This window comes from Pseudomonas sp. S3E12 (genome assembly GCF_001702295.1).
In the GTDB taxonomy this organism is placed as follows: domain Bacteria; phylum Pseudomonadota; class Gammaproteobacteria; order Pseudomonadales; family Pseudomonadaceae; genus Aquipseudomonas; species Aquipseudomonas marginalis.
This window is the reverse complement of sequence record NZ_MBDT01000032.1, coordinates 460,424-518,094: the sequence shown is the minus strand read 5'-3', so window position 1 is coordinate 518,094 and position 57,671 is coordinate 460,424. Positions and strand designations below refer to the sequence as shown.

General features: G+C 61.5%; 48 protein-coding genes and 2 pseudogenes (2 of these 50 running past the window's edge). 17 read left to right on the top strand and 33 right to left on the bottom strand.

Going from position 1 to position 57,671, the window contains the following annotated elements; translation table 11 throughout:
* Positions 1-1,538, top strand: the 3' portion of a protein-coding gene (locus BB029_RS26590; protein ID WP_065941463.1) for an AAA family ATPase. Its footprint begins 319 nt before the window's first position; the window shows 1,538 of its 1,857 coding nt (coding positions 320-1,857); its start codon lies beyond the left edge, outside the window; the stop codon is at positions 1,536-1,538.
* Positions 1,531-2,655 (top strand): hypothetical protein, encoded by a 1,125-nt coding sequence (locus BB029_RS26585; protein ID WP_065941462.1) that lies wholly within the window; start codon positions 1,531-1,533, stop codon positions 2,653-2,655. The genes BB029_RS26590 and BB029_RS26585 overlap by 8 nt, the downstream gene beginning before the upstream one ends.
* Before the next feature lie 75 nt (positions 2,656-2,730).
* On the opposite strand, the pseudogene BB029_RS34355 reads toward BB029_RS26585, so the two are convergent.
* From BB029_RS34355 to BB029_RS26575, 3 genes and pseudogenes are all read right to left on the bottom strand, one after another.
* Positions 2,731-3,207, bottom strand: a pseudogene (locus tag BB029_RS34355) (methyl-accepting chemotaxis protein); the annotation flags it as partial.
* Positions 3,208-3,318: 111 nt separating this feature from the next.
* Positions 3,319-4,086 (bottom strand): annotated as a pseudogene (locus BB029_RS34350) (PAS domain-containing protein); the annotation flags it as partial.
* A gap of 124 nt (positions 4,087-4,210) precedes the next feature.
* The gene (locus BB029_RS26575) at positions 4,211-4,699 is read right to left on the bottom strand and encodes a helix-turn-helix domain-containing protein (protein WP_065941460.1); all 489 of its coding nucleotides are present in this window, start codon (positions 4,697-4,699) and stop codon (positions 4,211-4,213) included.
* 107 nt (positions 4,700-4,806) lie between these two features.
* On the opposite strand from BB029_RS26575, the gene fabF reads away from it, so the two are divergent.
* The 3 genes from fabF to BB029_RS26560 all read left to right on the top strand — a co-directional run bounded on the left by fabF (position 4,807) and on the right by BB029_RS26560 (position 8,578).
* Complete coding sequence (gene fabF, locus BB029_RS26570; RefSeq protein WP_065941459.1) at positions 4,807-6,075, top strand: beta-ketoacyl-ACP synthase II; 1,269 nt, start codon at positions 4,807-4,809, stop codon at positions 6,073-6,075.
* A gap of 72 nt (positions 6,076-6,147) precedes the next feature.
* The gene (locus BB029_RS26565) at positions 6,148-6,528 is read left to right on the top strand and encodes a RidA family protein (RefSeq protein WP_065941458.1); all 381 of its coding nucleotides are present in this window, start codon (positions 6,148-6,150) and stop codon (positions 6,526-6,528) included.
* 70 nt (positions 6,529-6,598) lie between these two features.
* The gene (locus tag BB029_RS26560) at positions 6,599-8,578 is read left to right on the top strand and encodes a U32 family peptidase (RefSeq protein ID WP_065941457.1); all 1,980 of its coding nucleotides are present in this window, start codon (positions 6,599-6,601) and stop codon (positions 8,576-8,578) included.
* Here BB029_RS26560 and BB029_RS26555 read toward each other — a convergent pair.
* Positions 8,556-9,458, bottom strand: coding sequence for a DMT family transporter (locus BB029_RS26555; RefSeq protein WP_065941456.1), 903 nt, complete (start codon positions 9,456-9,458; stop codon positions 8,556-8,558). The two genes, BB029_RS26560 and BB029_RS26555, sit on opposite strands and share 23 nt — an antisense overlap.
* A 109-nt stretch (positions 9,459-9,567) precedes the next feature.
* On the opposite strand from BB029_RS26555, the gene BB029_RS26550 reads away from it, so the two are divergent.
* On the top strand, positions 9,568-10,011 hold the full coding sequence (locus tag BB029_RS26550; protein WP_027605815.1) for an Lrp/AsnC family transcriptional regulator: 444 nt from the start codon (positions 9,568-9,570) through the stop codon (positions 10,009-10,011).
* Between the two features lie 284 nt (positions 10,012-10,295).
* Here BB029_RS26550 and xylB read toward each other — a convergent pair whose 3' ends face one another.
* From xylB to BB029_RS33420, 6 genes are all read right to left on the bottom strand, one after another.
* On the bottom strand, positions 10,296-11,756 hold the full coding sequence (xylB, locus tag BB029_RS26545; RefSeq protein ID WP_065941455.1) for a xylulokinase: 1,461 nt from the start codon (positions 11,754-11,756) through the stop codon (positions 10,296-10,298).
* 16 nt (positions 11,757-11,772) lie between these two features.
* Positions 11,773-12,765 (bottom strand): LacI family DNA-binding transcriptional regulator, encoded by a 993-nt coding sequence (locus BB029_RS26540; protein WP_065941454.1) that lies wholly within the window; start codon positions 12,763-12,765, stop codon positions 11,773-11,775.
* A 21-nt stretch (positions 12,766-12,786) separates the two neighbouring features.
* The gene (locus tag BB029_RS26535; RefSeq protein WP_065941453.1) at positions 12,787-13,719 is read right to left on the bottom strand and encodes an ABC transporter substrate-binding protein; all 933 of its coding nucleotides are present in this window, start codon (positions 13,717-13,719) and stop codon (positions 12,787-12,789) included.
* Positions 13,720-13,753: 34 nt separating this feature from the next.
* On the bottom strand, positions 13,754-14,731 hold the full coding sequence (locus BB029_RS26530; RefSeq protein ID WP_027605811.1) for a ribose ABC transporter permease: 978 nt from the start codon (positions 14,729-14,731) through the stop codon (positions 13,754-13,756).
* A complete protein-coding gene (locus BB029_RS26525) occupies positions 14,724-16,256 on the bottom strand; it encodes a sugar ABC transporter ATP-binding protein (protein WP_065941452.1) in 1,533 nt (510 codons plus the stop codon). Before BB029_RS26525 ends, BB029_RS26530 begins: the two co-directional genes overlap by 8 nt.
* Before the next feature lie 164 nt (positions 16,257-16,420).
* Positions 16,421-16,573 carry a hypothetical protein gene (locus BB029_RS33420; protein ID WP_168166843.1) on the bottom strand — a complete coding sequence of 51 codons (153 nt, stop codon included), beginning with the start codon at positions 16,571-16,573 and terminating at the stop codon, positions 16,421-16,423.
* A gap of 135 nt (positions 16,574-16,708) precedes the next feature.
* On the opposite strand from BB029_RS33420, the gene BB029_RS26520 reads away from it, so the two are divergent.
* From BB029_RS26520 to BB029_RS26505, 4 genes are all read left to right on the top strand, one after another.
* On the top strand, positions 16,709-18,058 hold the full coding sequence (locus BB029_RS26520; RefSeq protein ID WP_065941759.1) for a HAMP domain-containing sensor histidine kinase: 1,350 nt from the start codon (positions 16,709-16,711) through the stop codon (positions 18,056-18,058).
* The gene (locus BB029_RS26515; RefSeq protein WP_065941451.1) at positions 18,043-18,429 is read left to right on the top strand and encodes a response regulator; all 387 of its coding nucleotides are present in this window, start codon (positions 18,043-18,045) and stop codon (positions 18,427-18,429) included. The genes BB029_RS26520 and BB029_RS26515 overlap by 16 nt, the downstream gene beginning before the upstream one ends.
* Positions 18,430-18,438: 9 nt before the next feature.
* Positions 18,439-19,683, top strand: coding sequence for an EAL domain-containing response regulator (locus BB029_RS26510; RefSeq protein WP_065941450.1), 1,245 nt, complete (start codon positions 18,439-18,441; stop codon positions 19,681-19,683).
* Between the two features lie 84 nt (positions 19,684-19,767).
* On the top strand, positions 19,768-21,120 hold the full coding sequence (locus BB029_RS26505) for a sodium:proton antiporter (protein ID WP_065941449.1): 1,353 nt from the start codon (positions 19,768-19,770) through the stop codon (positions 21,118-21,120).
* Here the strand turns inward: BB029_RS26505 and BB029_RS33925 are convergent.
* From BB029_RS33925 to BB029_RS26495, 3 genes are all read right to left on the bottom strand, one after another.
* Positions 21,111-21,245 (bottom strand): hypothetical protein, encoded by a 135-nt coding sequence (locus BB029_RS33925; protein ID WP_256097785.1) that lies wholly within the window; start codon positions 21,243-21,245, stop codon positions 21,111-21,113. The genes BB029_RS26505 and BB029_RS33925 overlap by 10 nt on opposite strands.
* Positions 21,246-21,256: 11 nt before the next feature.
* Complete coding sequence (locus BB029_RS26500) at positions 21,257-21,469, bottom strand: hypothetical protein (protein ID WP_065927576.1); 213 nt, start codon at positions 21,467-21,469, stop codon at positions 21,257-21,259.
* Positions 21,470-21,541: 72 nt separating this feature from the next.
* On the bottom strand, positions 21,542-22,087 hold the full coding sequence (locus tag BB029_RS26495) for a hypothetical protein (RefSeq protein ID WP_027605795.1): 546 nt from the start codon (positions 22,085-22,087) through the stop codon (positions 21,542-21,544).
* 595 nt (positions 22,088-22,682) lie between these two features.
* On the opposite strand from BB029_RS26495, the gene BB029_RS26490 reads away from it, so the two are divergent.
* Positions 22,683-24,092 carry a circularly permuted type 2 ATP-grasp protein gene (locus BB029_RS26490; protein WP_065941448.1) on the top strand — a complete coding sequence of 470 codons (1,410 nt, stop codon included), beginning with the start codon at positions 22,683-22,685 and terminating at the stop codon, positions 24,090-24,092.
* A 2-nt stretch (positions 24,093-24,094) separates the two neighbouring features.
* Entirely contained in the window at positions 24,095-25,045 is a 951-nt protein-coding gene (locus BB029_RS26485; protein ID WP_065941447.1) for an alpha-E domain-containing protein, read from the top strand.
* A 4-nt stretch (positions 25,046-25,049) separates the two neighbouring features.
* Here the strand turns inward: BB029_RS26485 and BB029_RS26480 are convergent, their stop codons facing one another.
* The 3 genes from BB029_RS26480 to BB029_RS26470 form a co-directional block, all read right to left on the bottom strand.
* On the bottom strand, positions 25,050-25,991 hold the full coding sequence (locus tag BB029_RS26480; RefSeq protein WP_065941446.1) for an alpha/beta fold hydrolase: 942 nt from the start codon (positions 25,989-25,991) through the stop codon (positions 25,050-25,052).
* 81 nt (positions 25,992-26,072) lie between these two features.
* A complete protein-coding gene (locus BB029_RS26475; protein ID WP_065941445.1) occupies positions 26,073-28,325 on the bottom strand; it encodes an ATP-dependent DNA helicase in 2,253 nt (750 codons plus the stop codon).
* Positions 28,322-29,971 carry a VRR-NUC domain-containing protein gene (locus BB029_RS26470; protein ID WP_065941444.1) on the bottom strand — a complete coding sequence of 550 codons (1,650 nt, stop codon included), beginning with the start codon at positions 29,969-29,971 and terminating at the stop codon, positions 28,322-28,324. The genes BB029_RS26475 and BB029_RS26470 overlap by 4 nt, the downstream gene beginning before the upstream one ends.
* A gap of 186 nt (positions 29,972-30,157) precedes the next feature.
* On the opposite strand from BB029_RS26470, the gene BB029_RS26465 reads away from it, so the two are divergent.
* A complete protein-coding gene (locus BB029_RS26465; RefSeq protein WP_065941443.1) occupies positions 30,158-30,382 on the top strand; it encodes a YgdI/YgdR family lipoprotein in 225 nt (74 codons plus the stop codon).
* A 57-nt stretch (positions 30,383-30,439) separates the two neighbouring features.
* Here the strand turns inward: BB029_RS26465 and BB029_RS26460 are convergent, their stop codons facing one another.
* From BB029_RS26460 to BB029_RS26425, 8 genes are all read right to left on the bottom strand, one after another.
* Positions 30,440-31,864 carry a lipase gene (locus tag BB029_RS26460; protein WP_065941442.1) on the bottom strand — a complete coding sequence of 475 codons (1,425 nt, stop codon included), beginning with the start codon at positions 31,862-31,864 and terminating at the stop codon, positions 30,440-30,442.
* Positions 31,865-31,904: 40 nt separating this feature from the next.
* On the bottom strand, positions 31,905-33,242 hold the full coding sequence (locus BB029_RS26455; RefSeq protein WP_065941441.1) for a TolC family outer membrane protein: 1,338 nt from the start codon (positions 33,240-33,242) through the stop codon (positions 31,905-31,907).
* A 2-nt stretch (positions 33,243-33,244) separates the two neighbouring features.
* The gene (locus tag BB029_RS26450) at positions 33,245-34,558 is read right to left on the bottom strand and encodes an HlyD family type I secretion periplasmic adaptor subunit (protein ID WP_065941440.1); all 1,314 of its coding nucleotides are present in this window, start codon (positions 34,556-34,558) and stop codon (positions 33,245-33,247) included.
* Entirely contained in the window at positions 34,555-36,306 is a 1,752-nt protein-coding gene (locus BB029_RS26445) for a type I secretion system permease/ATPase (protein WP_065941439.1), read from the bottom strand. The genes BB029_RS26450 and BB029_RS26445 overlap by 4 nt, the downstream gene beginning before the upstream one ends.
* A 103-nt stretch (positions 36,307-36,409) precedes the next feature.
* Positions 36,410-36,778 (bottom strand): AprI/Inh family metalloprotease inhibitor, encoded by a 369-nt coding sequence (locus BB029_RS26440; protein ID WP_065941438.1) that lies wholly within the window; start codon positions 36,776-36,778, stop codon positions 36,410-36,412.
* Positions 36,779-36,827: 49 nt separating this feature from the next.
* Entirely contained in the window at positions 36,828-38,261 is a 1,434-nt protein-coding gene (locus BB029_RS26435) for a serralysin family metalloprotease (protein ID WP_065941437.1), read from the bottom strand.
* A gap of 366 nt (positions 38,262-38,627) precedes the next feature.
* Positions 38,628-39,731, bottom strand: a complete 1,104-nt coding sequence (locus BB029_RS26430; RefSeq protein ID WP_065941436.1) for a P1 family peptidase — start codon at positions 39,729-39,731, stop codon at positions 38,628-38,630.
* A 9-nt stretch (positions 39,732-39,740) separates the two neighbouring features.
* A complete protein-coding gene (locus BB029_RS26425) occupies positions 39,741-41,105 on the bottom strand; it encodes an APC family permease (protein ID WP_065941435.1) in 1,365 nt (454 codons plus the stop codon).
* Positions 41,106-41,305: 200 nt separating this feature from the next.
* On the opposite strand from BB029_RS26425, the gene BB029_RS26420 reads away from it, so the two are divergent.
* On the top strand, positions 41,306-42,091 hold the full coding sequence (locus BB029_RS26420) for a helix-turn-helix transcriptional regulator (RefSeq protein ID WP_065941434.1): 786 nt from the start codon (positions 41,306-41,308) through the stop codon (positions 42,089-42,091).
* A gap of 295 nt (positions 42,092-42,386) precedes the next feature.
* Here BB029_RS26420 and BB029_RS26415 read toward each other — a convergent pair whose 3' ends face one another.
* The 4 genes from BB029_RS26415 to BB029_RS26400 are packed head-to-tail and all read right to left on the bottom strand — an operon-like array spanning position 42,387 to position 46,159.
* Entirely contained in the window at positions 42,387-43,466 is a 1,080-nt protein-coding gene (locus BB029_RS26415) for a polyamine ABC transporter substrate-binding protein (protein WP_065941433.1), read from the bottom strand.
* 60 nt (positions 43,467-43,526) lie between these two features.
* On the bottom strand, positions 43,527-43,868 hold the full coding sequence (locus BB029_RS26410) for a cupin domain-containing protein (RefSeq protein WP_065941432.1): 342 nt from the start codon (positions 43,866-43,868) through the stop codon (positions 43,527-43,529).
* 27 nt (positions 43,869-43,895) lie between these two features.
* Positions 43,896-45,302, bottom strand: a complete 1,407-nt coding sequence (locus BB029_RS26405; protein ID WP_065941431.1) for an FAD-binding oxidoreductase — start codon at positions 45,300-45,302, stop codon at positions 43,896-43,898.
* Positions 45,303-45,349: 47 nt separating this feature from the next.
* Complete coding sequence (locus BB029_RS26400; RefSeq protein ID WP_065941430.1) at positions 45,350-46,159, bottom strand: AraC family transcriptional regulator; 810 nt, start codon at positions 46,157-46,159, stop codon at positions 45,350-45,352.
* Positions 46,160-46,416: 257 nt separating this feature from the next.
* On the opposite strand from BB029_RS26400, the gene BB029_RS26395 reads away from it, so the two are divergent.
* The gene (locus BB029_RS26395; RefSeq protein WP_027605770.1) at positions 46,417-46,689 is read left to right on the top strand and encodes a DUF1652 domain-containing protein; all 273 of its coding nucleotides are present in this window, start codon (positions 46,417-46,419) and stop codon (positions 46,687-46,689) included.
* Positions 46,690-46,826: 137 nt separating this feature from the next.
* On the opposite strand, the gene BB029_RS26390 is transcribed toward BB029_RS26395, so the two are convergent.
* On the bottom strand, positions 46,827-49,274 hold the full coding sequence (locus BB029_RS26390; protein ID WP_065941429.1) for a UvrD-helicase domain-containing protein: 2,448 nt from the start codon (positions 49,272-49,274) through the stop codon (positions 46,827-46,829).
* Between the two features lie 218 nt (positions 49,275-49,492).
* On the opposite strand from BB029_RS26390, the gene BB029_RS26385 reads away from it, so the two are divergent.
* A complete protein-coding gene (locus tag BB029_RS26385) occupies positions 49,493-50,188 on the top strand; it encodes a pirin family protein (protein WP_065941428.1) in 696 nt (231 codons plus the stop codon).
* 50 nt (positions 50,189-50,238) lie between these two features.
* Here BB029_RS26385 and pgm read toward each other — a convergent pair whose 3' ends face one another.
* From pgm to BB029_RS26365, 4 genes are all read right to left on the bottom strand, one after another.
* The gene (gene pgm / locus BB029_RS26380; RefSeq protein ID WP_065941427.1) at positions 50,239-51,882 is read right to left on the bottom strand and encodes a phosphoglucomutase (alpha-D-glucose-1,6-bisphosphate-dependent); all 1,644 of its coding nucleotides are present in this window, start codon (positions 51,880-51,882) and stop codon (positions 50,239-50,241) included.
* Positions 51,883-51,979: 97 nt separating this feature from the next.
* Complete coding sequence (locus BB029_RS26375; RefSeq protein ID WP_065941426.1) at positions 51,980-53,386, bottom strand: PLP-dependent aminotransferase family protein; 1,407 nt, start codon at positions 53,384-53,386, stop codon at positions 51,980-51,982.
* Entirely contained in the window at positions 53,383-54,801 is a 1,419-nt protein-coding gene (locus BB029_RS26370) for a hypothetical protein (RefSeq protein ID WP_065941425.1), read from the bottom strand. Before BB029_RS26370 ends, BB029_RS26375 begins: the two co-directional genes overlap by 4 nt.
* 706 nt (positions 54,802-55,507) lie before the next feature.
* Positions 55,508-56,530, bottom strand: coding sequence for a zinc-dependent alcohol dehydrogenase family protein (locus BB029_RS26365; protein WP_065941424.1), 1,023 nt, complete (start codon positions 56,528-56,530; stop codon positions 55,508-55,510).
* Between the two features lie 268 nt (positions 56,531-56,798).
* Here BB029_RS26365 and BB029_RS26360 point away from each other — a divergent pair, with 268 nt between their 5' ends.
* A protein-coding gene (locus tag BB029_RS26360; protein ID WP_065905096.1) for a LysR substrate-binding domain-containing protein crosses the window boundary here: on the top strand, positions 56,799-57,671 show its 5' portion. Its footprint extends 42 nt past the window's final position; the window shows 873 of its 915 coding nt (coding positions 1-873); its start codon is at positions 56,799-56,801; the stop codon falls past the right edge of the window.

Here is a 57,671-nt window from a genome sequence, read left to right as displayed (position 1 = left end):
AGAATCCTTTTCCCAAGCATTGCGCCGAAGCCACGTTCACCCAGTGCCTTGCCGCGTTGCGCAAGGGTGAGCATGAGTCACTTGGATTCGTCACGCGGGTACCCAGGGGCAGCTTCCCCCAAGGCGTGAAAGATCTGCTGCCCAAAGTCCTGGCCTACACATCCGGGTCATGGAGGCCCTGGCAAGCCATCTGGCAGCCACCGCTCAGCGCCGATGCGCTCCCCGATATCAACGATCAGGAGCTCTACGGCCAGGGCATGGAGCGCCCGGCCGGCTGGACTCATTACGACGAGAGCAGCGTACGGCTCGCAGAGTTGCCGAGCCGGCAAAGCAGCCCCTTGGCGTATATCAACCGTGATGCAAGTGACCTGCTCAGTCGGCCTTTCCTGCTCAGCGATAATCGACCTGACGCCGCGCTGCTGGCGGTGGTGCTGCACGATAACCTGGTCGCCCGTAGCGGCCTGGGAGAGCACCGGTTGGCCGCACTGCTGCAAAAAACCGGCTGGCATCAATTGGTCAGTGTGAGCCTGCAGATTGACCTGGATAAAGTGAAAGCCGCGCAGCCGGCGTTCCAGAAAAAAATTCATGACCTGCTGCTGATGGCCGGTGATGTGATTGCCATCCCACATCCAACTCGCTCATTGCGCAGGGTTTATTTCGATATCGACGGCCTTGTGCCTCACACGCGCCAGTCCTGCTTCGACCGGCGCTTTCACCACCAGGGCGTTCAGTATCAAGGGGATGCGCTGGCACTGATGCTGGGGGAAGCCAGCCAAAGCCCGTTCAGTCGCTTCCATGAGTTGATTCGCTGGATGGCCCTTGGCCTGGTTGACGATTTTGAGATGTGCATTCGTCGCGATGTAAAAAACCGTCGCGAGGATGCCCTTCAGGACAAAGGCGTCATGGCCTACAGTGAAATGTCGGACGGCGAACAGATGGTCCTGCGTCGCTGGGCCTTGTTTTATCTACTGGCGGGTGAGCCGGACGCGCTGTTGCTCCTGGATGAGCCCGAGACCCATTTCAATGACAGCTGGAAGCGCGAAATTGTCGGCATCATCGAACACGCCATGGGCAGGGACAACAGCGCTGTCCTGGTGGCCAGCCACTCGTCGATTGTGCTGTCCGACGTGTTTGACGAGGAAGTCATTCTGATCACCAAAGACAGCGCCGGCCACTCCAGCGCCGGCACCTTGAACACGCGTACATTCGGTACCGAGCCCGGCGCGTTGTTGATGAAGGTGTTCAAGGCCAAGGACAGCATCGGTTCGCGGGCCAAGGCTCGCATCGAAGCGTTCCTGGAAGAGGTGAAGAATATCGAAGTCCCTCAGCCAGGGGACGTTGCCCGAGTCGAAACCTTGATTGCGCACCTGGGTACGGGTTTCCACCGATCGGAACTGCGGGTGCTGTTGAACCGCTGGAAGGAAAACGACGAAGTCAGGGCGCTCAAGCAACTGCTGCCAACCCTGAAGGAGGGGGCGATGCGCGAAGGCGTTCTCGAGTTGCTCAAGCAACATTACGAGGGCAACCCGAATGTTTAAGACGATTCAATACAGCAAGTGGGCCCCGGCGTTGGCCGCCTGCCAAAAAATGATGCACACCTTTGCCTTATGGCTGTGTGAGCCCACCGTCAATAGCAGCCGACTCACTGAAGCAGAACTCATCAAGGCACTGGGCACGCGGATCGAGGGCGAATGGCTCTGGCACTTCCTGGGGCGAAAGGTGAGCGCAACAACACTGTTGACGCACGCGATTCGATTGGCCGATCTCAGCGTCAGCGACAAAAACCACTTGAAACAGTGGGTGATGAAAACCAGCGATGTGTCGGACTATTTTTCATTGGCGCCCAACACCCTCGTGCTTCCCATCACAAGCCCATTGCAGACCGAGGACGACTGGAAGGCCCTGCAAAAACTGATGGAAGCGTTCTACTCGCCGGGGTTGCGTGAGGGCCTGCCTTATGGTGTGACGGGCAATGTCACTGACGACAAGCCCAGCCAGGTTACCTACGAGTCCTTCAAGCAGGACTTTCTAGAGAGGCACAAAGTCGACCCCGACCCCGATGCTCGTGAGGCCTGTGTGGTGTGCGGGGCTGAGTTGGGCAAGGCACATGTGGATCACTGGGTAGCAAAAGCGCAATTCCCGCTGTTGTCAGTATGTGCACACAACCTCATCCCGATGTGCGACGACTGCAACGAAGCGCCCAATAAAGGACAGGAAAAGGTCCACACCCAGGGCTCGTTCCAGGAGTGGTTCCATCCCTACAAACGGCAACCGGCGGGGAAATTTGCGCTGAAGCTGCTCCCGGTCAGCCTTAAGGTTCAACTGGAAAGTATCGATCCGATTGATGCGCCCCGGGTTGTCAACCTGAACAGCGTGTTCAACCTGAGCGACCGCTGGGGCAAAGAAGTGCGCGCCGAATACCGTAAGGTCCAACGCTTGCTGGAGCGCTGGCAGGTCGATAGAAAGGCGGCCCTGACGTGTCAGGAACTCGACAGGATGGTGCATGACATGGCTAAAGGCCTCAGCGAGGCAGAACCCAATCACGCCGTGCATCAAGCACTGTTTCAAGTGATCTGCGATCCGGCTCGATTTCTGGGGTGGCAAGCCGAACTGGAGGCAGACTTCAATGAAAAAGTCGCACTGGGCCTGGTATGACCCTCGTCCACACGGGAACACCTTGAACGTGGGGCTTCGCGCCAGCCAGGGCCATGACTGACCGGCGCGCCCGGCTTAGCCTACCCAGCCGACAGCCGTCTTGGGAATAACCTCCGACTCATCCAGTTTCGACGCAAACATACTCACGGCCTGCACCGCATCACTGGTGCTGGTGCGGATCTGCAAAATCACCGAACCCGCCTGGTCCGCCAGGTTCACGCCACGTTGTGCGCCTTCCTGGGTGGCGCTCATGCTGGCCACCGCGTCGCGGGTTTCCGAAAGGATCATGCCGATCATTTCGGCGATTTCCGCAGTCGAGCGGCTGGTACGCCCCGCCAATTGCCTGACCTCATCGGCCACCACGGCAAAACCACGTCCTTGGTCGCCCGCACGGGCAGCCTCGATGGCCGCGTTGAGCGCCAACAGGTTGGTCTGGTCGGCGATGCCTCGAATGGTATTGACGATGGCGGTAATTTGCTCGGAGCGGTCGCCCAGCTGCCCGACCAGGCGCGCCGATGCGCCGATATTCTCGGCGATCCGGCGCATCTCTGTCGCCGTATCCTGGATCACTTGGGTACCGTGCTCGGCAAACCGCTCGGTCTCGGAGGAAATATGGTAGGCCCGGGAGGCGCCGCGTGAGTCTTCCTCGAACTTTTCCACGCGTTCAGTGATGTCACTGGCAAACTTGACGATCTTGATCAGCGTGCCGTCGCCGTCGTAGACCGGGTTGTAACTGGCCTCCAGCCACGCGACACGGCCATGCTTGCCGAGACGTTTGAACTGCCCGGTGAAAAATTCACCGTTGTTCAAGCGTCGCCAGAAGTCGGTGTACTCGCTGCTGTTGATCAGGCTGGGTTCGCAAAACAAGCGGTGGTGCTTGCCTTTGATTTCGGCCAGCGTATAGCCCATGACGTGCAGAAAGTTCTCGTTGGCGTCCAGCACCTGACCGTTCAAGTCGAACTCGATCACTGCCATTGCCCGATCCACTGCGGCCAGTTTGCTGCGGGTCGCCGCCTCCTGTTCGACTTTGGCGGTGACATCCAGGGCGTACTTGACCACTTTCAGCACTTGGCCACGCTCATCCAGTACCGGGTTGTAGCTGGCTTCCAGCCAGACCGTCTTGCCGTGGGCATCCACGCGCTTGAAGGTGCCCGATACGAACTTACCGGCCTTGAGCTCACCCCAGAACTGACCGTAGGCCGGGCTGTTGGTCAGCGCCGGCAAGCAAAAGTCCCGGTGGGATTTGCTCGCCAATTGGTCGCGACTGTAGCCCAGGGTTTTCAGGAAGTTATCGTTGGCACGCAGGACCTTGCCGTTGAGGTCGAATTCGACGACCGCCATGGAGCGTTCCAGGGCGCTGATCAGTCCTTTGTACTCGGTGACTTCGGCCGTCCTGGCCGCCAGTTCGGTTTTGAGTGTTGTATTGAACATGACGAGCCCTCAGCCGTGCGGAAAAACCTGTGTCTTGACTCGCTATCGGCTGGGAAATACGCGACTTTAAGCGGTGCAGCAGGATTATTTTCTGACGTCAAATTATTGCTTGAGCCCGCAGGATTCAAGGCTTTGCGGCAAGCGAAGCCAAGCGCTCCCGCATACCGGTACTGGCCGCCGGGCCAGCCTGCAACACACAGCGATCCAAGGGCACGATGTGTCCCTCAGCACTCGCCAACATCGGCTGCACCGGCCGCCCCGTGTCCCGCTCGACCAACTCGACACTGGTGCCCTCTTCGGCGTAATGCCGGTTACCCCACGCCACCAGCGACATCAGCACCATGCGGAAATCCTCGCCCTTGGCGGTCGGCACATATTCATAACGCGGCGGCCGCTCACTGTAGGCCCTGCGCTCCAGCATCCCCGCCTCCACCAACGCTGTCAGGCGACGCGTGAGCATGTTCGGCGCGATGCCCAGGCTGCGCGAGAACTCATCGAAGCGGCGCAGCCCCTGCAACGCGTCGCGCATGATCAGGATGCTCCACCACTCCCCTACCCGGTCGAGGCTGCGGGCGATGGGGCATTCGTCGCGGGTCAGGGACTTGCGTTGCATAAGGATTCCTTGGGGACGGTGCACAGTTATGTGACGCCATGTTACTTTCATCATGATAGTGACGTCCATAAGGTCTGGACCCTCAACGCAACCGGAGTCGATTGATCATGAGTAAACGTATCGTTGTGACAGGCATGGGTGCGCTGACACCGTTGGGCGCCGATGTGGAGTCAACCTGGAAACGCCTGTTGAACGGGCATTCGGGCATTCGTCGCCTGCCTGAAGAACTGATCGGCGACCTGGCCATCAGCATCGGCGGCCAAGTGCAGAGCGTGCTGCAGGACCCTGAAGCCGGGTTCGATCCTGATCGCCTGCTGGCCGCAAAAGAGCAGCGCAAGATGGATCGTTTCATCCTGTTCGCCCTGGCGGCGGCCGACGAAGCCCTGAAGCAGGCCGGCTGGGCCCCGGACACCGTGGAGCAGCAGGAACGCACCGCCACCATCATCGCCTCGGGCGTCGGCGGTTTTCCGGCCATCGCCGAGGCGGTACGTACCACCGACAGCAAGGGGCCGCGACGCTTGTCGCCGTTCACCATTCCATCGTTCCTGAGCAACATGGCCGCCGGGCATGTGTCGATCAACTATGGCTTGAAAGGCCCGTTGGGAGCGCCGGTCACGGCCTGTGCGGCGGGTGTGCAGGCGATTGGCGACGCTGCGCGGATGATCCGTGCCGGTGAAGTGGACGTGGCGGTGTGCGGTGGCGCCGAAGCGGCGATCCACCGCGTCAGCCTGGGTGGCTTTGCGGCGGCGCGGGCCTTGTCCAGCGACTTCAACGACGCCCCCGAGCGCGCCTCGCGCCCGTTCGATCAAGCGCGGGACGGCTTTGTCATGGGCGAAGGTGCCGGCATCCTGGTGATCGAAGAACTGGAGCACGCCCTGGCACGCGGTGCCCGGCCTATTGCCGAATTGGTGGGCTATGGCACCAGTGCCGATGCGTACCACATGACCTCCGGCCCGGAAGACGGTGATGGCGCGCGCCGAGCGATGACGCAGGCGTTGCGTCAGGCGGGGATCGAGGCGTCCGCGGTGCAGTACCTGAATGCCCACGCCACCTCGACGCCGGTGGGCGACAAGGGCGAATTGGCAGCCATCAGGACCGTGTTCGGTGCCGGTGGCCAGTTGGCGATCAGCTCGACCAAGTCCGCCACCGGCCATTTGCTGGGCGCCGCGGGCGGCATCGAGGCGATCTTCACCGTACTTGCCCTGCGCGATCAGGTCGCGCCGGTGACCCTCAACCTGGAACACCCGGATGACCTGGCCGAGGGGCTGGACATGGTGCGCGGTGATGCGCGGCCGATGGCGATTGAATACGCGCTGTCCAACGGCTTCGGGTTTGGTGGCGTGAATGCCAGCGTGTTGTTCCGCCGCTGGGTATAAGCCAGCGGTTTGCCCCTGGGATTGTTTTCGGGGACCATGGCGCCTTTCCGTTATTGCCAACAAGAGGCGCCCATGGCCAACCACGACCTGTCCTACACCCCCGATCCGGATGCCGACTCGATTTCCTCCGACGTTATCGGTTTCAACGGCATCCTGGTCTCCACCCAGATCCCGACCCGCGCCGACGGCAGCCTGGAACTGGGTGACATCACCCTGCAAAGCGAATGCACCCTGCAAGCACTGAAAGTCGCGCTGGAAAAGGCCGGCAGCTCCATGGACCGGGTCATGCACCTGACCATTTATCTGACCGATATGGCCGACCGCGCCGCGTTCAATGAGGTCTACAAACGCTTTTTTGCCAAGCCCTGGCCCGTGCGCGCGGCGGTTGGCGTGGCTGCGCTGGCGGTAGACGGCATGCGTGTGGAAGTCACCGCGATGGCCGCTCAAGCCTGAAGTAATGCCGGTCAGGCATTTCACAGCTACAATGCGCGCCTCAACCGTGACAAGCCTGACTAAAAAAACTATGTCCTTGCCCAAGCATCACCTGGAATTGCTCAGCCCTGCCCGCGATGTCGCCATCGCGCGCGAGGCCATCCTGCATGGCGCCGACGCCATCTACATTGGCGGCCCGAGCTTCGGCGCGCGCCATAACGCGTGCAACGAAGTGAGCGATATCGCTCAACTGGTGGAATTCGCCCGTCGTTACCACGCCCGCGTCTTCACGACTATCAACACCATCTTGCATGACAACGAACTCGAAGCCGCGCGCAAGCTGATCCATCAGCTCTACGACGCCGGTGTCGACGCGCTGATCGTGCAGGACCTTGGGGTGATGGAGCTGGATATCCCGCCCATCGAGCTGCACGCCAGCACCCAGACCGACATCCGCACCCTGGGCCGCGCCAAGTTCCTCGACCAGGCCGGGTTCTCGCAGTTGGTGTTGGCCCGCGAGCTGAACCTGCAGGAAATCCGCGCCATCGCCGACGAGACCGATGCCGCCATCGAGTTCTTTATCCACGGTGCCCTGTGCGTGGCGTTCTCCGGGCAGTGCAATATCTCCCACGCGCAAAATGGCCGCAGCGCCAACCGTGGGGACTGCTCCCAGGCGTGCCGCCTGCCGTACACCTTGAAAGACGACCAGGGCCGCGTCGTGGCCTTTGAAAAGCACCTGCTGTCGATGAAAGACAACAACCAGAGCGCCAACCTGCGTGCGCTGGTGGAAGCCGGCGTGCGCTCCTTCAAGATCGAAGGCCGCTACAAGGACATGGGTTATGTGAAGAACATCACCGCCTATTACCGCCAGCGCCTCGACGAAATCCTCGAAGACCGTCCGGACCTGGCGCGCGCGTCCAGCGGCCGTACCGCGCACTTCTTCCTGCCCGACCCGGAAAAAACCTTCCACCGTGGCAGCACCGACTACTTTGTCAGCGACCGCAAGATCGACATCGGCGCCTTCGACACCCCGACTTTCACCGGTTTGCCGGTGGGCGTGGTGGAAAAAGCCGGCAAGCGTGACCTGCAAGTGATCACCCATGAGCCGCTGTCCAACGGCGACGGCCTCAATGTGCTGGTCAAGCGTGAAGTGGTGGGTTTTCGCGCCAACATCGCCGAGCCCAAGGGCGAGTTCGAGGAAGACGGCGAGAAGCGCTACCGCTACCGCGTCGAGCCGAATGAAATGCCGGCCGGCCTGCATCAGTTGCGCCCGAACCACCCGCTGAACCGCAACCTCGACCACAACTGGCAACAGGCGTTGCTCAAGACCTCGGCCGAACGCCGTATCGGCCTGTCATGGGTCGCGCGTTTGCGTGAAGAGCAGTTGGACGTCACCGCCACCAGCGAAGAAGGCATCCACGCCAGCGTCACCCTGCCCGGCCCGTTTGGCGCGGCCAACAAGCCGGAACAGGCGCTGGACACCCTGCGCGACCTGCTTGGCCAACTCGGTACCACCGAGTATCACGCCACCCGCATCGAACTGGATGCCCCCCAGGCGTTCTTCATTCCCAACTCGCAGCTCAAGGCATTGCGCCGCGAAGTGATCGAAGCCCTGACCGCAGCCCGTGTTGCCGCCCACCCCCGTGGCGGGCGCAAGGCCGAGACCACGCCGCCGCCGGTGTACCCGGAAGCGCACCTGTCGTTCCTGGCCAACGTCTACAACCAGAAAGCCCGCGACTTCTACCACCGTCACGGGGTGAAGCTGATCGACGCAGCCTTTGAAGCCCATGAAGAGAAAGGCGAAGTGCCGGTGATGATCACCAAGCACTGCCTGCGTTTCTCCTTCAACCTGTGCCCTAAACAGGCCAAGGGTGTGACAGGGGTGAAGACCAAGGTCGCGCCGATGCAGTTGATTCACGGCGATGAAGTGTTGACGTTGAAGTTCGACTGCAAACCCTGCGAAATGCACGTGGTGGGCAAGATCAAGGGGCATATCCTTGGGTTGCCACAACCGGGCAGTGTGGTGGAGCATTTCAACCCGGAAAATATCATCTTTCAGGGCACGCACTGACCCTATGGGAGCGGGGCCACCACCAGCCCCGCTGCAACCCCGCCGCCGCCAGCAGAATCGCCGCCCCCCCCAGCCATTGCAGCCAGCCCAGGCGATGCCCGAAGGCAATCCAATCGACGAAGATCGCCGCAATCGGGTAGATAAACGACAGAGCGCCAGTGATGGCGGTGGGCAGTTTCTGGATCGCGCCATAGAGCAACACATACATCAAACCGGTGTGCACCACGCCGAGCGTGACCAATGCAGCCCAGGCGTTGGTGGTGGCAGGCAAGCTGTTCCAAGGCACCAAGGGCGCCAGTAACACAGCGCCGGTGGTCACCTGGATCAACGCCATCAAATGCGGTGGTACGTCCTTCAAACGCTTGATGATCAGTGCGGCAATCGCGTACAGCAATGCCGCGCCCAGCGCCAGGGCAATGCCTGCAAGGTAATCGTCGCCGGTTGGCTGATTACCATGGGCGGTGACGATCGCCAGCATTCCCAGGAACGCCAGGCTCAGCCACGCCAGTTTCTGCACGGTTATCTTTTCTCCCAGGAACAGCGCCGCCAGCATCACCAACATGAACGGCTGCACGTTGTACACCGCCGTGCTGATGGCGATCGAGGCGCGGGAATAGGATTCGAACAGCAGCAACCAGTTGCCGACAATCGCCACGCCACTGAGCATCGCCAGGCCGAACGTGGCCCAACTGAGCAGGTCCAGGCGCAGGTAGCCGAGCAGCGCGCACACCAGCAACAGGGTCAGGCCGCCGATCACGCAGCGCCAGAACACCACTTCGATCACCGACACGCCGGACACCAGCACAAACCAGCCGATGGTGCCCGAGATCAGCATGGCGGCGATCATTTCCCACGAACCGCGACGGATGGATGAATCCATGATTGATGCTCCTCAAGTGAGGCTCAATTATGGCAATCTGCTTGTGCGCGGCTCCAGTGACTAAAAAAGGCAAAATCCCGCAATCACCTTTTCTTATTAGGCGAACACCATGATCGACACCATCGACCAGCAACTGATCGCCGCCTTGATGGATGACTCGCGGCTATCCCTCAAGGCCCTGGCGGGCATCACCGGGCTGTCCTCGCCCAGTGTGGGCGAACGCCTGCGCCGCCTGGAAGAACGCGGCGTGCTGACTCACTACACCGTCGACATCGACCCCAGGCACTTCGGTTACCTGCTGCAAGCCATCGTGCGCATCCGCCCCCTGCCCGGCAAATTGCAGGAGGTGGAGCGCCAGATCCAGGCGATCCCCGAATTCACCGAATGCGACAAGGTCACCGGCGAAGACTGCTTCATCGCGCGCCTGCATGTGCGCACCATGGACCATCTCGACAGCCTGCTGGATCGGATCAATGCCTACGCCGAAACCAACACCGCCATCGTCAAGAAAACCCCGGTAAAGCGACGTTTGCCGCCGCTGACCAACGACTGAACCGCAACACACCGATTCTTGTGGAGAGTGGGCCGGGTGTGGTGAGCAGGCTTCCTGTGGCAGGCGGGCTTGTTGTGGCAAGCAGGCCTGTTGTAGTGAGCAGGCTTGCTGTGGTGAGCGGGCTTGCTGTGGTGAGCGGGCTTGCCCCGCGCTGGGGCGCGAAGCGGCCCCTAAACCTGACTACTCACTATGCCTGGATAAACGCGGTGCCTTTATTGGGGCTGCTTCGCAGCCCAGCGCGGGGCAAGCCCGCTCACCACAACAGCCCCGCTCGCCAAAGGAGCCTAGTCGTGAAGGGCCTTTGCAGCGGGCAGCAAACTTTGAAACTTGCGATAACGCGCCTCCAACACCGGCTGCTGCGTCAGGTCAGGTGTGTACCGGGCTTTGACCGGCATCCCCGCCGCGAGCAGATCCGCCCCCTGCCCCATCGCCACAAACCCGAGCTTCGCCGCGCCAATACACGCGCTCAATTCACTGCCCTGCAACGTGAAGATCTCCCGCTGCAGGATATTCGCCAGCAGCTGCGCCCAGTACTCACTGCGCGCACCGCCGCCCACCAGGGCAAAGGCTCCCACGTCGGCGCCGGTCGATTGCACCGCGCGCAACGCATCAAGCAAACCGAAACCCACCCCTTCCATCACCGCATAACCGAGCATCGCCGGCGTGCAGTCGTGGCCCAGGTTCATGAAACCGCCGCGCAGCAAAGGATCGTTGTGGGGTGTGCGTTCGCCGGCCAGGTACGGCAGGAACAACGGCGTCCCCAAAGGCACGTGCTGTTCAATCGGCAACTGCGCCTGTACCTGCTCCAGCAACGTCTGTTCATCGGCCATGCCCGTCAGCCGTGTGACCCAGCGCAGGCAACTGGCGCCGGCGAGCATGGCACCCATGGTGTACCAGCGGTTGGGCAGCGCGTGGCAGAAGCTGTGCACTGCACTGGCCGGGTTGCCTGCAGCGTGATCGGTGATCGCAACAATGGCGGCGCTGGTGCCAAGGGTAATAAAGCCATCACCGGCGTTGACCGCGCCGATGCCGACCGCCGCCACAGGGTTGTCACCGCCACCGCCGGCAATCACCACCTCAGCTGACAGGCCCAGTCCCGTGGCCGTCAACAGCGCGCTCGCCGCACCACCCTCCACCAGCCTGGGCAATTGCCCGGGCGTAAGGCCTGTAGCGCGAACCATAGGGGTAAACCATGCCCGCCGCGCCACATCCAGCCACAACGTACCCGCCGCGTCGGACATCTCGCTGATGCGCTCGCCACTCAAGCGCAAGCGCAGGTAATCCTTGGGCGACAGCACGCAATCAATCGCCTGGAACACCTCGGGCTCATGCCGTTGCAGCCACAGCAGTTTCGGCGCGGTCAGCCCGGCCATGGGCAGGCTGCCGGTGACGTCGGCGAAGCCGGGACCCAGTTGTTCGGCCTCGGCCACGGCACGGGAGTCGTCCCACAGGATCGCCGGGTACAACACGCGGTTGTCCGCCCCCAGCAACACCGCGCCGTGCATCTGCCCCGACAGGCCGATACAGGCCACGCGGGTAAACGCCTGGTGCTGGCGCAGTTGCTGCAACGCCTGCAAGCAGGCTTGCCACCAGTCTTCCGGTGCCTGTTCAGACCAGCCGCTGTGCCGGCGCGACACGCTCAAGCGCACGCCGGCATGGGCCAGCACCGCGCCCGTGGCGTCCATGAGGATGGCTTTGAGTTCCGACGTGCCCAGGTCAATGCCCAGGGAAACAGGACTGTTCATGCGTGTGTTATTCCCATCAATGACAGCCACAGGAGTTACGTAACTGCAGGGTCGGCGCCAGGCGCACGCTCTGGGGCGCTGCGTCAGGCGACGCCATGCGTTGCAGCAACAGGTCGACCGCGCGGGCGCCAAGGGCCTTGACCGGCTGTGCGATCAGGCTCAGGCGCGGCACGAAAAAATCCGCCCAGTCAAAATCATCAAAGCCCACCAGGGCCATTTGTCTCGGCACGTCGAGCTGCGCGTCACGCAGGGCGTGCATCGCGCCGAGGGTCATCAGGTTATTGCCGGCCATGATCGCCGTGGGTGGCGAAGCCAGGCCCAGCAACTGCACCGTGGCCTGGCGCGCCGGCTCGGTGTTGGAGCCGCCGTTGACCAGCAGCTGCGGATCGAAGGCCAGCCCCGCCGCGTGCAACGCCGCGCGGTAACCCGCTACCCGCTCATCCGTGGTGCTGAACCCCGTGCGCCCGGCGATAAAGCCGATGCGGCGGTGCCCGTGCCCGATCAGGTGTTCAATCAGGGCCTGGGTGGCCTGGGTATTCTCCACCCCGACCTGGTCAAACTGCTCGCTCATCATGCGGTCCACCAACACCGCCGGAATCTCGTTGGCGCGCATGTACTCCAGGGCCATCGAACCGTTCGACGGCGCCAGCACAATACCGTCGACCCGCCGATGATGCAGCGCCGTGACCACCCGCAGCTCCTGCTCCGGGTCGTCGTGGGTGTCGACAAACAGCATCATGTAGCCGTGTTTGGCGCACTCGGTTTCAATCGCGTGCACCGTCTCGCTGAAGTAATGGTTGGACAGCGCCGAAATCGCTACGCCAATCGTGTTGGTACTGGACCGCGCCAGCGAGCGCGCCAGGGTGTTGGGGATATACCCCAGTTCCTGGATCGCCCGCCGCACCGCCAGCACCGTGGCCGGGCTGACCTTGCGGGTGCCGTTCAACACGTGTGACACGGTCGACGTCGACACCCCCGCCCTGCTTGCCACGTCATCCATGGTCACCACGACGCTGTTCCTCTCACGCTATCAATGTTTACTCGACCAGCCGCTGTACGTACCGACGTTGTCGCGGGTGATCAGTTTTGGCGTGAGCAGGGTCACCGCTTCGGCCGGGGCCTTGTCGTTGAGCAGGTCATTGCCGACACTCACCGCCGTCTGCGCCATGGCCCACGGGTCCTGGCTGGCTGACGCCTGGATCTGGGTGTCGGTCTTCAACGCGTTCTCGATATCCGGCGCGCCGTCCACCGACGTGATGATAATGCCGCTGCGCTTGAGCTGCTTGGCCGCCAGGTCGCTGCCGATGGCTTGGGGGTCGTTGATCGCAAACAGGCCGTCGATTTTCGGGAAGCGCGTGAGGTAGCCCTGCATCACGTTCAGGCCGCCTTCGCGGGAGCCTTTGCCGTCCTGGTCGTCGGACAGCACCTTGATCTCCGGCGCGCCGGCCAATGCGGCTTTACAGCCTTTGACGCGGTCGGTCACGGCGGTGACTTGCGGACCGTTCTGGATAATCACGTTGCCCTTGCCGGCAAGCTTGTCCACCAGGTATTGGCAGGCCAGCTTGCCGGCTTCGACGTTGTCGGTCTGCACGGTGGCATTCACGCCCTTGGCGTCCACATCCACCGCCACCACCACGATGCCGGCATCGCGGGCTTTCTTGATCGCCGAGGCCATGGCCGACGGGTCGACGGCGTTGATCAGGATCAGGTCGACCTTGGACGAGATAAAGTTGTCGATCTGCGAAAATTGCTTGCTCAGGTCGTAGTCGGCGGACACCGAGGTGACCTTGACGTTGGGGTTCAGCTCCTTGGCCCGGGCCGTGGCGCCATCGGCCAGGGTTACGAAATACGGGTTGCCGAGCGAGCCCATGCTGATGCCCAGGGCCTTGAGTTCGCGGGCCTCTGCGGCTTGGGACATCAGGGCAGCCAAGGCAATGACGGGAAACATGCGTTTAAGGTTCATGCGGGTCTCTCTTGTGATTGTTGTATGAGTGAAATCAGGTCCGTGCACCGGACTGGCGATAGCGATCCAGCGCGACCGCGCCGATGATCACGATGCCCTTGATGATGTACTGCCAGATGTCCGACACCCCCAGCAGCACCAGGCCATTGGTGAGTACCGCGATAATCAGCGCGCCGATCAGCGTGCCGCCGATGGTGCCGACACCGCCGGTAAAACTGGTGCCGCCGAGGATCACCGCGGCAATCGCATCCAGCTCGTAGGATTGCCCCAGTTGCAGGCCATTGGCGGCGAACAGGCGCGAGGCGCTCATCACCGCACCCAGCCCGGCCAAGGCGCCGGACATGGCGTAGACGAACAGCAGCACCTTCCAAACCTTGATCCCGGAGAGTCGCGCCGCTTCGGGGTTGCCGCCCACCGAATAGATCTGCACGCCCATCACCGTGCGGCGCAGGATGAACCACGACAGCGCCACCACTGCCACGGCGATCACCACCAGCCAGGGCACGCCGAGGATCGAGTCGTTGCCGATAAAGGCAAACGGCAGGTCGGGGTTGAACACGGTCTTGTCATCCGCCAGCAGACGCGCCAGTCCGCGCATGGCGGTGAGTGCGCCAAGGGTGACGATAAACGGCGGCAGGCGCATGAAGGCAATCAGCCCACCGTTGACCAGGCCCAGCAGCAGGCCGAAGCCGATACCGGCCGCAATCCCGAACATGCCGAACTGCGGCGACATCGACGCCTGCAGCGCCACCACGGCCGACGCCGCCAGGATCGCCCCCACCGACAGGTCGATCCCCGCGGTGAGGATCACAAAGGTCATGCCCGCCGCCAGCACCACGTTGACCGAGGCCTGCTGGGTGATGATCGACAGGTTCTGCATGGTCAGGAAGTTCTCGCTGGCCAGGGCGAAGCCCACCAGCAGCAAAATCAGCACCGGCAACATGCCGACCGTGCGCATCAGTTCGCGGGCACGTTCGGCCTTGCCTGTTGTAGCAATCATTGAATCAGCCATGGGCAACCACCTGATCGCCACCGGTGGCGAGGTCAATAATACGTTCCTGGGAGATGACGTGACCGGAGGCCCCGCCGACTTCGGCCACCAACTGGCCTTCGCGCATGATCAGCACCCGGTCGCAGGTGCCGATGATTTCCGGCAGCTCGCTGGAGATCACCACGATGCCCACGCCGGCCTGCGCCAGTTGATTGATGATGCGGTAGATCTCGGATTTGGAGCCGATGTCCACGCCGCGTGTGGGTTCGTCGAGGATCAGCACGTGGGGCTTGACCTCCAGCAGCCGCGCCAGCAGGACCTTCTGCTGGTTGCCGCCGGACAGCGTGCCGACATTGACCTTGCCCGACGCCACGCGAATCGACAGTGACTTGATTGCATCATTGGCACGTTTCAAGCCATGGCCACAGTCGAGCACACCACCGGCACGGGCATCCGGCACACAGGCGCAGACGTTGATGTTGTCGGCCACGCTCATGTCCAGGAACAGGCCCTGGGCCTTGCGGTCTTCGGTGAGGTACACCACGCCGGCACGAATCGCATCCGCCGGGTTGCGCAGTTGGGTCACGGTCTTGCCCACCACTTCCAGGGTGCCGCTGGTGCGCGGATCGGCGGCGAAGATCAGCCGCGCCAGCTCGGTGCGCCCTGCCCCGACCAGCCCGGCGATACCCAGCACTTCACCGGCATGCAGGTCGAAGCTGCAGTTACGCACGCGCTTGCCATCGGCCATGTCACGCACGCGCATCACCACCGCACCGGGGTCGTAGGCGGCATGTTCCTTCTTGTAGAAACCGGACAGATCGCGGCCCACCATCATCTTCACGAGGACTTCGGCCGACAGTGCGTCGCGGCTCAGTTCGCCGATGTATTGGCCGTCGCGCAGCACCGAGACACGGTCCGACAGTTCATAGATCTCGGCCATGCGATGACTGATGTAGATGATCGCCAGGCCCTGGCTGCGCAGTTGCTTGATCAGCGCAAACAGACGGTCGGTCTCGCGGGACGATAACGGCGTGGTCGGTTCGTCCATCACCAGGATCCTGGCGTGGGCGTGCAAGGCCCGGGCAATTTCCACCAGCTGACGCTCGGCAATCGACAGGCTGCTGACCTTAGTGGCCGGGGTGAATTCGGCGCCCAGGCGTTGCAGCACTTCGACGCAACCGGCTTGCATGCCCTTGCGGTCGATGGTCCAGCCACGGCGCAGTTCGCGGCCCAGGTAGATGTTCTCGGCCACGCTCAGGTTCGGGCACAGGCTCAATTCCTGGTAGATCACGGCGATGCCGAGGGCTTTGGCGGTGGCGGGGGTAAAGGTGGCGACGGGCTGGCCGGCCATGCGGATTTCACCGCCGGGATCGGCCTGGTAAGCGCCGGAGAGGATTTTCATCAGGGTCGATTTGCCGGCGCCGTTCTCCCCCATCAAGGCGTGGATTTCGCCGGGGTAGACCTTCAGGCCGACATTCTTGAGCACGCGCAAACCGTTGAAGGTTTTGCTGATGCCCTGCATCTCAAGCAAGGGTTCAAGGCTCATCAATGAGCTCCTGGTTTTATTATTTTTGTCGTTCAGCCCCCTTTGATCAGAGCCGATTGCCACCGACTCTAATCAGATACATTTACTTACGCAAGCGCTTGCGCAGTCCGTTTGTCGCTAGAAGAAACGTTTCATCAAGCGCATAAAGTGTCATTTTGGCATTTTTAACGTTTTGGCAGCAGGTGCACCAGGGTGTTATCCGCGCGGGCTTTCAAGGCCATGGTCAACCCTTTGCCGCTGCACATGACCGAACGTCGCCTGCCCTGCCTGGCGGCCCGCCGCCCTTTGCCGGCGTACACTCGTTTGAGTGTATCCATACCGAAGTGCGGGCAGTATCTGCTATTGTCCGGGGACCTCATCTCCTCCTCATCGCGTCCACGCGATTTTCTGTGAGCATGCTCTGCGGCCCTGTCATCGACATGGCCGGGCCGATCTGCCTGGAAAACACCGCCATGGACAAACCCGTCACTGGACCACCGCTTGAAGCCCAATCACGGGCTGAAAAAATCGTCGAATTCAAACGCCAGAAGACCCTGCTGAAAACCGGTGCCCTGCAAGACGCAATCTTCAACAGCGCCTACTTCTCTAGCATCGCCACCGATGAAAAGGGCGTGATCCAGATTTTCAATGTCGGCGCCGAACGCATGCTCGGCTATGCCGCCGAGGATGTCCTCAACCGCATTACCCCCGCCGATATCTCCGACCCCGACGAACTGATCACCCGCGCCGCCGCCCTCAGCCTGGAGCTGGACACGCCGATCACGCCGGGCTTCGAAGCGTTGGTGTTCAAGGCGTCCCGCGGCATCGAGGATATTTACGAGCTGACCTATATCCGCAAGGACGGCAGCCGGCTGTCGGCCATGGTCTCGGTGACGGCGCTGCGCAACCGGCATGACACCATCATCGGTTACCTGCTGATCGGCACCGACAACACCGCACGCAAACACGAAGAAGCCGAACGCAAGGGCTTTGAGCGCGCGCTGGAGGAAAAGAACCTGGAGCTGGAACATGCCAGCCATATGAAGTCCGAGTTCCTCGCCACCATGTCCCACGAATTGCGCACACCGCTGAATGCGGTGATCGGTTTTTCCGAGGCGTTGAAGGACGGGCTGGTGGGCGACATGAGTGAGACCCAGCGCGAATACATCGGCGACATCTTTACCAGCGGCCAGCACCTGTTGTCGCTGATCAACGACATTCTCGACCTGTCCAAGGTCGAAGCCGGGATGATGGACCTGGAGTTGGAAGCCGTCGAGTTGGCGGGCCTGTTGTCCAACAGCCTGTTGATCGTGCGCGAAAAAGCCGCCCTGCAACGCATCCAGTTGAAGCTCGAAAGCCAGGGCGACTTCGGCACACTGGCGCTGGACCTGCGCAAGACCAAGCAAATCATCTACAACCTGCTGGCCAATGCGGTGAAGTTCAGCGCCCACGGCAGTTCCGTGACCCTGGCGGTGCGCCAGGTGGCCCGCGCACAGGTCGGGCGAGTGCCCGGCGATTGGCCGATGCACGGGTTTGCCCTGCAACCCAGCGCCCACCAGCAGTTCCTCGAATTGAGCATCAGCGACACCGGTATCGGTATCGCCGAGGAGGACATGGGCAAGCTGTTCAAGGCCTTCAGCCAGATCGACAGCAGCCTGGCGCGCAAATTCGAAGGCACTGGCCTGGGGCTGGCGATGGTCAAGCAACTGGTCGACCTGCACGGTGGCAGCGTTGCGGTGGCCAGCCGTGAAGGCCAGGGCGCCCGGTTTGTGGTGTGGCTGCCACTCCACCGCGGCACGGAGGCTGGATGGCCCATATCCTGATCGTCGAAGACAACGAGGCCAATATGCGCCTGGCCCGACTGCTGCTGGTCAACGTCGGGCACACGGTGGTGTGGGCCGCCGACGCCGAGAGCGGGCTGACCCTGGCCCGTGAAGCCCAACCGGCGCTGATCCTGATGGACATCCAGCTGCCGGGCATGGACGGCCTGGCCGCTACCGCGCTGCTCAAACAGGATCCGCACACCGCCCATATCCCGGTGATTGCCCTCACCGCCATGGCCATGAAGGAAGACCGTGAAAAGACCCGGTTGGCCGGTTGCGATGCCTACATCAGCAAGCCGCTGCGCTACAAAGAGCTGTACCAGGTGATCGACACGCTGTTGCAACACACCACCCTCTCCCCCCTCAGATGAGTCCTCTCCATGGCCAGCCAACCCGCAACGCTGTTGATCGTTGATGACGAACCCCAGGTTCGCAAGCTGCTGGAAACCCTGTTGCAACACGAGGGCTACCAGACCCTCACGGCGGCCAGCGGCGAGGAAGCCTTGCAACTGGTGGCCAAACAGCCACCTGACCTGATCCTGCTGGACATCATGATGCCGGGCATGGACGGCTACGAAGTGGCCAGCCAGCTCAAGGGCGATGCGGCCACGGCGAGCATTCCGATCATCATGCTGTCGGCTCTCAGCGAGTCGAGTGCACGGGTCAGTGGCCTGGAAACCGGTGCCGAGGAGTTCATCAGCAAGCCGGTGGAGCGGGTCGAACTGTGGCTGCGGGTGCGCAACCTGCTGCGGCTCAAAAGCCACGGCGATCAACTTAAGCGCCATAGCCAGTTGCTTGAGCAGCAACTGCAACACCATGCCGTTGACAGCGCACGGATGAACGTGCACGACCTGGCCCGCCAGGACCTGGAAAACGCCCTGCGCCTGGCCGTGGAGCGCGAGGAATTCACCCTGCACTACCAGCCAAAAGTCGCGTTGGCCGATGGGCAGATCTGCGCCCTGGAGGCACTGCTGCGTTGGGAGCGCCCGGGTTACGGCGCGGTATCGCCAGCGATATTCGTGCCTATCCTTGAAAGCCTGGGCTTGATCGTGGAGGTGGGCCGCTGGGTGATCCGCAGCGTGTGCCAGCAGATTGCGACGTGGCGGCGCAGCGCGATTGGCGCCGTCGAGGTGTCGGTGAACGTCTCCGGCCACCAGTTGATCGAGGGCGACCTGATTGCCGATATCGCGCGTATTCTCAATGAGACCGGCGTCGAACCCCATTGGCTGGAAGTGGAACTGACCGAAGGCTCGCTGATGGAGAATACCCAGCACACCATCGACAGCCTGCAACGCCTGCACGCCATGGGGGTGAAGATCTCCATCGACGACTTCGGTACCGGCTATTCGAGCCTGGCCTACCTGCGACGCTTCCCCATCGACACGCTGAAGATCGACATTGCGTTTATTCGCGAGGTCACCAGCAACCCCCAGGATGCCGCGATCACCCGCACCATTATCGAGTTGGCCCATAGCCTGAACCTGCGGGTGGTGGCCGAAGGTGTGGAAACCCAGGCGCAATTGGCGTTCCTCAAGGAGGCCGGCTGCGATCAGATCCAGGGCTACCTGTTCAGCAGGCCGCTGCCCACTGAAGACCTGGAGCGCCTGCTGATCCATCGCCAATGAATTCAAAGCGACGCAATCACATTGAACCTGCAGTCGGCGATACGCCTCGAACGTGAATAGACCACGGCCCTGGATACCCTCCCGATGACTTTTATTCTATGGATGGCCGTCCTCGGTGCCGTGCTGCTGACCCTTGCCCTCACCTCTTCTTACCTGCGCTGGATGCCGGTGACCACCTCGGCGGTGTGCCTGTTGCTGGGCGTGGGCATCGGCCCCCTCGGCGTGGACCTGCTGCACCTGGACATCAAGCAGTCTGCGCGCTGGATGGAGCACCTCACCGAAGTCGCGGTGCTGTTTTCACTGTTCGTCAGCGGGCTCAAACTGCGCCTACCCCTGGGCCATCGCACCTGGCGCATCGCGTTCGGCATGGCCGGGCCAGTCATGCTGTTGACCATCCTCGGCAGCTGCCTGGCGCTGCATTACGTGTTTGAACTGTCATGGGGGGTGTCGCTGCTGGTGGGTGCCATTCTCGCGCCGACCGATCCGGTGCTGGCGGGCCTGGTACAGGTCAATAATGCACAGGATTACGATGCGCTGCGCTTCGGTTTGTCCGGAGAAGCCGGGTTAAACGATGGCACGGCCTTTCCCTTTGTGATTTTTGCCTTGGTCTTCATGCAGCACGGCGGCTTTGACGGTGACTGGCTAGGCGGTTGGGCGTTGAAGAACCTGCTGTGGGCGGTGCCGGCAGGGCTGTTGATCGGTTACTGGATGGGCCGGGGCATTGGCCGCACGACCCTGTGGCTACGCGTCAACAACAGTGATAGTACGCTCTCTCCGAATGACTACCTGACCCTCGCCCTGATCGCCCTGGCCTACGTGGTAGCCGAAGCGGTGGGGGGTTACGGCTTTCTGTCAGTGTTCGCCGCCGGGCTCGGGCTGCGTCAGGCAGAGTTCAGGTCAACCGGCCACTCCCACACGCCATCGGAGCATTTGGCGCTGCCGGTGGTGGGTCATCTTGAAGTGGAACCGGAGCACGCCCTGCAAGGGGATGTGAGTGAGCTGGCCGAGACCCAGATCGCCGCCGGCGTAATGATGGGCGACATGCTCTCGTTCGGCAGCCTGGTGGAGCGCTCGATGGAAGTGTTCCTGGTCACGGTGCTCGGCATCGTGCTGGCCAGTCATTGGGATTGGCGGGCATTGCCGTTGGCGGCGTTGCTGTTCTGCGTGATTCGACCGGTCAGTGTGTTTGCGATGCCCTGGGGTCGCCTGGTCGATCGCCAGCAGCGCGGACTGATGGGCTGGTTCGGGATTCGCGGAATCGGCAGCATCTACTACCTGTTCTACGCGCTCAACCATGGCCTTGTCGGCACCAGCAGCGCGGTGGCGGTGAACCTGACGTTGTCAGTGATCGCCTTGAGCATCGTCGTTCATGGCTTGAGTACCCAGCCGATGCTCGCGTGGTATGAACGACGTGCCCAGGCGAAAGCTCAGTCCTGACGCTCGGTATTGCCCACATCCGCCGCGTCATCCAGATCATTGAGCGGTACTTCTGCATCATCCATCAGGGAACCCGGGTCTTCATTGCCCGGATCGTTGAGTTCTTCTTCCAGTTCTTTGGACATGACCGTCTCCTCTAACCGCCTTGGGTGTCGATATCGGCATCGGTTTCAGGCTTGGGCTCGCGCTCAGGCTTGAAGTCTGGACTGTAGTCGTTTTCCCTGGCTTTGGGGTCGGCGGCGGGTTTCGGGTCTTTCGGTGCATCGGCCGCCGTGCCTGGGGCCGGTTCGCCGCCGTCGATTGCCGGGTCGTTACGGTTGCTGGTCTGGGGGTCTTTGTCTGTGCTCATGGCTCACCTCGTTTGAAAAACGCAGACTGCGTAAAGGTAAGGTCCCGTGCCGGCCACTGAAGTTCCAATTGCTTAAGAGCCCGGGTTATCCACCTGGATATAAAACGCGTACGCCCCCAGCAACACCCAGAACACCATGAACAGCCACGGCGCACGCATGGAGAACAGCAGCGACTTGCGGTAGCCCTTATGGGACGACTCCATTTCGGAAAACAGCGGCGACTCATCGTAGGCCATGCCCATCACCGGCTCGCTGCGCAGCAGTTCGCTCTGCTTGTAGTGCCAGTGGTCAATGATTTCGTACGCGGCGCGGATCCCCGGCCAGGCATTCAGGGAACTGAGTATGCCGAGCAGCGTCAGGAACACCGGCACCACCAGGGTGAACAACTTGCCCCACTCCGGGTTGAGGTTGCCCATGCCGGAGACAAAGGCAATCACCAGGAACGACTGCGCGGTCAGGTAGGCATCGGTACGGTTGGCGAGGATGGTGGTTTCGTATTGGATTTCGCGACGGTAGAAGTCCAGGCGGTCCTTGGGCGAGCCGAAGATCTTGGCGTTGTGCTCGCTGTGGTCGGCCAGGTTCGCTTCCGGGGTGTCGGGTGAAATGATTCTGGGCACATCCGTGCTCCCTGCTGGGCTTAAACCCCTTAGAAGAATCGGGCCGTGGCGAAGTTCAAGTTTGTTGTTGCACCATCGCGGTGCGCAAACCGCTCCCTTATGGTGAGCAGCCTTGTCGTTGCCTGCCTTTTTTGTGTGATAAGCGGGCTTAATATGGTGATCGGGCTTGTTGTGGTGAGCGGGCTTGCCCCGCGTTGGGCTGCGCAGCGGCCCCAAAAAAACTTGGGAGCGCTTCGCACTCCAACGCGGGGCAAGCCCGCTCACCACAGCAAGCCCGCTCACCACAGCAGTCCGGCTCCCCCAGCAGTCCAGCTCACCACAACAGTCCAGCTCACCCCAGAAGCCTGGTAACCCCAGAAGGCCCGCTCACCACAATGGGAAATCAGCGCGGGATGCCCATTCCGGCACACGCATTGCTTTATCCATTCATCTGCCCGAATACAGGAACATTCGTTACCCCCCGACCCAGAGCCGACCCCATAAGAAAGTAAGGACCAGGCCCGGTGGCACCATCAGCCACGGGCTCATAAAAAAATGCGTTTTTTAAAGCGGCAGTGCCACCCAAGGCAACCCTCGGCACTGACAAGGTACTGGAATGGCTCGATCTTTCTTCGATGAAATGAATGACGCAAACGGCGTGTGCCGTGCGCACTATCAGGACTTCTCCCGCTGGCTGGCCAACACGCCGCCGGAATTGCTGGCCCAGCGCCGTCGCGAAGCCGATCTGCTCTTCCATCGCGCGGGAATCACCTTCACCCTTTATGGCGACGAGCAGGACACCGAGCGCCTGATCCCCTTCGACATCATCCCCCGCAGCATCCCCGCCAGTGAATGGAGCGTGATCGAACGCGGTTGTATCCAGCGCGTCAATGCACTGAACATGTTCCTCGCCGACATCTACCACGACCAGCGCATCATAAAGGCCGGGATCATTCCGGCCGACCAGGTGCTGGGCAACGAGGGTTACCAGAAGGCCATGGTCGGCCTGGACCTGCACCGCGATATTTATTCCCACATCTCGGGGGTGGACTTGGTACGCGATGGCGACGGCACCTACTACGTGCTCGAAGACAACCTGCGCACCCCCAGCGGCGTGAGCTACATGCTCGAAGACCGCAAGATGATGATGCGCCTGTTCCCCGAAGTGTTCGCCAAGCAGCGTATCGCGCCGGTGGACCACTACCCCAACCTGCTGCTCAAGACCCTGAAAAGCGCCAGTCGCCTGGACAACCCCAACGTGGTGGTGCTGACACCCGGGCGCTTCAACAGCGCGTTCTTCGAACATGCGTTCCTGGCGCGGGAAATGGGCGTGGAGCTGGTGGAAGGCGCCGACCTGTTCGTGCACGACCTCAAGGTGTTCATGCGCACCACCGACGGGCCCAAGGCGGTGGACGTGATCTACCGGCGTATCGACGACGCCTTCCTCGACCCGCAGGCGTTCAACCCTGAATCCATGCTCGGCGTGCCAGGGCTGGTCGCGGCCTATTGCGCCGGCAATGTGGTGCTGGCCAATGCCATCGGCACCGGCGTGGCGGACGACAAATCGATCTATCCCTATGTGCCGGCGATGATCAAGTTTTACCTGGATGAAGAGCCGATCCTGCAAAACGTGCCGACCTTCCAGTGCCGCAAGCCGGATGAACTGTCCCACGTACTGGCCAACCTCGCCGACCTGGTGGTCAAGGAAACCCAGGGCTCCGGCGGCTACGGCATGCTGGTAGGCCCCGCTTCCAGCGCCGCCGAGATCGAAGACTTCCGCCAACGCATCAAGGCCCGCCCCCATGCGTATATCGCCCAACCGACCCTGAGCCTGTCCACCTGCCCGACCTTTGTCGAAAACGGCATCGCGCCCCGGCATATCGACCTGCGGCCCTTTGTGCTCTCGGGCAAGGAAACCCGCCTGGTGCCGGGAGGCCTCACCCGTGTGGCGCTGAAGGAAGGCTCGTTGATCGTCAACTCGTCGCAAGGCGGCGGAACCAAGGACACCTGGGTGGTGGAGGGCTGAGTATGTTGAGTAGAACCGCCGCAGATCTGTATTGGATGTCCCGCTACCTGGAGCGCGCCGAGAACCTGGCGCGCATGCTCGAAGTCAGTTACTCGCTGTCGCTGATGCCCCAGGCCGGGCGTAGCGATGGCCTGGACGAACTGGCGATGTCGTTGCTCAGCAGCGGCACCCTGGACAGTTACCTGGAGCGCCACCAAACCCTGGATGCCGAGCGCATGCTGCACTTCTTCGCCCTCGACGAAGAAAACCCGGCCAGCATCTACAACTGCCTGCGCGCCGCGCGGGGCAATGCCCATGCGGTGCGCGGGCGCATCACCGCCGATATGTGGGAAAACCTCAACGCCACCTGGCTGGAAATGCGCAGCATCGCCGCCGGCGGCTTGGCACGCCATGGCATCAGCCACTTCTGTGACTGGGTCAAGCAGCGTTCGCACCTGTTCCGCGGCGCGACCTCGGGGACCATCATGCGCAACGACGCCTATCGCTTCATTCGCCTGGGCACCTTTGTCGAACGCGCGGACAACACCCTGCGCCTGCTGGACGCGCGCTACGAGATGTTCGGCGAAGAGTCGGAAGAAGTCAGCGACCTGTCGGCACGCGGGTATTACCAGTGGAGCGCCCTGCTCCGCGCGTTGTCGTCGTTCGAGGCGTATACGGAGCTGTATCCGAATGCGCTGAATGCGCGGTCGGTGTCGGAGTTGCTGTTATTACGCAGTGACGTGCCGCGTTCGTTGCATGCCTGTATCGAAGAGTTGAGTCATATCCTCGCGGACCTGCCCGGCAGTTACGGGCGCACCGCACAGCGCCTGGCGGCGGAGTTCGAGGCGCGGCTGAGGTATACCGGGATTGATGAGATTCTCGAAGACGGCCTGCATAGCCGTCTCACGGAGTTCATCGACACCGTGCGCGAGTTGGCGCGTGCGATCCACAGTTCCTACCTGGAAGTGGTCTGACGGTTCAGTGCCGGCCCAGGAAATCGAGCAGCAACGTGTTAACCCGCGCGCCCTGCTCGTTCTGGATCCAGTGCCCGCAGTTGGCCAACACGTGCAGCTCCAACTGCGGCACGCATTCGGGCATGCGTTTGAGCGTATGGGCCTCGAATACGCCCACCGGGTCGCGGTCGCCAATCAGGAACAAGGTCGGCTGCAACACCTGGCGGCCGGCGAGGAACTCGGTGCGCTGCCAGTTGCGTTCGAAATTACGGTACCAGTTCAACGGGCCGCGAAAGCCCTGTCCGGCGAAGGTTTGTACGTACACGTCGAGGTCTGCCTGTGAACACCAACGCGGCAATGCACCGGGCGTTGAAGTGCCCTCAAGCAACGTGGCGGTGGCCGGTTTCTGCTGTAGAAACACATCCTGGTCTTGCATGAACAGGCGCAAGGTGCGTTCGATATCGGCATCCAGTTCCTGCTCAGCTACACCCGGTTCCTGGAAATACAGGATGTAATTGAAGCGGTCGGCATACAGCTCGCGCATGATGTCGATCACCGGCCGACGAGCACGCCCGGCAAAAGGCACAGACATCGTGATCAACCGAGTGACGCGCTCCGGCTCGAGCAACGCCAGGTGCCAGGCCACCACGGCGCCCCAGTCATGGCCGACCATGGTGACCTGATCATGACCGAAGTGATCCATGGCCTGCTGAATATCGCCACACAGGGTCAACAGGTCATAGTCGGCGATCTCGGCGGGCGAACTCGATGGCCCGTAACCGCGCATTTGTGGGACAAACACCCGATAACCTGCCGCTGCCAACGCCGGAATCTGTTCACGCCAGGAGTGCCAGCACTCGGGAAACCCATGGAGCAGCCAGATGGGGCGACCCTGTTCCGGCCCCGAGACATGCACCCATAGCTCAATACCGTTTACAGGGATCTTTTGCGGGGGCAGTTGGCTCATGGGCGGGGCCTTTCCTGGAGGTTTTGCCTAGCCTGGGGGATCCGTTGTGCAAGAACCAGCATTATTGATGGCAGGAATAGCTCAATAAACCGTCCACCATTCCGGCAACAACTGGCGGACCCGCGCCTCCCCGAACCGATCATCCATCAACATCACCACGCCCCGGTCGTGCTGGCTGCGGATCACCCTCCCCGCCGCCTGCACGACCTTTTGGATGCCGGGGTACAGGTAGGTGTAGTCGTACCCTGCGCCAAAAATCGCCGCCATGCGCAGTTTTATCTGCTCGTTGACCGGGTTGAGTTGCGGCAATCCCAGGGTGGCGATAAATGCGCCGATCAGGCGTGTGCCCGGCAAGTCGATGCCTTCACCGAACGCGCCGCCCAGCACGGCAAAGCCGACGCCTTGGCTGTGTTCGGTGAATTGATCGAGAAAGCCTTGGCGTTCGGCCTCGGCCATGCCCCGCGACTGTTGCCACAGCGGGATCTGCGGGTGAGTTTCGGCGAGCAGTTGTGCCACCTGTTGCAGGTAATCAAAGCTTGAGAAAAACGCCAGGTAGTTGCCCGGTTGCCGGGCGAACTGACGGGCGATCAGCTCGACAATCGGCGCCAGCGAGGCTTGGCGATGCACGAAGCGGGTGGAGATGTCGCCGACGATGCGCACGTGCAGTTGTTCGGCCTTGAACGGCGATTCCACGTCGACCCAGGCCGTGTCCGCTGGCAACCCCAGCAGGTCGGCGTAATAGTGGCGAGGGCTCAAGGTGGCGGAAAACAACACGCTGCTGCGGGCCGCCGTCAAGCGCGGCCGGATGAATTCGGCGGGTACCACGTTGCGCAGGAACAAGGTCGAGCTGCTGCGTTTGCCGCCGAGCTGGCGCTTGCTGATGTCGAAGATAAAGTGCTCGTTGAACAGCTCGGCGACCTTGGTAAATTGCAGGGCTTCGAAGTAGAAGGCTTGCAGGTCACCACTGAGGGCTTCGGGGTGGTCGTTGAAGTAATCGCCCAGGGCGCTGGTGCACAGGTTCAGGGCCTGGAGCAGTTTGTCCGGGCGCAAGCTGTAGGCCTGGTACGGCGCGAGCTGGTCCTTGTGCAGGGCGTTCCATTCGCGGTTGAGGCGCTGCAGGGGTTTCTTCAGCGGCTCGGGCGCGGTGTCGCGCAGGATCTTCAGGCTGTACTGGTCGAGGCTCGCGCTGTACATCGAACGGGCGCGCTCGACCAGGTTGTGGGCTTCGTCCACCAGCACGGCAGCGCGCCATTGGCTGAGTTGGGCCAGGCCGAAGAGCATGGCACCGAAGTCGAAATAGTAGTTGTAGTCGGCAACCACCAGGTCGGCCCAGCGTGCCATTTCCTGGCTCAGATAATAGGGGCACACCCCGTGAGCGAGGGCGACATCGCGAAGGTTGTGTTGGTCGAGCAGGCGGACCCTGGACGCGGCAAGGCGCGCGGCGGGCAAACGGTCGTAGAAGCCCTTGGCCAAGGGGCAGGCGTCGCCGTGACAGGCCTTGTCCAGGTGCTCGCAGGCCTTGTCCCGCGCCACCAGTTCGAGAACGCGCAGGGGCAGGTCGCTGCTGGCCTGCAGCACCTTGGCTGCATCGAGGGCGAGTTTGCGACCGGGGGTCTTGGCGGTGAGGAAAAACACCTTGTCCAGTTGCTGGGGCGCCAGGGCCTTGAGCAGCGGGAAGATCGTGCCGATGGTCTTGCCGATGCCCGTGGGGGCCTGGGCCATCAGGCAACGGCCGGTGCTGACAGCCTTGTACACCGACTCGGCCAGCGTCCGTTGGCCGGGGCGAAAATCGGCATGGGGGAAACCCAAGGTCTGCGCCGCAGCGTCGCGCGCCTCGCGGTGCTGCATTTCCTGGCGGGCCCAGCCGAGAAACAGTGCACATTGCTGGTTGAAGAACGCTTGCAGCTCGTCCGCCTGGAAACGTTGATTGAGCAGGGTTTCGCCTTCGCCGACGATATCGAAATACACCAGCGCCACGTCGATATCCGTGAGGCCAAGCTTCTGGCACATCAACCAGCCGTACACCTTGGCCTGGGCCCAATGCAGTTGCCGGTGGTTGGCGGGCTGGGCAGCCAGGTCGCCGCGATAGGTCTTCACTTCTTCCAGGCGGTTGGCGTCCGGGTCATAGCCGTCTGCCCTGCCCCGCACCTTCAGTTGCTGGTAGTCGCCTTCGAGGGCCACTTCGTTCTGGTAGTGCGCGCTGCGTCGCGAAGCAACGGTGCGATGGCCCGCTATACCTTCCTGGGCGCTGGGCGACGGGGTAAAGCGCAGGTCCAGATCGCCCACCTTGGCGGTGAACTCACACAGCGCCCGCACGGCTACGCTGTAGCTCAAGCGGGGTGCTCCGCCCAGCGTACGTAGCAGACGGTGACGGGCATCTGGTATTCGCCGCAGAACTCCAGCCAACGCAGCTGGTTGTCTTGCAGGCGATCGCCAGGGCCCTTGACCTCGATCATGCGGTAGGTCTTTTGCGCCGGCCAGAACTGGATCAGGTCCGGCATGCCGGCGCGGTTGGCGCGGATGTCCAGCAGCAGCCGTTCGAACCAGTAGCGCAGGTGTTCAGCCGGCAGGCAGGCCAAGGCTTGTTCCAGCAGGTCTTCACTGAGCAGGTTCCAGAACACAAAGGGCGACTGGATCCCCCACTTATCGAGGTAGCGTTGGCGGATGGTGGTCATGTAGCGCCCGTCCTGCAGTTGCGCAAAACACGCGTCAAACAGGGGGGCGCGGCGCGCGTGGAAGTCTTCGCTGTGCAGGTCCGCCGGCCCGCGCTGGAACGGGTGGAAAAACGCCCCCGGCAACGGCGCGAAGATCGCATCCCAGCACAGCAAGCCGAACAGCGAATTGATCAGGCCGTTCTCGACATAGTGCACCGGTGCATCAGGTGCGCTCAGGTGGGCCTGGACACAGGACTCCACCGACATCAACGGCTCCGGCAGCGCAAGTTCCAGGTCCAGGCGCGTGACTTCACGGGATTTGAGCGTCGGCAGCCGGGGTTCGCCCAGCTTGCGGCGCAGGCGGGGCATGACGCGCAACAGGTGCTGCTGTTCGGCGGCACTTTCCGGTGCTTGTTGCGCGACGCTTGCCAGGGCCATGGCCTGGGCGTAATCCTCCTGGCGCTCCAGCACGCGAATCAGCCGCGCGCGGGCGCCGGGATAAGCGCAGGTGCGGTAGACCTGCTGCGCCAGGTCCAACTCGGCACTGCGCTCGCAATACTGGCCGAGCTGGAACAACAGCTTGGCCCGGCGCTTTTCCAGCCAGGGGTTGTCGGTGTTCAGCGTGGCCACTTCAGCCAGCACCTGCGCCAGCGCCTCACCGCGTTCAAACGCCTGCTGGCATTGGTGCAGGAACAGAAAACCGTGCACGTCGGCGCGGCTGCGCAACCCCCGCGATTCGGCGCAGAACTCGACTTTTTCATAGGTGTAGATGCCCAGGTCGGCGAGGACAAACTCGGACCAGTCCTGATGCAGGTTGCCGAAGAACATCAGCCGCAGGCGGTCGCATAACTCCATCACGGTGAGGCTGTACAGCGTGTCGGCGAGGTCCGGGCACCAGTCGGCGAAACGGCGCGTGTCGGTGAACTGCGCCGCCAACCCGTCCAGCCAATCGGCCTTCTTGCCCTTGGGCTGGTCGATCCAGGGGGCGAAGGTGCTGAGGATCTCGCCTTTTTGCAGCAAGGCGAATAATGCTTCAAATGCCAGAAGATGGTTGTCGTCCACCCATCCCAATTCCCGCAAAGGCGCGGCAGCGGCATGGGGGCAACCGATCTCCACGTAGTGCAGCTTGCCCGCGCGAAAATGCACGCCCTTGCGCATCACCATGCGCACCAACAGCGCCTGGGACGCTTGCGGCAACCTGTCGAATTGCTGAATGAAATGCTGTTCGTCAGGGTCGAGCAGATCGGCATAGCGTTGCCCCAGCCAATGCAGGACCTGGCGGAAGTTATGCAGGTAATAGAGCGGATCGTCGAGGGGATTGGGCATGGCGGGCGCAGGTCAAATACTGGTTATGCATACAGAGTGCCGTTCCCCATACTGTGTTGCAATCGGTAATAGATAAATGGCGCACGCAACTTTTTGTATAAAAGTGATCAGATGGGGGAGTCGATGGCGTAAAATTTATGGCCCGCAGCCTTGGCGCGGGACTTTTCAGGGTTAACGGTAAGGGTTATGAACATGAAGAATTTGGGGCTGCCACTGGTTGCACTCACTTTTCTGGTATTGGCCGGTTGCGCGACGCAAACCGTAGTGACGCTGCAAAATGGCACGCAGTATTTGACCAAAGACTCTCCAAAAACCAAGACCGCCGATGGTTTCTACGAGTTCACCGACATTGCCGGCAAACACATCCGTGTCAAAGCCGACGATGTGGCGACGGTGCGCAAGGAGGACTGATTTCCAGCGGCCCGCACTGATCAAATGTGGGAGAGGGCTTGGCCCCCTCCCACCGTTTTAACCGATCACAATCCCCTCCCCCGACAAGCCAACCACCCCCACCAACGTCACCGAGTCCGCGCCAAAACTGATCACCGTATCCCCGCCCACGACCTTGGCGTGATCACGGTAATCCGCACTCCCCTCAACGTCCCTGAACACCAGCTTGTCCGTTGCTTGATAGCCGATAATCCGGTCCTGGCCAAACGGCCCGCTGAACAAAAAGGTGTTATGCCCGCTGCTGTCGCGGATCGTGTCATTGCCCTTGCCGCCCTCGATGAAGTCCGCGCCCTTGCCGCCCTGGATCAGGTCATTGCCGTCGCTGCCAATGATGTAGGTATCGCCCTTGTGCGGTTCGGCATTGCGGTTGAGGTCCTGCACCCAGGTGGTGGCGCGTGCCGGGTCGGACAGGTTGGCGACGATAATCGTCGAGTCGCGGCTCATCTGCCCATAGAACCCGGACTCGAGGATGCGCGTCATCCCATCGCCATACCCCGTAGGCAAATGGGAGATCCAGGTCGGCAGGTTGGTGATGGAAAACGGCAGCACATTCCACAGCGTCGAAGCGTAGTGGTCGTTGAAGCTGACGATATTGTCGGTGGTCGATTCATGGGGTTTGTCATGCACGCCCAACGACGACCAATTGAAAGTCGAGCCGTCCAGCGCCCGGAACACCGGGTCGTTTTCGTAGCCGATGTTAAGCACCTTGTCGCCGGCGCTCTGGGTCGGCGAGGCGTAGGCCAGGTAGTTGGCGTCCTGGTAGAAACCTGCCCATTTGCTGCTGCTCAAGTCGGCCATGCTGTTGACCGCCAGGCCGCCCAGGCTGTGGCCGCTGACCACCACGTCGTGGCCGCTGAGGCCGTGGGCACTGGCGTAGTCGGCGACGTTCTTGAGCAGGCCGCCAAAGGCTTCGCCGGCGTAGTTCTTGGCGTAATCCTTGGGCCCCAAGGCCGCGAGCAGATCGCTGACCAGATCGCCAATGGAGTCGCTGACCAGCGTTTCCCGAGGGCCCGACGTACCGCGAAAACCGATACCGATTTCCAGCAACTTGCCGGCGTCATCGTACTTGCCCAGCACCTCGACCTGGGCCGTGGTGTAGCCGGCCTTTTCGCCGAAGAACGTGCCGCGGGCGTCGACCTTGCCGGTATAGCCCAGGGTGCTGGCGCTGATGGGCGTCCAGCCTGCAGCCTGTACGGCGTCCAGGGCGGCTTTTTCCGAATCCGGGTTCCAGGGAATGCCGGGAATCACGCCCTGGGAATCTGTGCTGCCCAGCAGTGCGCCCACCAGCGTGGCGGGCAAACCGAGCCCCAGGCCGTTGTGCTGGTAGCCCACGGCAAAGCCGTTATCCAGGTTGTGGTAGGTATACAGCGTGATCGCCATGGCATCGGCGAACAGCGCTTTGGAGCCTTCGGCCCCGAGGTTTTTATAGTCGAACACACCCATGGTCTTGCCTCTCTGTTGTTGGAATTGTCGAGAAAGTCAATTAATGCGGTGCCGGCCCGAACGCCTCATCCACCTTGGCCAAGTCGGTGTCGCGCAGGTTGCCGGCGTAGTAGTGCAATTTGGTCCAGGCCATCAGGTAGTCGTAACGCGCCTGGGCCAGGTCGCGCCGCGTGCTGTAGAGCTGTTGCTCGGCGTTCAACGCATCGAGGTTGACCCGCTCGCCACCGAGGATGCTCTGTTTGGTCGACACCACCAGCGCTTGCGCCGAGGCCAGGGCCTTTTGATAGGCGCGCAGTTTGCTCACGCCGGACAGGCACGCGCTGAACTGCCGACGCAGTTCGATCAGGGTCTCGCGGGTTTTGCCTTCCAGCTCATACTCGGCCTGTTCCATGGCGCGGCTGGCCTGGCGAGTGGACGCGGAGATGCCGCCACCGGCATACAACGGCAGGCTCACTTCGACGCCGATGGTGTTGGTGTCGTAGCGCTGGTTGTAGGTGTTGCCGCTGTCGGACTCCTGCTGGCGCGAACTGGCATACGCAGTGACCTTGGGCAGGTGCCCGGCGCGGTTGCGCTCCACTTCATAACGTGCGACTTCCAGGGCCTGGCGCTGGGACGCCAGCGTGGGGTTGTTGCTGATCGCCAGTTCATGCCAGGTGTCGTAGTTCGCCGGGGTCAAGGTGAACGCGGCAAAGCCTTCGTTCAACGGGGCGAGGTCGTGGATATTGACGCTTTGCACACCGATCAGCGCGCCCAGTTCTCTAAGCGAGGCATCCTGCTCATCCAGCGCCTGGATCTCTTCGGCGGTGGCCAGCTCATAGCGCGACTCGGCTTCGAGGATATCGGTGCGGGTGCCCTCGCCCTGCTGGAACAGGTGCCGGTTCTGCTGGAACTGCTGCTCGAAGGCCTTCTTCTTGGCCCGTGCGATGTCGATCTGGTCCTGGGCAAACAGCGCCTGGGTGTAATAGCTCAGCACCCGCACCAGCAGCGCCTGGCTCTTGTCGCGAAAGCTTTCATCGGCGAACAGCGCCTGGGCCACGCCCTTGCGGTAGTTGGCGTAGGCCTCATAGTCGAACAGCGGCTGTTGCAGGCTGAAGGTCGAGCCGTAGCTGTTGTAGTTGCGGTCGTCGTGGTAATTGCCGCCGCGGCCGTCGGGCAAGGTGGCCTGGGAGTTGTTGCGGCCCTTGTTGTAGTTGTACGACAGCTTGGGCAGCAATCCGGCGCGGCCGATGGTGCGGTTTTCCAGGCCGGCGTCGCGCTCCTTGATCGCACCGAGAAACACCGGATCGTTACGCAAGGCCTGCTCGTACACATCGAACGGGCCCATGGCGGCCTGGGCATGGACGCAGGTGAACAGCAAGGCGATGAACACAGCTTTCATGCTCATTCCTCGGTCAACGCGGAGCCGGCGCGGTCGAGCAGCGGCTTGAACAGGTAATTGAGTAACGAGCGCTCGCCGGTGCGCACGAACATCTCGGCGGGCATGCCCGGCTTGATCACCAGGCCGTGGAGGGTCTCCAGCGCCGCCTCGCTGACGGTGGTGCGCAGCACGTAATACGGCGCGCCGGTTTTTTCGTCGAGCATCTGGTCGGCGGAAATCAGGCTGACCTCCCCCGGCACACGCGGGGTGCGGCTCTGGTTGAAGGCGGTGAACAGGATATCCACCGGCAGGTGCGTGCCGACCTTGTCCACCAGGTGCACCGGCAAATGCCCTTCCACTTCCAGGCGCGTGCCCTGGGGCACGATTTCCAACAGGGTTTCACCGGCACGCACCACGGCGCCTTCGGTGTGCACGCTGAGGTTGACCGCAATGCCGTCGGCCGGTGCGTTGATCTCGCTGTGTTGCAGATCGAAGCCGGCCGAGGTGAGTTGCTGCTCCAGGGTCAGGCTGCGCAATTGCGCGTCGGCCAACTGGCTGCGCACGTCCTTCTGGTATTCCTCGCTGTGCTGCTGCAATTTCAGGCGCGATTCAAGGATGCCCTGCTCCACCCGGCCGCTCTCTCCGGTGTTCTGCGCCAGGTCCTGTTGCACCTGGGACAGCTGGCGTTGGTACTCCATCAGCCGGTTGCGCGGGATATAGCCGTTGTCGGCCAGGGGTTGCAGGTTGCTCAGTTGGTCGCGCAGGGACTGGGCCTGGGCGGTCAGGTCGCTGCGGGCGCGGCGCATGCCGTTGAGCTGCGCGGTGGCGCCCTCGATATTCGCGCGGATGCCCGCCTGTTCACGGGCAAAGGCTTCGCGACGGCTGCTGAACAATTGGCGCTGGCCTTCCAGGACCAACGCCAGTGCCGGGTCGGGGTTGCTGCTCAGCTCGGAGGGAAAGGTGATAGCGGATTGGTTGTCGCGCTCGCTCTGCCACCGCGCGACGCTGGCCCAGGCCATGCGGTATTGGGCTTGCAGGGACTGCACGTCGGCCTGGTGCTGGGTCTGGTCGAGACGGAACAGCGGCTGGCCTTGCTTCACCAGTTCACCCTCCTTGACCAGGATCCGACTGACCACGCCGGGGCTGAAGGTTTGCACCGCCTTGCGTTTGCCCGACACCACCACCGTGCCCTGCACCGGGATGCCCTGGTCCAGGGGCGCAAGGCTGGCCCAGAGGAAAAAGCCACCGGCACCGACCAGGGTCAGCAGCCAGCCCATGCGCGCAAAGAACCGGGCGTCGCGCTCTTTGAAACGTGGTTCAACAGTGATACTGCTCATGCGCCTGGATTCCTTCCGGCTTGATACTGACGGCTGAAACTCACACCGGGTTTATCCTTCGGTGCTTCCTGCTGGCCCGACAACGCCCGCAGCACGTCCTGGCTTGGCCCGAATGCCTGCAAACGCCCTTCGTTGAGCACCAGCAATTTATCGGCCTGGGCCAAGGCCGAAGAACGATGGGTCACCAGCACCACACTGCTGCCCTGAGCCTTCATCTGCACAATGGCGCTGGCCAGCGCGGCTTCGCCGACGGTGTCGAGGTTGGAATTGGGCTCATCCAGGACGATCAAGCGCGGCCCGCCGTACAGCGCACGTGCCAGGGCTACGCGTTGTTTCTGGCCGCCGGACAGGCCACCGCCGTTATCGCCGAGGACCGTGTCATAACCGTGGGGCAGGCGCAGGATCAACTCATGCACGCCGGCTTGCTGCGCAGCCTTCACTACCCGCTCGGGGTCGGCCTCGCGAAAACGTGCGATGTTGTCGGCGATGCTGCCGCTGAACAGTTCGATGTCCTGGGGCAGATAGCCGATGTGCGGGCCGAGATCGTCGCGGTCCCAGCGGTGAATATCCGCACCGTCCAGGCGCACGGTGCCGGCCAGGGTCGGCCACACGCCCACCAGCACGCGGGCCAGGGTAGATTTGCCGGAGCCGGAGGCGCCAAGCACGCCGAGCACTTCGCCGGCGCCAAGGGTGAAGCTGACCTGATGCAGGGTGGGCATGCGCCGCCCGGGCGGCCCCGCGCTGACCTGTTCGAAGCTGACCTGGCCCTTGGGTGCGGGCAATTTCATCTGCTCCACTTCCGGCGGGAACTCGCGCAGCAGTTCGTCCAGCCGCTGATAGGCCAGCTTGGCCGAACTCCATTGCTTCCAGACGGCAATCAACTGGTCGATGGGGCTGAGTACGCGGCCCATCAGGATCGAGCCCGCGATCATCATCCCGGCGGTCATGTCGCCCTTGATCACCAGCAGCGCGCCCAGGCCCAGCACCAGGGATTGCAGGCACAGGCGCAGGGATTTGCTCAAGGAGGTGATCACCGACCCGGTATCACTGGCTCTGTTCTGCAAACCCAGGAACTGCGAATGCACAGCAAACCAGCGGTGGCGCAACGCGCCGAGCATGCCCATGGCCTGGATGGTTTCGGCGTTGTGCAAATGGCTGGTGGCCAGCTGCGTCGACTGCTGGGAGAAGCCACTGGCCTCGCCCAAGGGTTTCTTGGTCAGGTATTCGTTGAGGCACGCAAGGCCGATCAACAGCACTGCGCCGGCGGTGGCCAACACCCCCAGCCACACGTTGAAGAGGAAAATCACAAACAGGTAGATGGGAAACCACGGCGCATCGAAGAACGCGAACAGCGCCGGGCCGGTGATGAATTGGCGGATATGGGTCAAATCCCCCAAGGATTGCCCGGCATGCCCCTGGCCGCGTTGCAGGTTGCGTTCGAACGCGGCCTTGTATACGCGCAAGTTGAAACGCCGCTCCAACTGGCTGCCGATGCGGATCACGATAAAACTGCGGATGACTTCGAGCAGGCCAATAAAGGCAAAGAAGCCCACCACCATCAGGGTCAACATCACCAGGGTGGTTTCATTCTGCGAGGAGAGCACACGGTCATACACTTGCAACATGTAGATCGACGGCACCAGCATCAACAGGTTAATCAAAGCGGTAAAACAACCGACGCTGATCAAGATGCTCTTGTATTCACCCAGCGCCTTGAATAAAGGCGCAACCGCATGGGGCCTGGCCATAGGTTCTGATCTTCCTTGAATCAAATTACGCGCATAAGTTTGCCGCCCTCCGCGATAGAGGCCGCTCAACTAATGAAATCGAGTTATAGGCTTATAACAACAACTAAGGCACTCGTTTTAATTCAACCACGGTGCCGGACTTCGTCCGTGCCTGGTACTCACCGTCTTTCTGACGATTCAGATGGGTGATCCCGCTGCCTTCGGCATTGAACAGCCAGATACCGTCGGGTGTGGGCGACCAGGTCAGGGGCTTGTCCCCCAGCCACTGCGCCACACAGGCCACATCGCCGCCCAAAGCATTGGCCTGCTCGAGCAGGTCCAGTGCACACACCTGATCCTGCTGGTGCAACTGCCAATGCCCGGCCAGCTGGGCGCTGGTGGGTAAAACAAGACTGCTCGCCATTGCGTGGGCTCCTGCCGACACGAACATCACCTGCAACACGCAGGCGATCACATTGTAAAAACGCCGCATCTGTACGCTCCAGCCTGGAGGCGCGGCGCTTGCGCGCCGCGCCCGTGCATCATGCCACGATGTCGCTGACCGCTGCCTGGCCTACGGTGGTGACGAGGAAATCCGCCACGCCGTGCCCGGAAAAGTCGACCGCCAGGGTGCCCAGGTTGGTGCCTGCCGCGTAGGACAACACCGCATCGCCGGCATGCCCGGTGAAGGCATTGACGAAGGTCAGGCCGGCACCTTTGGTGATGCCGCTGAGGTCGATCTTGTCGGAGCCCGAGGTGAAGTCAAAGATCTTGTCCGCCGCCCCTGGCTTGGAGTCGGAACTGGCGCCGAACACGAACGTGTCGTTGCCCGCGCCGCCCCACAGTTGATCCGCGCCGCCAGCGCCGTAGATGAGGTCGTTGCCGGCCCCACCCTTGATCACGTTGGCCGCGTTGTTGCCGATGATCAGGTCGTTGCCCGCACCGCCGAACGCGTTCTCGACGGTCACGCCCTTGGCGATGGAGACGTTGCCCACCAGGCCGCCAACGTCGGAGAACGAGGCCTCATTGAGGTTGATCTTCTGGTTCTGGGTGAAGCCGGAGAAGTCCAGGGTGTCATTGCCGCCACCGTCCCAGACCGAGAACACCAGCTTGTCGGCGTTGGACGTGGCGCTGAGGAAATCACGCCCGGTGTTGGAGTTGAACCCGTAGGTGGTGTCGCCGGCACGGGTGTTGTAGTTGGCACCGTAGAGCTTCTGGATCGCGGCGATGTCGTCGATCAGCGGGCCGGAGGCGTAGGCTTCGACCCCGCCTTTACTGAAGTTCTGGTTGGTGTTGCTCTCGCTCCAGTAACTCATGAGGCTGTAGCCGCGCGTGTCCTGTCCATAGGTCGCGTCGTTGTAGGTCGGGGCGCCTTCGCCGGCGTTGTAGTCGCCAGGGTGAGCCAGGCCCAGGGTGTGCCCGATTTCGTGGGTCAGGGTCTGCCGGCCGTAGTTGTTCAGGTCCGGGGTCTTGTTCGGCGTGTAGCTGTTGTTGGTCAGGTACCACGAGGTGCCGTCGTAGCCTGCACCGGTGCCGGGCAGGTAGGCGAAGGCTGCCGCGCCGTCCTGGCCGCTGCTGTAGTTGCCGAATGTCATGTGGCCGTCACCGCCGCTGGCTTTTTCGGTAAAGGTGACGTTGGCCACGTCCGACCAGGATTGCATGGCCAGTGCGGCCTGTGCTTTCTGCTGGGCGTTGAACTGGCTGAAGCCCGAGATGCCATGTTTGTTCATGGTGCTCGAGGACGCCGAGGTCAGGAAGGTGTAGGTCAGGTCGATCTTGCCGTTGCCGTCAAAGTCCCGGTACGCGGCGCCGTCGCGCAGCAGCTGGGTGGCTGCCTGGTCAACGGAATAGGAGGGTTTGCCATTGACCGTGAGGTTGCCGCCACGGTCATACAGATGGCTGAAGCTATCGATTTGCGAGTAAGCGGTGCTGGCTTGCGCCGCCGACACGATAGCCTTGTCTTTAACTTTTGACATAAACGTACTTCCTTGTTTGCAAGTTCATCAGTCTTTGATCGATAGGAATCTCGCGGGCGAGATCGTCCTATCACTCGCCTCTTTTGAAGGCGTCACGAAACTGACACAACTTGAAATCTTTCGTCTACATCTTTTCCAGCCTGAAAAGCGGACCCACAATAGCGCCAACAAGTTTGGCTCCGTATTTATTGGGTGGCGTTGCTTTTGTCTGACAAAACACACCGGGCACTTATTTAAATATTAAATAGCGTTAATGCCGCTCAAGTTGAGCGGCACACTTGATAATTGGATCCATAATATTGTCACGGTGTCATTGGCAACATTAAACAGCCACTATTTATATGTATATATCGGCGTTGTCCCCTATTACCGGGACACGCGCCAACCCGTGTCGTGCAATGCCTGTAACAAGGTCTCGCCTTTCAAACCCGGCACCTGTACGCCGTCGTCGGTCACCATGTCTTCGCCCGCCAGGATCGCGTTGATGATCGCTTCTTCTACCGCTTCCGCCGCAGCGCTGAACAGCGGGGAAATATGATCGTTATTCACCATCTGTAAGGTGCTGCTCAACGGCAGGCCCTTGCGCGCGTAGTCTGCTGGCGGCAGCTCCTGGTTGCCGGTGGCGAAGGCCAGGAACAGGTCGCCGCTGGAGTCCTCGGTGCCACCGCCGGTGCGTGCGATGCCGATAGACGCGCGTTGTGCCAGGCGCTGGCATTGGTGCGGCAGCAGGGGCGCATCCGTGGCGATGATCACCACGATCGAGCCCATGCCCGGCGTGCCTCGTTCGGCGAAGGGTGACGGAATGTCCATCAAGCGGCGGCCCACCGGATAACCGTCGACCCGCAGTTCCTGGCGCTTGCCATGGTTGGCCTGCACCAGCACGCCGACGGTCCATCCGCCCTGCTCTGCCGGCAAGCGCCGCGAAGCGCTGCCGATACCGCCCTTGAATTCATGGCAGATCATCCCCGTCCCACCGCCCACGGCGCCTTCTTGCACGGGGCCGCGTTCGGCGCTCTCCAGCGCCTGGCGCACATGCTCGGGGGTGACGTGCTGGCCCCAGATGTCGTTGAGCATGCCGTCGTAGGTTTCCATCACCACCGGCATGCACCAGTACACCGCCGGATCCGCCAGGCGCTCGCGCTCCAGGGCAATCAAGGTGTCGCGCACGATGCCGATGCTGTGGGTGTTGGTGATGGCCAGCGGCGTGGTCAACAGGCCTGCCTCGCTGATCCATTCCAGGCCGGTGGCGTCGCCATTGCCGTTCAGCACGTGATACCCGGCAAAGCACGGCTGCAACCGCGCTTCCCCGGCGCGGGGCTGGACCACGCTGACGCCAGTGCGCACCTGTTTACCGTCGACACGGGTCTTGAGCGTACTGTGACCGACCCGGACCCCGGGAACGTCGGTGATGGCATTGAACTCGCCGGGTGTGCCCAGCCCCAACGTGATGCCCAATTGACGTGCACGCATAACCACTCCTTACAATTTCTGAAAGGCCGGACTCGACCGGCCGCTGATGCAATACAGAATCACCGACAGGGCCAGCAAGCCGATGATGATCATGATGTCGCGTACTGACGCCGCGTAGATCAAGGTCACCAGCAAGTAACCCGCGCCCAGCACAGCCAGCAGCGCCGGCAACGGCCACAGCGGCATGCGATAGGGATGCTCGCGGTCGCGCAGCAGCACGCGGCTCATCAGCGCGCTCAACGCCACCACCAGGTACACCAATATGATCAGTAATACGCTGAACGAGGTGAGGTCGGCCAGGTTGGAGCTGAAGCTCAGCAACGCCGACGGGATCGCCAGGAACAACGTGGCCAGCCAGGGTGAATCCCAGCGCGGATGAATGCGGGTGAACAGCTTGTTAATGGTAGGCGTCCACAATGCATCGCGCCCGCTGCTGAACACCACGCGGCCGATCTGGATAACGATGGCGACGATGGCATTGAACACCGACAGGAAGATGCCCGCGCTGACCAGGCGCGACAGGGTTTCATTGCCATGGCTGGTGAGCAGGTAGCCGATGGGGTCCGGGCTGCTGATCATCGCACTCAGTGACGGCGCGCCGATCAACAGCGCCGTGATCGGCACCAGCTCGATCACCACCACCAGGCCCAGGGACCACAGCACCGCCTTGTGTACGCCCTTGCCCCTGCATTTCATGTCTTCGGCCAGCAATACGGCGGGGCCGTAACCGTTGTAGGAAAACAGGCCAATGCCTACCGCGCCGATCACCAAAGCCCAAGGCGCCAGGTGCAATACACCGTTTTCGACGATCTGGGGTTGAAACAGCACGCTGGCGGGCTGCACCGGGTTACCGAAGCCGATGCACACGATCACCAGCAACGCCGCGACTTCCAGCAGCAGGCAGGTCCCGGTGATCCAGGCGTTGAGCTTGATATTGAGGATGCCCAGGGCGTAGCTGCACACCACGATCACCAGGGCCACGGTTTGCGCGTCGAAGGTGGTACCCAGGGCATTGTTGAGATAGGTGGCGGCACCGGTGGCCAATACCGGCGGAATAAACAACAGCATCACCAGCACGGTCAGGAACGTCGCGTAGCCGGCCATGCCACCGAACACGCGCTTGGCATACACATACTCGCCACCGGCGCTGTTATGGGCGCGGCCCAGTTCGGCGTAGCAAAACGCGAACATCAGCGCCAGCAGCCCTGCCATCACGAACGCCAGGAACACGCCGCTGCCGGCCTGCTGGATGGCAAAGGGCGCGATCACGAAGACGGAACTGGCGGGGGTCACCGCTGAAACGGTAATGGCCACCACATCGAAGACGCTCAGGGTGGGTTTCAGCACGCCATCGGGCGCGGGGGAAGTGCTCATATCGTTATCCTCTGTCGTTGTTCTTGGTGTGAGGCAGAAACGAAAGGTCTGAACGTGGCGGGATATGTTTCCCGCTGGATGCTGCCGACGTTAACGGTTGGGCTAGTGCCAGCCAATTCCCCTATTGGCGTACTCCCCTTGACGGAACCCGGCAAAAGCCGAACCCTTGGGACGATCTTTTGTTGGCGGGAGCCTGCTACATGAGCCTGTTTCGTGAAGTCGGCATGCACGCCGGCCTGGGCCGCACCGTTGCGCACATCGGCACCGAGCGTTTCTGGAAACAGCTGGTGCTGTTGTTGCACCAGTGCGTGCCCTTCGATAACGCGCTGGCGATCTTCTACCCCGTGGAGGGCCCGCCCCAGGCCCTGGAAGAATACGACGCCCAGCCGAGCAGCAAGCCGGCGTCGATGCTGGTGTACCTCAATGGCCTGTATTTGCTCGATCCGTTCTTCCAGGCCTGTCGCGAGGGTTATGCCAGCGGTGTGTATCGCCTTGAGGAAGTGGCGCCGGACCATTTTCGCCAGAGCGAGTATTTCCTCAGCTACTTCCACGACAACGTGCTGGAAGACGAGGTGCAGTTGATCCTGCAATTGCCGGGCGCGGGGACGCTGTCGCTGTCACTGGGCATGCAGCGGCGATTCAGCGTTGAGGAAACCGGGCTGATGACCACCCTGTCGGCCTGGGTGCTGCCGTTGATGCAGCAGCACTGGCAACAAAGCACCCGGCGCGTGCCGGCCATGGACAGCCAGATCCGGGATGCGCTGAGCCAATTCGGCTGCGGCGTGCTTTCGGACCGCGAACTGGAAATCGCCCGCCTGGTACTGCGCGGGTTCTCGTCCAAGGCCATGGCCGAACGCCTGCATATCTCGCCGGACACGGTGAAGGTGCACCGCCGGCATCTGTACGCGAAGCTGGATATCTCGTCACAGCCGGAACTGTTTTCATTGTTTATCCAGTCGTTGGGGCATGACCTGGAAAACCCGTGAAGCCCAGGGCGTACTCAAACCAAGTATGGGAGGTCCCACAACCTCTTCGACCTAGCGCTGTCGCCCAGCAAACTGGGACCTCCGTGGTGAGCGGGCTTGTCCCGCGTTGGGGTGCGAAGCGCCCCTGATGAAGACGAATGCGGTGTATCAGGCACTCCTTTGCGTCTGGTTTTGGGGCCGCTTCGCACCCCAGCGCGGGACAAGCCCGCTCACCACAAGAATGCGGTGGCCTGAAATTGTTTATGCAAGACTCAGATTAATGGGGGGGCTTGCCCTCCCCCCACATCAGACTTCTTCAGCGGCCCATACGAATGGTGTTCCACACCCGCGTGCGAATCCGGTCGATGTTCAGCGGCATCGCTTCCAGTGCGAATAACTTGCCCATCATTTCGTCGCTGGGGTAGATCTTGGTGTCCGCCTTGATCTCAGGGTCTACCAGGCTATCCGCTGCACGGTTGCCGTTGGCGTAGTGCACGGAGTTGGTGATGTCCGCCATCACCTGGGGCTCCAGCAGGTAGTTCATGAACGCGTAGCCGGCCTTTTCATCGGGGGCATCGGCGGGCATGGCGACCATGTCGAACCAGATTGCGGCGCCTTCCTTGGGAATCTCATAGCCGATCTTCACCCCATTCTTGGCCTCCTTGGCGCGGCTTTCGGCTTGCAGTACGTCGCCGGAGAAACCGACCGCCACGCAGATGTCGCCATTGGCCAGGTCGCCGGTGTATTTCGAGGAGTGGAAGTACGCGACATACGGCCGCACTTTCATCAGCAGCGCCTCGGCCTTTTTGTAGTCCTCGGTTTTTTTACTGTGGGGTGGCAGCCCCAGGTAATTAAGGGCGATAGGCAGCAATTCCGGGCCGTTATCGAGGATCGCCACCCCGCACTTGCTGAGCTTTTCCATGTATTCGGGCTTGAAGATCAGGTCCCAGGAATCCACCGGGGCGTTATCCCCCAACACGGCCTTGACCTTGTCGATGTTGTAACCGATGCCGGTACTGCCCCACAGATACGGGAAGCCATGGGCATTACCCGGGTCGTTGTTTTCCAAGGCCTTGAGCAGCACGGGGTTGAGGTTTTTCCAGTTGGGCAACTGACTCTTGTCGAGCTTCTTCAGGGCGCCGCCCTGGATCTGCCGTGCCATGAAGTGGTTGGACGGAAACACCACGTCGTAGCCGGAGTTACCCGTCATCAGCTTGCCGTCGAGGGTTTCGTTGCTGTCATACACGTCGTAGCTGAAACCGATGCCGGTTTGTTTCTGGAAATTCTTCGTGGTGTCCGGCGCGATATAGCTGGACCAGTTATAGATCTTCACCGTCTCGGCGGCTTGGCTGATAGCGGCCACCAACATCATGGGCAACAGGGCAATGGCTTTCATGGTTCGATTTCCTGGCGATTTTAGGGCTGTTTTTATGGCAGGCGATCAAGGATCAAAGCGTTACAAAATCAGTACGTAGGTTTTGCGCACGGTTGCCTGGATGTCCCAGATACCGGTGCTGTTGGCCGGCAACATCAGTGCGTCACCGGCTTGTATGTGAACGACTTCCCCGTTGTCAGGGGTGAAGGTGCAGCGCCCTTGGATAAAGTGGCAAAACTCCTGGGCCTTGATCTGCCGACGCCAGCGGCCCGGGGTGCATTCCCAGATACCGGTCTCGACGCCGTCGCTGCGTTCAACGCTCAAGGTCGAGGCCACGGCGATCGGCTCGCCCAGGGGCACCGCCACTGGTGATGAGTCCGGCAGTTGGGCATGCAGCGTGTCTTTGAATTGAGTGATGCTCATGGCGTTTTCTCGTGTAGGTGAAACGGCTCAGTGCATGAAACCTTCCATGAACCCGGCTATGCCGATCGCCAGCTTGCGGCGCCAAGGTGCTGTGTTGGGGTTGGCCAGCACCTGGTCTTCATGGACAAAACTGCGAATGATCGCGTTGTAGCCAAGCCAGCGGCATGGCTCCGGCTCCCAGGCCTTGAGCGCGTGCAGGCCACGCTCGCGGATCACCCAGGGTTGGTGGATCAGCGGTGTGTCGCGACCGAGGATCAGGTCGGCCAAGGTGCGGCCACCCAGGTTGGTGGCGCCGACGCCCTCCCCGCCGTAACCACCGGCCAGGGCGATGCCGGTCTTGTGATCGCAGAGCATGTGCGGGCGAAAACGCCGCGACATGCCGAGGTTGCCGCCCCAGGAATGGGTAATCCGCACCTTTTTCAGCTGTGGGAAGAGTTCGCCGAACAGGTAGCGGCGCAGTGCCACTTCGCTGTCAGTCAAATCAAAGTTGTGGCGCAATTTGCCGGCGAACTGGTAACCGCCGCGGGCGCCGAACACCAGGCGGTTATCCACCGTACGCTGGCCATAGGTGACCTGGCGGCTACTTTCGCCAAAGGCCTGGCCATGGCTCAGGCCGATTTCATCCCAGGTACCGGCGGGCAGCGGTTCGGTGGCAACTATCAGGCTTTGCACCGGCAACTGGTATCGGCCCAGGGGCGGCAAGGTATTCGCATAACCTTCGACAGCCGGCACCACCCAGGCAGCGCGTACACGGGCCTTGGCGGTGCGCACAGTGCCGGACTGCCAGTGGGTGACCGGACTGTTTTCATAAATCGTCACGCCCATGCTCTCCACCACCCGCGCAAGACCGCGCACCAGCTTGGCCGGGTTGATCGTGGCGACATGGGGGGCATGGATACCGCCATAGGGCTTGGCGATGCGAATCTGTTCAGCCAACTGTCGAGGGCTCAGCCAGCGGTAGTCGGCTTCGGTCAGGCCTTGGGCGTAGAGTTTGTCCAGATAAGCGCGCAGGCTGCCTTCCTGTTCGGGATAGCGCGCGGCGCAGTACAGAGCGCCGCCCTTGCGGAAGTCACAGTCGATACCTTCACGGCTCAGGACCTGGGCCACTTCATCGGGAATGCCATGCAACAGGTCGAATGAGGCGCGGCGCTGTTCAGGCGCAAGGCCGGCCAGCAGGCGGTCTTCGCCCAGCAGATTGCCCATCAGCCAGCCGCCATTACGGCCCGAGGCGCCGAAGCCAGCGGTTTGCGCCTCGATAATCGCGATCTTCAGCTCAGGCGCCTGGCGTTTCAGGTAGTAGGCGGTCCACAGTCCGGTGTAGCCGGCACCGATAATGGCCACATCGACGTCCAGGTCATGCTCAAGGGCCGGCCGCGCCGACAGCGGGTCGTCCAGTTGGTCCATCCATAAACTGATAGTGCGCCAAGCCGGCATGCCAAGTTCCCCAACCACGTTTCGATGGGGGATCCTAGAACTGCGGGTTATTCGCTGTCTTGCGCGCGTGCACGCAGGGAAATTTGTTTGACGTAGGCCTTGGGCGACTGGCCAGTGTGCTGGCGGAAGGCGCTGTAGAACGCCGACAACGAATTGAAACCGGCGGCGAAGGCCAGGTCGTCGACCTTGATCGGTGGCTGCGCTGTATCCAGTGCGGCCAGCAGGTGCTGGAGCCGAGCCTGGTTGACGTAGCGGTAGAAACTTTGCCCCAGCACCTGGTTGAGCAGGTAGGAAATCTGATTGCGGCTGTAGCCACACTCCTTGGCGACGCGTTGCAGGTCCAGTTCCGGGTCCAAATAAGGCTGCCTGCGCTCGAAGTACTGCTGCAAGTCATTGGCCATATGCCCCAATTGCTGGGGTGACAGGCCCAGGCGGCTGACGCTGGGGCGCTGGGCCTGGGAGGGTTGTTCATGCACCAATGACGCGTACTCGTTGACGCGCCAGATCAACCCATCGCGGACGGTGATGGCCTCGCTGGTACGGAATGACACCAGCCCCTGACCGCCGCGCAAGGTGATGCGGTACTGGATGAATGCCGTGTCGCCATCGGCACGGATGCGGTCGGTATGTTCAATGGCTTCGTCGGCTTCGCGGGGCATACTGGCTTGCAGGTACTCACGCAGTTCGGCGTAACCGACCACACGGTTCTGGAAAAAGTCGTGGTACTGGATGTCCGGGTGGTAGTAGGACATCACGCCGTCAAGGTCGCGATGACGCCAGCACAGGTGGTGGCGCAACACCAGCTCACGCGTGGCGTGGGTGTTATGGCAATCATCGTCTGGCGCGATGTCGGGCATGGAAGGCTCTGAGGCGGGTAAACCTCGGAGATTGCCGAATTTTGCCACTGCCGACAATGGCCAATTGGAACTTCGCATTAGTGGCATTGTGCCTAATCGTTAGTAAGAGATGACCCACATCAAGTGAATGGCTGAGAACCGCCGAACGGGGCAGAAAAAGTCACCTTGTACTTGCGAACGAATGCTATTTTTAGCTTCTACGACGCCACGACCAGTGACGGTCCTGGCCCCCTGCCGCGAGCTAAAGGAAGCGCTCAATGAACAAGGTGGGCAACATGAACAAAGTGACATTCCCCAACGCCTGCCAGCTGATGCGCTGGCATTTTCATCCGATGGGCTTCGAGGGCAGCATGGATGCGCCCGGCAGTATGGTCGCCCGCCTGTTCGACCGGGCCAGCGGCGAGACGCTGATTGCCATCGCCGGCATCCCCTGCGCCACTGTGATGAATGCTGCCGACGTGGAGCGGATTATCGAGGCGGTGGAGGATGAGTTGGAGTCGTTTGTGCCGCCGTTGTCGCTGAGGGCCTGATCCCGCAGCCAACAGAAAGATGGTCAACTGTGGGAGGGGGCTTGCTCCCGATAGCAGAGTGCCAGTCACCACCTACAGTGACTGAAACAACGCTATCGGGAGCAAGCCCCCTCCCACAGTTCGATTGCGTTCATTCTCTAGTGGCGCTGATCGTCGAAAAACGCTTTCCTGCCGTCGACCCGCTCCGAGGCCTTGGGCACATTCACCGCCTGGCCTTCGGTTTTTTCCACATACCAGTAGCAATGGCTCACCGCCCGGGTAATTCCGACGTAGGCCAGGCGCAGCACTTCGTCCTTTTGCGCAGTGTCATAGGGTTCGCTGTCCCCGTCCTTGCCCAGGCCCGCCATGCGGTAGACCTGGTTCTTGTAGGGCGAACTGGTCACATGCTGGCAATCACCGAGCAGAAACACCGCATCCGCCTGCAGTCCCTTGGCGCTGTGGTACGTCAGCTGCTTCAACCTGCGCGTCGCTGCGGGCAAGCTAGAATCAACATTAATAATCGACTTAATATGCTCTTGAATCAGCAACTTATCGATACTTTTTCGATACAGCATTAATATCGAATCGCCCCGTTGATAATGCTCCAGCAGTTGCCGCCCCAACGCCGCATCGTCCCGCTCCAGTATCGTGACCGGCACCAAGGCTTTTGGCGTGCCGCTGGCCTTGGCCTTTTTCCCCGGGATGGCCGGTGCGGCGCGCACGATATGTTCGGCGGCGTCGATGATGTGCTGATGGCTGCGGTAGTTCTCGCCGAGCATGACGCGGGTAGTGCTCGGCGATGGGAATTGCTGGTTGAATTCCATGAAGTACTTGGGCGAACTGCCACGCCAGCCGTAGATCGACTGCCAGTCATCGCCCACGCACAGCAAGGACGAACGCTGCGCACCACGGCCCACATGCATCGCCGGGCCACGACTGCGGATTTCCCGCAGGCTGGCGCGTATCCACGAGACGATTTGGGGCGATACGTCCTGGAATTCGTCGATCATCAGGTGCGACATTGGCCGCAGCAGCGGATCGCTGAGGAGCTTGAGGTTTTCCGGGGTGTTCTCGCCGAACAGTGAGAACATGCGGTTATAGGTCATGATCGGCGGAGACTGATCCAGCAGGTGGTCTTCCAGGGCTTTCCAGAAAATGCTCAGGGCCTCGAAGAAGAACCGGTCCGGGTCGTCCTTGGCGAAAGTCATCTGGCCGACGGCAGTCGGCACGTCCAGGCCCAGGTTCTCGATAAAACCGGCGGCCATCACGAAACTGTCCAGCAGCGGTGCCGACGCCAGCTCGCCCTTGACCTTGTAATCAAAGCCGGGACCTGCGCTGGCATCCCCGGCGAGGCTGCTTAAAAGACGCTTTGACGAATCATAGCTATCCAGCCATATCAATGGCTTACCACAGAAAGCTTGAAACAGGGTGCGCTTTACCGCCCACTCTGCACGGACCGACAGCTTCGAATTCGGCCGGCTGATCTGGGCATTTTCCCTGGAATCAAAGCCCAGCACTACCCACGCATCCAGCGCCGGGATATAGCCGTGGCAATGGAACTGCGCGCCATTGATTTCGAAGCGTTGGCGACTGGGCTCAATCCCCTTGATCGGCCAGGCGCCGGCACGAAACCACAGGTCCTCGATCACATCGCAGAGTTCTTCATCGCGCTTGGCCGCCAGTTCGGTCACCGCTATGCGCTTTTGTACATCCGGATGATCGCGCTCCAGTTCGCGCAGTTGCAGGCCGTGGCGTGCCAGCGGCGCAATCAGTTCACGAAACCGTGCATGTCGCCCCTGCAACTGGTGGTAGCAGGCATTCATCTGCTGGCGCTGGGCGTCGCTGATGCGCAGGTCGAACGGGTTGCTGTCAGCGTCTTCGAAACCGGCACTGAGGTTTTCGAACGCCTGCAGGCGTTCAAAACCCGGCAGGCTGCGGACCATCGGCAGAATGCGCGAGTGAAAGGTGCGCACCACCGCCTGGGCTTCTTTCATGCCAATGGGTTGGCCCCACAGGGTGAGAATGTCCATGAGCTTGTTGATGAAGTCTTTGCGCGACTCGCGGGTGAAGGTCACCACGGTCATCGAGCTCAATTCGAAGCCCAGGTAATGGGTGAGCAGCAAAATACGCAGCACCAGCGAGGTGGATTTACCCGCGCCGGCACCGGCGATCACCGAGGTTGACGGCGTATCGCTGAAGATCATCTTCCATTGCGCCGCGCTCGGCTGGGCATGGGCCGGCAGCAAGCGGGCCACATCAGCCTTGATGCGTTTCTTCACGTCAGCGGTCAAGGGCAGCCGCCAATCGTCGAACAGGCTGTCATCGACGCCGGGCGCGCGGTGCTCATCGGGACGGAAGTCGCGGATCAACAGGACTTGTCGGCCCTCCTCGAGGCCATCGGCCTTGCCCTCGCGATAGCCATACTCCACGCCGGCCTCGTGGCCACTGCGAAAACCATCGGCCTGCCCATGCAACCAGGAAAACCGGTGCTGTGCGCGCAAACGCGTCAGGCCATGGCCAAACAGGCGTGCGGCGAGGCGTTTGAGCAGCGGCATTTCCGCCAATGGGCGCAGTTCGGGGGGCAGATCAGGCTTGTGTTGCGGCACGCGGACTCCTGCGATGAGCTGGGTTTTGACAAGGGCACCATGGTCGCCGGAATCGGCGCTCAGTTCCAGCCAATTGCTTTAGCGTCATGCAGTTAGGCGATGAAGTGAAAGTCAAAACACTGTTTACCCATCGAATCTGCTGATAGGAATAAGGCATTTTTTACGCTTTTTATCGATCATGGGCTCACGGATCATAGCGCCATCAACAGGAGACGATCATGCTTGAACTTCGACCTTTCAACGCCCTGGGCGGCGCCCACCACGGCTGGCTTGACGCCCATCACCACTTTTCATTTGCCGAATACCACGACCCCAAGCGCATGCACTGGGGCAACCTGCGGGTCTGGAACGACGACATCATCGCCCCCGCCACCGGCTTCCCGCAGCACGCCCATCGCGACATGGAGATCATTACCTATGTCCGTGAAGGCGCCATCAGCCACGCCGACAACCTGGGCAACAAGGGCCGCACCGAAGCCGGCGATGTGCAGGTGATGAGCGCAGGCACGGGGATCGCCCACAGCGAGTACAACCTGGAAGCGACGCCGACCAAGATCTTCCAGATCTGGATCATCCCTAACGAGGCCGGCCTGCCACCTTCCTGGGGCGCCAAGCCGTTTCCGAAAGGCGATCGCGAAGGGTTTGTGACCCTGGCCAGTGGCAAGGCCGGTGACAGGGAGAGCCTGCGCATCCGCGCGGATGCACGCCTGGTAGCGGCGAACCTGAAAGCCGGGGAAAGCGCGGAATACCGCTTGGACAGCGGGCGCCGAGCTTACCTGGTGCCGGCGACCGGCGTGATTGAAGTCAACGGCTTGCGTGCGCAGGCTCGAGACGGTGTAGCGGTTGAGGATGAGCAGGTGTTGCGGGTGACGGCGATTGAAGACAGCGAGATCGTGTTGGTCGACCTGGCCTGATCAACCCTGTGGGAGGAAGGCAATCCTCCTCCCACAGTGGTTTTGCGCTGTTACTGGGAGATGGCGCCGTCTACCAGTACCTGCGCCTCTTGCACCAGCTGCTTGAGGTGATCTTCACCAATAAAGCTCTCGGCGTAGATCTTGTAGATGTCCTCGGTGCCCGATGGCCGTGCGGCGAACCAGCCGTTTTCGGTCATCACTTTCAGGCCGCCAATCGCCTGGTCGTTGCCCGGCGCGTGGCTGAGGATCTGCTGGATGCTTTCCCCGGCCAGTTGCGTGGAGGTCACCTGCTCAGGCGACAGCTTGCCCAACAAGGCTTTCTGCGCCGGCGTGGCCTTGGCGTCGACACGAATGGCGAACGGCTCGCCCAAGGCATCGGTGAGGCCACGGTAGATCTGGCTCGGGTCCTGGCCTTTGCGCGAGGTCATTTCCGCCGCCAGCAAGGCCGGGATCAGGCCGTCCTTGTCGGTGCTCCACACCGTGCCATCCTTGCGCAGGAACGACGCCCCGGCGCTTTCTTCGCCGCCAAAGCCCAATGAACCCTCGAACAGGCCATCGGCAAACCACTTGAAGCCCACCGGCACTTCATACAGGCGCCGCCCCATGCGCGCGGCGACGCGATCGATCAGGCCGCTGCTGACCACGGTCTTGCCCACGGCCGCATCGGCGCGCCAGTCGGGACGGTTCTGGAACAGGTAGTCGATGGACACCGCCAGGTAGTTGTTCGGCGCCAACAGGCCGCCGGACGGGGTCACGATGCCATGGCGATCATGGTCCGGGTCGCAGGCGAACGCTACGTCAAAGCGCTCCTTGAGACCGATCAGGCCTTGCATGGCGTAGCTGGAGGACGGGTCCATGCGGATCTGGCCGTCCCAGTCGACGCTCATGAAGCGGAACGTGGCGTCGACTTCAGTGTTCACCACCTCCAGGTTCAGTCGATAGTGCTCGGCAATCGCCGACCAGTAGCGCACCCCTGCTCCGCCCAGCGGATCCACGCCCAGGCGCAGGCCGGCACTGCGGATGGCGTCCATGTCGATCACGTTGATCAGGTCGGCCACGTAGCTGTTGAGGTAGTCATGGCGATGGGTGGTGTCGGCCTTGAGCGCCTGCGCATGGGTGATGCGCTTGACCCCGGCCAGTTTATTGGCCAGCAGCTCGTTGGCCTTGGCTTCGATCCACTTGGTGACGTGGGTATCGGCCGGGCCGCCGTTGGGCGGGTTGTACTTGTAGCCACCACTTTGCGGCGGGTTGTGGGACGGCGTGATAACGATGCCGTCGGCCAGGCCGCTGGTACGGCCACGGTTGTAGCAGATGATGGCGTGGGAAATTGCCGGGGTTGGCGTGTATTCATCGCCTTCGGCCAGCATCACGTGCACACCGTTGGCAGCCAGCACTTCGAGTGCGCTGGCACCGGCCGGGGTCGACAGCGCGTGGGTGTCCAGGCCGACGAACAGCGGGCCGTCGATGCCTTGGGCTTCGCGATACAGGCAGATGGCCTGGCTGATGGCAAGCACATGCCATTCGTTGAAGCTCAGTTCGAATGAGCTGCCACGGTGCCCGGAGGTACCAAAGGCTACGCGCTGGGTGGAGATCGCTGCATCAGGCTGGCCGGTGTAATAGGCCGTGACCAGTCGCGGGATATCCACCAGCAACTGGGCCGGCGCCGGTTTGCCCGCAAAAGGACTGATTGTCATGCATAAACCTCGGATAGAAGGATTCGGAAAAAATGGCAGTTTACTGAGAGTTGGACTGCTGCGCGACGGTATCGATCCTACATCGTTAAGAGAAATTTCACCCAGTCTGCGCCTGGCGCAACGCGTCGCTCAATGCTTCCAGGGCAATGTCCAGATTGGGTTGCCCGTGAAACGTGTGACTCACGCGCAGGTGCTGCTGGTGCAAGCCACTGACACTGAACAGCTCCCCAGGGGCGATCACCACTTGCCGTGCCAGCAGGCGCTGAAATGCCTGGCGCATGTCCACCGTACGGGTAGAGGCCAGCCAGAACGCGGCACCGGCGGCCGGCATCCGATAAGTCACCTGGTCGCCCAAATGCTGCTCCAGGCGCTGGCTCATGTGCGCCGCCTGCTCGCTCAAGCGTTGGCGCAGCGTGCGCAGGTGCTGGTCAATCCGCCTGCTTTGGTACAAACGGGCAATCGCGCGCTGACGGATCGACGATAAACGGAATGAGCGCAGCAGGAACTGGCGCTGCAACTCATTGCTCATGTGCCGGCACAGCAGGTAGCCGTAGGGGGCTTCCGAGCCAAGCACCTTCTCGAACGAAGAAAACACGATCAGCCGCTCAGGGTTCACCCGTTCGCGCAATGCGGTGTGGGGGGCTTCGAAACCCAGCTCACCAAAGGTGTCGTTTTCAAGCAACCAGCAACCGGACTGCTCCAGCAGGTGGGCCACGTCGAGACGTTCGTCGATTGACATGGCCACCCCGCTGGGCAGGCTGACGGAAGACGAGAGCAACACCAGATGCACCGGCTCATCGCGCAACAGCTTCCCCAGCACGGTTCGATCCAGGCAACCCTCCGGCGTCCAGGGCAACTCGATGATGCGTACCCCGGCGTCCTGCAACAGGCGCAGGATCAGCCAGTCGCAGGGCGACTCGACAATCACGGTGGTGCCCCGCAGGCCCAGCACTTCGATCAGGATATCCAGCACGCCACGCAGGTCGGCACCGATATACACATCGTCGGCATGCCAGCAGCGCGTGGGCGACGAGGTATAGCGCGCGGCCAGGGCTGCGCGTAATTCCCAGACACCGCAGGGCTGGGACCAGGGCTGCAAATGCGACGGGTACTGGCGCACCAGTTCCCGCTCGAGCCGCAGCAGTGTTTCATCCAGGGAACCCAGCAATGCCGGCTCGTCACCACTGAGTACCAGCATGCCGGGGCGCCGGGCCGCCGCGTAGAGGCGATCAAGCAGGTCCCCGCCGGCCCACGCCAGCGGGTTTACCGACATCGGCCAGGCGTAATAGCCGGATTTGGCCACCGAATACACCCTGCCCTCCTTCTCCAGCAGCGCATAGGCGTACTGGATCGTCGAAATGGACACGTTCAGGCGTCCGGCCAACTGCCGTAACGACGGCAGTTTTACCCGGGTGTCGGTACTGACCTCGTTGATCAGACTGATCATGTAGCGATAGACCGCCTGGTACGCGAAATCCGCCTGACGCTCGCCACGCAGGGTCATCGCCCGAACAATGGCACGGCCTGCGCGGCGCCCTGGGCTGCAGCGGCGCGACACATGCCGTTTTCTCTGGCCTGCGGCCGTTTGCGGTACAGGTGCTGCAACAAAGGCATCGGCAAACCGCTGGTGTCCGTTACCCACTGCTGCAGCATTTCGGCGGAACCGTTGCCCTGGAGGACTTTGTGCAACTCAGGCAACGCCACCAGCATGCCCGGGTGACATTGGCGCAGATAACCTTCCAGTCGCTCTCCGTGATGAACAAACGGTGAAAAAAGCAGGCAGGTCAGCTGGGTCTCATCCAAGCCGAAGAACTCCTGGGCGTAGGTACTCCAGAGCATGCGCCCTTCGCGGGTCCCGGCCTGAATAAGCAAGTCGTCGGGCATGCGCAGACGGCGCATGTACGCGGCGGCCTGCTGCACAAAGCCTTCGACGCCTTCTTCATAAGTCAGCGCACGCAGGCATTCGGCCTGCAACCCACGCAGATGAGCCATCAGCAACGGATTGGAATAGATCGGATGGCTGAAGTGAAAGCCGAGTGGATCGGGAGCGTAGGCCATGAACTCGGTCAGCAGGGAGGTCGACGCGATGTCGACATCTTCCAGCAGGTCGGCGATGCCGATGTAGGCCAAGTGACGATGCCCTGCCGTGCTGGGGTTATCGCTGGCTACGTAATGCTCACCGAACACATCCTGGTAATAACCGGTGCTCCACTCGTCCATGTGTGCGAACAACGCGTTGAGGGACATCGGATGGCCCTTGGGAACACGGACGCCTGCACCCTGGGCGGTTTTCTTGAGCCAGGCAAGAAACTGACTTTGCCTGCGCGGGGAGTCACCACTGACCAGCGCGTGGACGCCGCCATTGCACGTGGTGACACGCTGGTAAAAATCACCGACGGCCAGGTAAGTGTCGTTGCACAGGGTGGCGCGGCAGTCCCCGGCGCTCACATGGCCCACCATCAACATATTGCGCTGGCTGATCTTTCGCCCGATCGCTGAGGCCGGACGCTGGTGATTGAAGGGTTGTACTTCCTGGTTTTCCACCATCAACAACTCGACACGCGGGTCATCGTGGAGAAACAGCCGGCCGTAGCCGCGATTCAGGGTATCGAGCTGCCCCTCTGTCATGCCCGCGTGCCGTAACGTCGCGACCCTCAGTTGAAAGGTACGTGGCGCGCGACCGGCAATGGTCAGTTGAGCCGCTCGCAGCAGCGCCAGGGTATAGCTGCTCACTTCACCGCCACCGTGGGCCACCAGTACCTTGAAGTCCCCCACCTGTTCCATCCCGCCTGCCGCGACAATGATTCGCTGGACCAATAACTGGAGAGCGGTACGCCCCGCGCGAGTGAAGTGCCCGATCAGACGTTGCAGAACTTGCTGGTAAACATGATTCATAGCCTGTTCGTGAATAGTGCTCATAGTTCTACTACCCGAGTTGAAATATCAGTTTCAAGCAACTGCTGACAGTGTTTGCTTGACCTATTTTGCGTGTAGGAAAATCGCGCCATGTAGTGTGCGTCGACGTTTAAACACTAGCACCGCGCAACAAAACGACATGAATTGCCGGGCAGCATTCTCTTACCCGCGCAAGCGAACAACCCAATGAAAGTAATGGAAAAACCCTTTTAAAAAGCCTTCCTTAGGACTCTTCCGACAAGCTCCTACGCTTTTTTAGCCCGCTTTTTAAAGAAGCGTCCGACAATAGACTCAAACAACTTTTCCATTTGCATGGTCGGTGCACTTTATGAAAGTAGCTGTCTTGCTGAGTACACATGTCTGCCGCGCCGATAGTTCGAATAACTATCTGCAGCCGAGTCAGAGATTCAATCATTGCTCAATCCTTGAGATGAAAGTGAAGGCGCAATTATCAGTGTTGGAATAATGATTAATAGATACAGAAACTGGCCGAAAACCAGTTCAGATGAACAACTGATGTCGCGTAAAAGGCGCACATGCAAGGACGCCGCGCTGGAATTCAGGGCGGCGTCAGGGAGAAAGGGCCGGATTTGTGGGCTAAAGCGCCAGGTCGGCAGCTTCTGGGGCGGGCGGGTTAAGCCCTGTCAAATGGCGCATTTGCCCCATTCAGTCAGGCGTCGGAGCACTCATTTACGAATACTCCTACAGCTCAAACAGCCGCAACCTGCAATGCAACCCGCTCGCGGCACGGGCATTCGTCCATATAACGGTGGGCTTCGACAAACTGATTGAACGGAAACACCGTGGTTTTCAGAGGCACGAGCACACGATCGGCAGTCAGTTGGTTGATGTCACGCAACGCGCGTTGCAACGCCACATGATCCTGGATGATGCCCAGCTCCGGCTTGCCGGTGAAGTTGCCGATACAGTGCACGAAGAACTGAATGTTCTTCTGGAACGCCGCACACGCCGGGAACGGTGTCTGGTTACCACCCTGCAAGCCATACAGCACCAGGCTGCCACGCGGCGCCAGCACATCACCGAGCAGCGACATCTGCGGGCCACCCAAGCCATCGAACACCACGTCGACACCGCGGTTGTCAGTGAACTTGTTGATTTGCATCAGCAGGTCCTGTTCCTCGGTGACAATGACTTTTTCTGCGCCCAGAGAAAGCAGGTACTCGCGCTCAGCGCTGTCCTTGGTGGCGGCAATCACCCGCACACCCAGGGCCTTGCCCAGTTGCACAAACGAAGGGCCGGCGCAATGGCTGGCGTCGGTCACCAGGGCAAACTGCCCGGGCTTGACCCGTGCCAGGTCCACATACGCAAAGTAGGCAATCAGCAGCGGCGTGTAGTGCACGCTGGCTTCGATGGGGCTCAGGACGTCCGGATAGCGGGTCAGGGCCGAACGGGGCAGGACGATCTGCTCGCCATACACCGGGTAATCATTGGGGCTCTCGGCCGGAAAACTGGCCACTTTATCGCCCACTGCCAAGTCATCCACGCCCTCGCCCAAGGCTACGACCACCCCGGCCATCTCATGGCCAAGGCCGGATGGAAGGCGTGCGTGGGAAGACGCCAGGTTCTGGCGCCACAAAATGTCATACCAGCTTATGCCAATCGCCTCGACACGGACCTGCACTTCGCCCGGTGCGGGCTGCGCGGCTGCATGCTCTTCGCACTTGAGCACCTCGGCCGGACCAAACTTGTGAAAACGGATCGTGCGGGACATCGCAAACCTCGTCAAAGTAACCTCTATTGCCATGAACTCTATCTGGGCTTTCCGGCTAAGGCCACCGGTCGCCGTTAATAGTCGACATGTCTGTCATTGATTCCGCATCTGAGGAATAGACCTCAAGTATCGTAGGAAAACTCAATTAGCCGGTGCAGAGTACCAGCCTTTCCCCGTAAGATTCATACCGGTCACGCGTCTGAATGGACCTTCAGGGCTCTTATATCGCCGTTCTCGTCAAATAAAGCTGACTCTTCCAGGACACAAGATGAACCGTAACGACCTGCGTCGTGTCGACCTTAACCTCTTGATCGTATTCGAAACCTTGATGCATGAGCGCAGTGTGACCCGCGCCGCCGAGAAATTGTTCCTCGGCCAACCAGCCATCAGCGCCGCGTTGTCGCGCCTGCGTGGGCTGTTCGACGACCCCCTGTTCGTGCGCACCGGCCGCAGCATGGAACCCTCGGCCCGGGCCGTGGAAATCTTCGCCCTGCTCTCCCCGGCCCTGGACTCGATTTCCACCGCCGTCAGCCGCGCCGCCGAGTTCGACCCGGCCACCAGCACCGCGGTGTTCCGCATCGGCCTGTCCGACGACGTCGAATTCGCCCTGCTGCCCCAACTGCTCAAACGCCTGCGCGCCGAAGCGCCCGGCATCGTACTGGTAGTGCGCCGGGTCAATTACATCCTGATGCCCGGCCTGCTCGCCTCCGGCGAAATTTCCATCGGCGTCAGCTACACCGCCGACCTGCCGGCCAACGCCAAGCGCAAAGTACTGCGCCGCAGCCTGCCGAAGCTGCTGCGCGCCGACAGCGTGCCGGGCTCCCTGAGCCTGGACGACTTCTGCGCCCGTCCCCACGCGCTGGTGTCGTTCGCCGGCGACTTGAGCGGGTTCATCGATGAAGAACTGGAGAAACTCGACCGCAAGCGCCATGTGGTGCTGGCGGTGCCGCAGTTCAACGGGCTGGGCACCCTGCTCTCGGGCACCGACATTGTCGCCATCGTGCCAGACTATGCCGCCGAGGCACTGACCGCCGCAGGTGGTTTGCGCGCGGAAGAACCGCCGTTGCCGGTGCGCTCGTTCGAGCTGCATATGGCTTGGCGAGGGTCGCAGGACAATGATCCGGGGGAGCGGTGGTTGCGG

Bases quoted from the DNA above. Each gene is read 5' to 3' on its own strand.
- BB029_RS26585 (WP_065941462.1), top strand. From the start codon at position 1,531: ATGTTTAAGACGATTCAATACAGCAAGTGGGCCCCGGCGTTGGCCGCC.
- BB029_RS26575 (WP_065941460.1), bottom strand. From the start codon at position 4,699: ATGCAACGCAAGTCCCTGACCCGCGACGAATGCCCCATCGCCCGCAGC.
- fabF (WP_065941459.1), top strand. From the start codon at position 4,807: ATGAGTAAACGTATCGTTGTGACAGGCATGGGTGCGCTGACACCGTTG.
- BB029_RS26565 (WP_065941458.1), top strand. From the start codon at position 6,148: ATGGCCAACCACGACCTGTCCTACACCCCCGATCCGGATGCCGACTCG.
- BB029_RS26560 (WP_065941457.1), top strand. From the start codon at position 6,599: ATGTCCTTGCCCAAGCATCACCTGGAATTGCTCAGCCCTGCCCGCGAT.
- BB029_RS26555 (WP_065941456.1), bottom strand. From the start codon at position 9,458: ATGGATTCATCCATCCGTCGCGGTTCGTGGGAAATGATCGCCGCCATG.
- BB029_RS26550 (WP_027605815.1), top strand. From the start codon at position 9,568: ATGATCGACACCATCGACCAGCAACTGATCGCCGCCTTGATGGATGAC.
- xylB (WP_065941455.1), bottom strand. From the start codon at position 11,756: ATGAACAGTCCTGTTTCCCTGGGCATTGACCTGGGCACGTCGGAACTC.
- BB029_RS26535 (WP_065941453.1), bottom strand. From the start codon at position 13,719: ATGAACCTTAAACGCATGTTTCCCGTCATTGCCTTGGCTGCCCTGATG.
- BB029_RS26530 (WP_027605811.1), bottom strand. From the start codon at position 14,731: ATGGCTGATTCAATGATTGCTACAACAGGCAAGGCCGAACGTGCCCGC.
- BB029_RS26525 (WP_065941452.1), bottom strand. From the start codon at position 16,256: ATGAGCCTTGAACCCTTGCTTGAGATGCAGGGCATCAGCAAAACCTTC.
- BB029_RS33420 (WP_168166843.1), bottom strand. From the start codon at position 16,573: ATGGATACACTCAAACGAGTGTACGCCGGCAAAGGGCGGCGGGCCGCC.
- BB029_RS26520 (WP_065941759.1), top strand. From the start codon at position 16,709: ATGGACAAACCCGTCACTGGACCACCGCTTGAAGCCCAATCACGGGCT.
- BB029_RS26515 (WP_065941451.1), top strand. From the start codon at position 18,043: ATGGCCCATATCCTGATCGTCGAAGACAACGAGGCCAATATGCGCCTG.
- BB029_RS26510 (WP_065941450.1), top strand. From the start codon at position 18,439: ATGGCCAGCCAACCCGCAACGCTGTTGATCGTTGATGACGAACCCCAG.
- BB029_RS26505 (WP_065941449.1), top strand. From the start codon at position 19,768: ATGACTTTTATTCTATGGATGGCCGTCCTCGGTGCCGTGCTGCTGACC.
- BB029_RS33925 (WP_256097785.1), bottom strand. From the start codon at position 21,245: ATGTCCAAAGAACTGGAAGAAGAACTCAACGATCCGGGCAATGAAGAC.
- BB029_RS26500 (WP_065927576.1), bottom strand. From the start codon at position 21,469: ATGAGCACAGACAAAGACCCCCAGACCAGCAACCGTAACGACCCGGCA.
- BB029_RS26490 (WP_065941448.1), top strand. From the start codon at position 22,683: ATGGCTCGATCTTTCTTCGATGAAATGAATGACGCAAACGGCGTGTGC.
- BB029_RS26485 (WP_065941447.1), top strand. From the start codon at position 24,095: ATGTTGAGTAGAACCGCCGCAGATCTGTATTGGATGTCCCGCTACCTG.
- BB029_RS26480 (WP_065941446.1), bottom strand. From the start codon at position 25,991: ATGAGCCAACTGCCCCCGCAAAAGATCCCTGTAAACGGTATTGAGCTA.
- BB029_RS26470 (WP_065941444.1), bottom strand. From the start codon at position 29,971: ATGCCCAATCCCCTCGACGATCCGCTCTATTACCTGCATAACTTCCGC.
- BB029_RS26465 (WP_065941443.1), top strand. From the start codon at position 30,158: ATGAACATGAAGAATTTGGGGCTGCCACTGGTTGCACTCACTTTTCTG.
- BB029_RS26460 (WP_065941442.1), bottom strand. From the start codon at position 31,864: ATGGGTGTGTTCGACTATAAAAACCTCGGGGCCGAAGGCTCCAAAGCG.
- BB029_RS26455 (WP_065941441.1), bottom strand. From the start codon at position 33,242: ATGAAAGCTGTGTTCATCGCCTTGCTGTTCACCTGCGTCCATGCCCAG.
- BB029_RS26450 (WP_065941440.1), bottom strand. From the start codon at position 34,558: ATGAGCAGTATCACTGTTGAACCACGTTTCAAAGAGCGCGACGCCCGG.
- BB029_RS26445 (WP_065941439.1), bottom strand. From the start codon at position 36,306: ATGGCCAGGCCCCATGCGGTTGCGCCTTTATTCAAGGCGCTGGGTGAA.
- BB029_RS26440 (WP_065941438.1), bottom strand. From the start codon at position 36,778: ATGCGGCGTTTTTACAATGTGATCGCCTGCGTGTTGCAGGTGATGTTC.
- BB029_RS26435 (WP_065941437.1), bottom strand. From the start codon at position 38,261: ATGTCAAAAGTTAAAGACAAGGCTATCGTGTCGGCGGCGCAAGCCAGC.
- BB029_RS26430 (WP_065941436.1), bottom strand. From the start codon at position 39,731: ATGCGTGCACGTCAATTGGGCATCACGTTGGGGCTGGGCACACCCGGC.
- BB029_RS26425 (WP_065941435.1), bottom strand. From the start codon at position 41,105: ATGAGCACTTCCCCCGCGCCCGATGGCGTGCTGAAACCCACCCTGAGC.
- BB029_RS26420 (WP_065941434.1), top strand. From the start codon at position 41,306: ATGAGCCTGTTTCGTGAAGTCGGCATGCACGCCGGCCTGGGCCGCACC.
- BB029_RS26415 (WP_065941433.1), bottom strand. From the start codon at position 43,466: ATGAAAGCCATTGCCCTGTTGCCCATGATGTTGGTGGCCGCTATCAGC.
- BB029_RS26410 (WP_065941432.1), bottom strand. From the start codon at position 43,868: ATGAGCATCACTCAATTCAAAGACACGCTGCATGCCCAACTGCCGGAC.
- BB029_RS26405 (WP_065941431.1), bottom strand. From the start codon at position 45,302: ATGCCGGCTTGGCGCACTATCAGTTTATGGATGGACCAACTGGACGAC.
- BB029_RS26400 (WP_065941430.1), bottom strand. From the start codon at position 46,159: ATGCCCGACATCGCGCCAGACGATGATTGCCATAACACCCACGCCACG.
- BB029_RS26395 (WP_027605770.1), top strand. From the start codon at position 46,417: ATGAACAAGGTGGGCAACATGAACAAAGTGACATTCCCCAACGCCTGC.
- BB029_RS26385 (WP_065941428.1), top strand. From the start codon at position 49,493: ATGCTTGAACTTCGACCTTTCAACGCCCTGGGCGGCGCCCACCACGGC.
- pgm (WP_065941427.1), bottom strand. From the start codon at position 51,882: ATGACAATCAGTCCTTTTGCGGGCAAACCGGCGCCGGCCCAGTTGCTG.
- BB029_RS26375 (WP_065941426.1), bottom strand. From the start codon at position 53,386: ATGACCCTGCGTGGCGAGCGTCAGGCGGATTTCGCGTACCAGGCGGTC.
- BB029_RS26370 (WP_065941425.1), bottom strand. From the start codon at position 54,801: ATGAGCACTATTCACGAACAGGCTATGAATCATGTTTACCAGCAAGTT.
- BB029_RS26365 (WP_065941424.1), bottom strand. From the start codon at position 56,530: ATGTCCCGCACGATCCGTTTTCACAAGTTTGGTCCGGCCGAGGTGCTC.